General features: G+C 61.0%; 58 protein-coding genes (1 of these 58 running past the window's edge). 22 read left to right on the plus strand and 36 right to left on the minus strand.

Translation table 11 applies throughout. From position 1 onward, the window contains the following. Window positions 1-164: 164 nt before the first annotated feature. Genes ACDZ94_RS08225 through ACDZ94_RS08245 form a run of 5 tightly spaced genes read right to left on the minus strand, consistent with a single transcriptional unit; the run spans window position 165 to window position 4,088 of the window. Entirely contained in the window at window positions 165-800 is a 636-nt protein-coding gene (locus tag ACDZ94_RS08225; protein WP_064450041.1) for an SCO family protein, read from the minus strand. Next, entirely contained in the window at window positions 797-1,696 is a 900-nt protein-coding gene (gene cyoE / locus ACDZ94_RS08230) for a heme o synthase (protein ID WP_221295994.1), read from the minus strand. Before cyoE ends, ACDZ94_RS08225 begins: the two co-directional genes overlap by 4 nt. Then, complete coding sequence (locus tag ACDZ94_RS08235; protein ID WP_407017453.1) at window positions 1,684-2,763, minus strand: COX15/CtaA family protein; 1,080 nt, start codon at window positions 2,761-2,763, stop codon at window positions 1,684-1,686. Before ACDZ94_RS08235 ends, cyoE begins: the two co-directional genes overlap by 13 nt. A gap of 10 nt (window positions 2,764-2,773) precedes the next feature. Then, window positions 2,774-3,358, minus strand: a complete 585-nt coding sequence (locus ACDZ94_RS08240) for a hypothetical protein (RefSeq protein ID WP_221295992.1) — start codon at window positions 3,356-3,358, stop codon at window positions 2,774-2,776. Beyond that, window positions 3,324-4,088 (minus strand): SURF1 family protein, encoded by a 765-nt coding sequence (locus tag ACDZ94_RS08245; protein ID WP_407017452.1) that lies wholly within the window; start codon window positions 4,086-4,088, stop codon window positions 3,324-3,326. The genes ACDZ94_RS08240 and ACDZ94_RS08245 overlap by 35 nt, the downstream gene beginning before the upstream one ends. Before the next feature lie 28 nt (window positions 4,089-4,116). Here ACDZ94_RS08245 and ACDZ94_RS08250 point away from each other — a divergent pair, with 28 nt between their 5' ends. Beyond that, a complete protein-coding gene (locus tag ACDZ94_RS08250) occupies window positions 4,117-4,320 on the plus strand; it encodes a twin transmembrane helix small protein (RefSeq protein WP_179610078.1) in 204 nt (67 codons plus the stop codon). Between the two features lie 6 nt (window positions 4,321-4,326). Here ACDZ94_RS08250 and ACDZ94_RS08255 read toward each other — a convergent pair whose 3' ends face one another. From ACDZ94_RS08255 to coxB, 4 genes are all read right to left on the minus strand, one after another. After that, on the minus strand, window positions 4,327-5,214 hold the full coding sequence (locus ACDZ94_RS08255) for a cytochrome c oxidase subunit 3 (protein WP_064450037.1): 888 nt from the start codon (window positions 5,212-5,214) through the stop codon (window positions 4,327-4,329). 35 nt (window positions 5,215-5,249) lie between these two features. Beyond that, window positions 5,250-5,801, minus strand: coding sequence for a cytochrome c oxidase assembly protein (locus ACDZ94_RS08260; RefSeq protein ID WP_102367829.1), 552 nt, complete (start codon window positions 5,799-5,801; stop codon window positions 5,250-5,252). A 144-nt stretch (window positions 5,802-5,945) separates the two neighbouring features. Then, entirely contained in the window at window positions 5,946-7,532 is a 1,587-nt protein-coding gene (gene ctaD / locus ACDZ94_RS08265) for a cytochrome c oxidase subunit I (protein ID WP_064450035.1), read from the minus strand. Window positions 7,533-7,590: 58 nt separating this feature from the next. Next, window positions 7,591-8,718 carry a cytochrome c oxidase subunit II gene (coxB, locus tag ACDZ94_RS08270; protein ID WP_064450034.1) on the minus strand — a complete coding sequence of 376 codons (1,128 nt, stop codon included), beginning with the start codon at window positions 8,716-8,718 and terminating at the stop codon, window positions 7,591-7,593. Window positions 8,719-9,087: 369 nt separating this feature from the next. Between coxB and ACDZ94_RS08275 the strand changes: the two genes are divergently transcribed. Continuing rightward, complete coding sequence (locus ACDZ94_RS08275; protein ID WP_064450033.1) at window positions 9,088-9,735, plus strand: hypothetical protein; 648 nt, start codon at window positions 9,088-9,090, stop codon at window positions 9,733-9,735. A gap of 128 nt (window positions 9,736-9,863) precedes the next feature. Here ACDZ94_RS08275 and ACDZ94_RS08280 read toward each other — a convergent pair whose 3' ends face one another. The 6 genes from ACDZ94_RS08280 to ACDZ94_RS08305 form a co-directional block, all read right to left on the minus strand. Further along, window positions 9,864-11,405 (minus strand): SulP family inorganic anion transporter, encoded by a 1,542-nt coding sequence (locus ACDZ94_RS08280; protein ID WP_262666655.1) that lies wholly within the window; start codon window positions 11,403-11,405, stop codon window positions 9,864-9,866. An 85-nt stretch (window positions 11,406-11,490) separates the two neighbouring features. Continuing rightward, complete coding sequence (locus ACDZ94_RS08285) at window positions 11,491-12,222, minus strand: carbonic anhydrase (RefSeq protein ID WP_064450031.1); 732 nt, start codon at window positions 12,220-12,222, stop codon at window positions 11,491-11,493. A gap of 228 nt (window positions 12,223-12,450) precedes the next feature. Then, window positions 12,451-13,509: a PA0069 family radical SAM protein gene (locus tag ACDZ94_RS08290; RefSeq protein WP_064450030.1), complete on the minus strand. Its 1,059-nt coding sequence runs from the start codon at window positions 13,507-13,509 to the stop codon at window positions 12,451-12,453. 81 nt (window positions 13,510-13,590) lie between these two features. After that, on the minus strand, window positions 13,591-14,889 hold the full coding sequence (locus ACDZ94_RS08295) for a c-type cytochrome (protein WP_432751322.1): 1,299 nt from the start codon (window positions 14,887-14,889) through the stop codon (window positions 13,591-13,593). 12 nt (window positions 14,890-14,901) lie between these two features. Further along, window positions 14,902-16,686: a GMC family oxidoreductase gene (locus ACDZ94_RS08300; RefSeq protein ID WP_064450028.1), complete on the minus strand. Its 1,785-nt coding sequence runs from the start codon at window positions 16,684-16,686 to the stop codon at window positions 14,902-14,904. Between the two features lie 2 nt (window positions 16,687-16,688). Next, window positions 16,689-17,441, minus strand: a complete 753-nt coding sequence (locus ACDZ94_RS08305) for a gluconate 2-dehydrogenase subunit 3 family protein (RefSeq protein ID WP_221295989.1) — start codon at window positions 17,439-17,441, stop codon at window positions 16,689-16,691. Between the two features lie 275 nt (window positions 17,442-17,716). On the opposite strand from ACDZ94_RS08305, the gene ACDZ94_RS08310 reads away from it, so the two are divergent. After that, window positions 17,717-18,403, plus strand: coding sequence for a dual specificity protein phosphatase family protein (locus ACDZ94_RS08310; RefSeq protein WP_432751323.1), 687 nt, complete (start codon window positions 17,717-17,719; stop codon window positions 18,401-18,403). A gap of 9 nt (window positions 18,404-18,412) precedes the next feature. Here ACDZ94_RS08310 and ACDZ94_RS08315 read toward each other — a convergent pair whose 3' ends face one another. Then, a complete protein-coding gene (locus ACDZ94_RS08315; protein ID WP_027608125.1) occupies window positions 18,413-18,685 on the minus strand; it encodes a YheV family putative zinc ribbon protein in 273 nt (90 codons plus the stop codon). Continuing rightward, window positions 18,682-20,733, minus strand: a complete 2,052-nt coding sequence (gene prlC, locus ACDZ94_RS08320) for an oligopeptidase A (protein ID WP_064450025.1) — start codon at window positions 20,731-20,733, stop codon at window positions 18,682-18,684. Before prlC ends, ACDZ94_RS08315 begins: the two co-directional genes overlap by 4 nt. 102 nt (window positions 20,734-20,835) lie before the next feature. Here prlC and ACDZ94_RS08325 point away from each other — a divergent pair, with 102 nt between their 5' ends. Both ACDZ94_RS08325 and ACDZ94_RS08330 read left to right on the plus strand, forming a co-directional pair. Next, window positions 20,836-21,378, plus strand: a complete 543-nt coding sequence (locus ACDZ94_RS08325; protein WP_099601826.1) for a gamma carbonic anhydrase family protein — start codon at window positions 20,836-20,838, stop codon at window positions 21,376-21,378. Continuing rightward, a complete protein-coding gene (locus ACDZ94_RS08330) occupies window positions 21,375-22,034 on the plus strand; it encodes an HAD family hydrolase (RefSeq protein WP_262666648.1) in 660 nt (219 codons plus the stop codon). Before ACDZ94_RS08325 ends, ACDZ94_RS08330 begins: the two co-directional genes overlap by 4 nt. 95 nt (window positions 22,035-22,129) lie before the next feature. Here the strand turns inward: ACDZ94_RS08330 and ACDZ94_RS08335 are convergent, their stop codons facing one another. After that, the gene (locus tag ACDZ94_RS08335; protein ID WP_432751324.1) at window positions 22,130-23,173 is read right to left on the minus strand and encodes an aminopeptidase; all 1,044 of its coding nucleotides are present in this window, start codon (window positions 23,171-23,173) and stop codon (window positions 22,130-22,132) included. Between the two features lie 142 nt (window positions 23,174-23,315). Between ACDZ94_RS08335 and ACDZ94_RS08340 the strand changes: the two genes are divergently transcribed. Further along, window positions 23,316-23,738 carry a hypothetical protein gene (locus tag ACDZ94_RS08340; protein ID WP_221295985.1) on the plus strand — a complete coding sequence of 141 codons (423 nt, stop codon included), beginning with the start codon at window positions 23,316-23,318 and terminating at the stop codon, window positions 23,736-23,738. On the opposite strand, the gene ACDZ94_RS08345 is transcribed toward ACDZ94_RS08340, so the two are convergent. Then, window positions 23,739-23,978 carry a DUF1161 domain-containing protein gene (locus tag ACDZ94_RS08345; RefSeq protein WP_064450020.1) on the minus strand — a complete coding sequence of 80 codons (240 nt, stop codon included), beginning with the start codon at window positions 23,976-23,978 and terminating at the stop codon, window positions 23,739-23,741. 207 nt (window positions 23,979-24,185) lie between these two features. Beyond that, window positions 24,186-24,617: an OsmC family protein gene (locus ACDZ94_RS08350; RefSeq protein WP_169876331.1), complete on the minus strand. Its 432-nt coding sequence runs from the start codon at window positions 24,615-24,617 to the stop codon at window positions 24,186-24,188. A 216-nt stretch (window positions 24,618-24,833) separates the two neighbouring features. Here ACDZ94_RS08350 and ACDZ94_RS08355 point away from each other — a divergent pair, with 216 nt between their 5' ends. Beyond that, the gene (locus ACDZ94_RS08355) at window positions 24,834-25,835 is read left to right on the plus strand and encodes an LLM class flavin-dependent oxidoreductase (protein ID WP_064450018.1); all 1,002 of its coding nucleotides are present in this window, start codon (window positions 24,834-24,836) and stop codon (window positions 25,833-25,835) included. A 59-nt stretch (window positions 25,836-25,894) separates the two neighbouring features. Here the strand turns inward: ACDZ94_RS08355 and ACDZ94_RS08360 are convergent, their stop codons facing one another. Continuing rightward, window positions 25,895-26,119, minus strand: coding sequence for a DUF1161 domain-containing protein (locus tag ACDZ94_RS08360; RefSeq protein WP_064450017.1), 225 nt, complete (start codon window positions 26,117-26,119; stop codon window positions 25,895-25,897). Between the two features lie 113 nt (window positions 26,120-26,232). Continuing rightward, window positions 26,233-26,448: a dodecin gene (locus ACDZ94_RS08365; RefSeq protein ID WP_016969657.1), complete on the minus strand. Its 216-nt coding sequence runs from the start codon at window positions 26,446-26,448 to the stop codon at window positions 26,233-26,235. A gap of 155 nt (window positions 26,449-26,603) precedes the next feature. On the opposite strand from ACDZ94_RS08365, the gene ACDZ94_RS08370 reads away from it, so the two are divergent. Beyond that, window positions 26,604-26,930 carry a DUF883 family protein gene (locus tag ACDZ94_RS08370; RefSeq protein WP_003170746.1) on the plus strand — a complete coding sequence of 109 codons (327 nt, stop codon included), beginning with the start codon at window positions 26,604-26,606 and terminating at the stop codon, window positions 26,928-26,930. 8 nt (window positions 26,931-26,938) lie between these two features. Here ACDZ94_RS08370 and ACDZ94_RS08375 read toward each other — a convergent pair whose 3' ends face one another. Further along, on the minus strand, window positions 26,939-27,835 hold the full coding sequence (locus tag ACDZ94_RS08375) for a LysR family transcriptional regulator (RefSeq protein WP_064450016.1): 897 nt from the start codon (window positions 27,833-27,835) through the stop codon (window positions 26,939-26,941). Window positions 27,836-27,945: 110 nt separating this feature from the next. Here ACDZ94_RS08375 and trpB point away from each other — a divergent pair, with 110 nt between their 5' ends. From trpB to ACDZ94_RS08390, 3 genes are all read left to right on the plus strand, one after another. Then, window positions 27,946-29,172: a tryptophan synthase subunit beta gene (gene trpB / locus ACDZ94_RS08380; RefSeq protein WP_432751325.1), complete on the plus strand. Its 1,227-nt coding sequence runs from the start codon at window positions 27,946-27,948 to the stop codon at window positions 29,170-29,172. Next, window positions 29,173-29,982, plus strand: a complete 810-nt coding sequence (trpA, locus tag ACDZ94_RS08385; RefSeq protein WP_407017440.1) for a tryptophan synthase subunit alpha — start codon at window positions 29,173-29,175, stop codon at window positions 29,980-29,982. 138 nt (window positions 29,983-30,120) lie between these two features. Then, window positions 30,121-30,573: an anti-virulence regulator CigR family protein gene (locus ACDZ94_RS08390; RefSeq protein WP_064450013.1), complete on the plus strand. Its 453-nt coding sequence runs from the start codon at window positions 30,121-30,123 to the stop codon at window positions 30,571-30,573. Between the two features lie 80 nt (window positions 30,574-30,653). Here the strand turns inward: ACDZ94_RS08390 and ACDZ94_RS08395 are convergent, their stop codons facing one another. From ACDZ94_RS08395 to ACDZ94_RS08420, 6 genes are all read right to left on the minus strand, one after another. Further along, entirely contained in the window at window positions 30,654-31,958 is a 1,305-nt protein-coding gene (locus ACDZ94_RS08395; protein ID WP_432751326.1) for an MFS transporter, read from the minus strand. Window positions 31,959-32,130: 172 nt separating this feature from the next. Further along, window positions 32,131-33,279: a galactonate dehydratase gene (gene dgoD / locus ACDZ94_RS08400; protein ID WP_017137927.1), complete on the minus strand. Its 1,149-nt coding sequence runs from the start codon at window positions 33,277-33,279 to the stop codon at window positions 32,131-32,133. A gap of 61 nt (window positions 33,280-33,340) precedes the next feature. Continuing rightward, the gene (locus ACDZ94_RS08405; protein ID WP_064450011.1) at window positions 33,341-33,961 is read right to left on the minus strand and encodes a 2-dehydro-3-deoxy-6-phosphogalactonate aldolase; all 621 of its coding nucleotides are present in this window, start codon (window positions 33,959-33,961) and stop codon (window positions 33,341-33,343) included. A 1-nt stretch (window position 33,962) separates the two neighbouring features. Further along, complete coding sequence (locus ACDZ94_RS08410) at window positions 33,963-34,922, minus strand: 2-dehydro-3-deoxygalactonokinase (RefSeq protein ID WP_221295982.1); 960 nt, start codon at window positions 34,920-34,922, stop codon at window positions 33,963-33,965. A 162-nt stretch (window positions 34,923-35,084) separates the two neighbouring features. After that, a complete protein-coding gene (locus ACDZ94_RS08415) occupies window positions 35,085-35,411 on the minus strand; it encodes a DOPA 4,5-dioxygenase family protein (RefSeq protein WP_432751327.1) in 327 nt (108 codons plus the stop codon). Between the two features lie 30 nt (window positions 35,412-35,441). Beyond that, window positions 35,442-36,392, minus strand: coding sequence for a choline sulfate utilization transcriptional regulator (locus tag ACDZ94_RS08420; RefSeq protein WP_064450008.1), 951 nt, complete (start codon window positions 36,390-36,392; stop codon window positions 35,442-35,444). A 103-nt stretch (window positions 36,393-36,495) separates the two neighbouring features. On the opposite strand from ACDZ94_RS08420, the gene betC reads away from it, so the two are divergent. The 3 genes from betC (at window position 36,496) to ACDZ94_RS08435 (ending at window position 40,671) form a co-directional block, all read left to right on the plus strand. Next, window positions 36,496-38,010: a choline-sulfatase gene (betC, locus tag ACDZ94_RS08425; RefSeq protein ID WP_262666637.1), complete on the plus strand. Its 1,515-nt coding sequence runs from the start codon at window positions 36,496-36,498 to the stop codon at window positions 38,008-38,010. Window positions 38,011-38,026: 16 nt separating this feature from the next. Continuing rightward, window positions 38,027-38,947: a choline ABC transporter substrate-binding protein gene (gene choX / locus ACDZ94_RS08430; protein ID WP_432751328.1), complete on the plus strand. Its 921-nt coding sequence runs from the start codon at window positions 38,027-38,029 to the stop codon at window positions 38,945-38,947. A 155-nt stretch (window positions 38,948-39,102) separates the two neighbouring features. Next, window positions 39,103-40,671 carry a SulP family inorganic anion transporter gene (locus ACDZ94_RS08435; RefSeq protein WP_262666635.1) on the plus strand — a complete coding sequence of 523 codons (1,569 nt, stop codon included), beginning with the start codon at window positions 39,103-39,105 and terminating at the stop codon, window positions 40,669-40,671. 124 nt (window positions 40,672-40,795) lie between these two features. Here ACDZ94_RS08435 and aroE read toward each other — a convergent pair whose 3' ends face one another. Beyond that, window positions 40,796-41,620 (minus strand): shikimate dehydrogenase, encoded by an 825-nt coding sequence (aroE, locus tag ACDZ94_RS08440; protein ID WP_432751329.1) that lies wholly within the window; start codon window positions 41,618-41,620, stop codon window positions 40,796-40,798. Continuing rightward, window positions 41,620-42,552 carry an oxygen-dependent coproporphyrinogen oxidase gene (gene hemF, locus ACDZ94_RS08445; RefSeq protein ID WP_221295978.1) on the minus strand — a complete coding sequence of 311 codons (933 nt, stop codon included), beginning with the start codon at window positions 42,550-42,552 and terminating at the stop codon, window positions 41,620-41,622. The genes aroE and hemF overlap by 1 nt, the downstream gene beginning before the upstream one ends. A gap of 159 nt (window positions 42,553-42,711) precedes the next feature. Here hemF and ACDZ94_RS08450 point away from each other — a divergent pair, with 159 nt between their 5' ends. After that, window positions 42,712-43,689, plus strand: coding sequence for an NADPH:quinone reductase (locus ACDZ94_RS08450; RefSeq protein ID WP_053253622.1), 978 nt, complete (start codon window positions 42,712-42,714; stop codon window positions 43,687-43,689). A 132-nt stretch (window positions 43,690-43,821) separates the two neighbouring features. Here the strand turns inward: ACDZ94_RS08450 and ACDZ94_RS08455 are convergent, their stop codons facing one another. The 3 genes from ACDZ94_RS08455 to ACDZ94_RS08465 all read right to left on the minus strand — a co-directional run bounded on the left by ACDZ94_RS08455 (window position 43,822) and on the right by ACDZ94_RS08465 (window position 46,371). Next, window positions 43,822-44,379: an L-threonylcarbamoyladenylate synthase gene (locus ACDZ94_RS08455; protein WP_053253621.1), complete on the minus strand. Its 558-nt coding sequence runs from the start codon at window positions 44,377-44,379 to the stop codon at window positions 43,822-43,824. A gap of 54 nt (window positions 44,380-44,433) precedes the next feature. Beyond that, a complete protein-coding gene (gene dprA, locus ACDZ94_RS08460) occupies window positions 44,434-45,528 on the minus strand; it encodes a DNA-processing protein DprA (protein WP_432751330.1) in 1,095 nt (364 codons plus the stop codon). Window positions 45,529-45,591: 63 nt separating this feature from the next. After that, window positions 45,592-46,371: a peptidoglycan-binding protein gene (locus tag ACDZ94_RS08465; protein WP_432751331.1), complete on the minus strand. Its 780-nt coding sequence runs from the start codon at window positions 46,369-46,371 to the stop codon at window positions 45,592-45,594. Window positions 46,372-46,506: 135 nt separating this feature from the next. On the opposite strand from ACDZ94_RS08465, the gene def reads away from it, so the two are divergent. The 5 genes from def (at window position 46,507) to ACDZ94_RS08490 (ending at window position 51,186) form a co-directional block, all read left to right on the plus strand. Then, window positions 46,507-47,013 carry a peptide deformylase gene (gene def, locus ACDZ94_RS08470; protein ID WP_064449999.1) on the plus strand — a complete coding sequence of 169 codons (507 nt, stop codon included), beginning with the start codon at window positions 46,507-46,509 and terminating at the stop codon, window positions 47,011-47,013. Window positions 47,014-47,082: 69 nt separating this feature from the next. Continuing rightward, entirely contained in the window at window positions 47,083-48,036 is a 954-nt protein-coding gene (fmt, locus tag ACDZ94_RS08475) for a methionyl-tRNA formyltransferase (RefSeq protein WP_262666630.1), read from the plus strand. Next, window positions 48,033-49,343: a 16S rRNA (cytosine(967)-C(5))-methyltransferase RsmB gene (gene rsmB, locus ACDZ94_RS08480; RefSeq protein ID WP_432751332.1), complete on the plus strand. Its 1,311-nt coding sequence runs from the start codon at window positions 48,033-48,035 to the stop codon at window positions 49,341-49,343. The genes fmt and rsmB overlap by 4 nt, the downstream gene beginning before the upstream one ends. 22 nt (window positions 49,344-49,365) lie before the next feature. Then, window positions 49,366-50,739: a Trk system potassium transporter TrkA gene (trkA, locus tag ACDZ94_RS08485; RefSeq protein ID WP_064449996.1), complete on the plus strand. Its 1,374-nt coding sequence runs from the start codon at window positions 49,366-49,368 to the stop codon at window positions 50,737-50,739. Between the two features lie 135 nt (window positions 50,740-50,874). Beyond that, a complete protein-coding gene (locus tag ACDZ94_RS08490) occupies window positions 50,875-51,186 on the plus strand; it encodes a hypothetical protein (protein WP_221295975.1) in 312 nt (103 codons plus the stop codon). A 130-nt stretch (window positions 51,187-51,316) separates the two neighbouring features. Here ACDZ94_RS08490 and ACDZ94_RS08495 read toward each other — a convergent pair whose 3' ends face one another. Together ACDZ94_RS08495 and ACDZ94_RS08500 are read right to left on the minus strand one after the other, a co-directional pair. Further along, window positions 51,317-52,204: a lysophospholipid acyltransferase gene (locus ACDZ94_RS08495; protein ID WP_064449994.1), complete on the minus strand. Its 888-nt coding sequence runs from the start codon at window positions 52,202-52,204 to the stop codon at window positions 51,317-51,319. A 40-nt stretch (window positions 52,205-52,244) separates the two neighbouring features. Further along, on the minus strand, window positions 52,245-52,802 hold the full coding sequence (locus ACDZ94_RS08500) for a DNA-3-methyladenine glycosylase I (protein ID WP_407017428.1): 558 nt from the start codon (window positions 52,800-52,802) through the stop codon (window positions 52,245-52,247). An 81-nt stretch (window positions 52,803-52,883) separates the two neighbouring features. On the opposite strand from ACDZ94_RS08500, the gene glyQ reads away from it, so the two are divergent. Both glyQ and glyS read left to right on the plus strand, forming a co-directional pair. Continuing rightward, on the plus strand, window positions 52,884-53,837 hold the full coding sequence (gene glyQ / locus ACDZ94_RS08505) for a glycine--tRNA ligase subunit alpha (RefSeq protein ID WP_003213601.1): 954 nt from the start codon (window positions 52,884-52,886) through the stop codon (window positions 53,835-53,837). Further along, window positions 53,834-55,008 carry the 5' portion of a glycine--tRNA ligase subunit beta gene (glyS, locus tag ACDZ94_RS08510; RefSeq protein WP_407017427.1) on the plus strand. The gene runs 880 nt beyond the window's last position, so the window shows 1,175 of its 2,055 coding nt (coding positions 1-1,175); it begins with the start codon at window positions 53,834-53,836; its stop codon lies beyond the right edge, outside the window. Before glyQ ends, glyS begins: the two co-directional genes overlap by 4 nt.

The raw sequence follows: 55,008 nt of genomic DNA on the forward strand, positions 1-55,008 counted from the left end.
CAGTGCAACACACTTGCGTTCAACCCTTGCACAGAACCACTGTGGGAGCTGGCTTGCCTGCGATGGCGGTGGGTGAGCAAGTGGGATGCAAGCAGGCCCACCGCTATCGCGGGCAAGCCAGCTCCCACAGGTGATTTGTGTTGTTGGCTGGGTCGGCGATCGGCTTATTTGCGCTGCAGCAGACCTGGCAACTGTGCCACCAGCTTCTGGTTGTTCAACGGCGCACGGATAAACCCACGCTGCGTACCATCCGGGCCGATCAGCGCCAGGTTGCCGCTGTGGTCGACGGTGTAGTTCGGCTTGCTGGTGTCCGCCGGAATAAACGGAATGCTCACCGCATTCGAGACCTTCTGCACATCCTCCACATTCGCGCCGGTCAGGCCTTCGAATTGCGGGTCGAAGTAGCCCAGGTACTGCTTGAGCTGGGTCGGTGTGTCGCGGTTCGGGTCAACGCTGACCAGGATCACCTGCAACTTATCCACCACCTCTTTAGGCAGCTCGCTCTTGATCTGGCGCAGTTGGGCGAGCGTGGTCGGGCAGATGTCCGGGCAGAAGGTGTAGCCGAAGAACAGCAGGCTCCACTTGCCTTTCAACTCGTTGACCACTACCGGCTGGCCGTCCTGGTTGGTCATGGTCACCGGCGGCAACTGGCGGCTTTGCGGCAGCAGGATGATACCGGCGTCGATCAGCGCGGTAGGGTCGCCCTGACCTTTGCTGTTCAGCACTTTGTTGACGGTCAGGCCCATGATCAACGCGACGATGGCCACCAGGATAAAGACGGTTTTTTGAGTTCGAGTCATAGGTTCAACAGTAAGTAGTGGTCTACGAGCAGGGCGATAAACAGCAACAGCAAGTACCCAATAGAGTACTTGAACGTGTTGATCGCCGCGTGCGGCTTGCTGCCACGGTACAGCACCCAGGCCCATTGCAGAAAGCGCCCGCCCAATACCAGCGCACACGCCAGGTACAGCAGGCCGCTCATGTGGATCACATAAGGCATCAGGCTCACCGCCAGCAGGGCGAAGGTGTAAAGCAGGATATGCACTTTGGTGTAATGCTCGCCGTGGGTGACCGGCAGCATCGGAATGTCGGCCTTGGCGTATTCCTCCTTGCGGTGAATGGCCAGGGCCCAAAAATGCGGCGGGGTCCACGCGAAGATGATCAGCACCAGCAGCAGCGGCTCGGCGCTGACATGCCCGGTGACGGCGACCCAACCCAACAGTGGCGGCGCGGCGCCCGCGAGGCCACCGATGACAATGTTTTGCGGGGTCGCACGCTTGAGAAAGCCGGTGTAGATCACCGCATAGCCGAGCAGCGACGCCAGCGTCAGCCAGGCCGCCAGCGGGTTGGTGAACGCCAGTAACAAGGCCAACCCCGCAACGGCTAGAAACAATGCAAAGGCCAATGCCGCCACCGGCGATACCCGCCCTTCTGCCATGGGCCGTTTATGCGTGCGCGCCATCACCGCATCAATCCGTCGATCCACCACATGGTTGACCGCCGCCGCGCCACCGGCGCACAGCGCAATTCCCAGGTTGCCGAAAATCAGCACTGTCCACGGCACTCCGGCACGGGTCGCGAGGAACATGCCCACCAGCGAGGTGATGAGCATCAGCACCACGACTTTCGGCTTGGTCAGCTCCAGGTAGTCACGCCAGATCGCCTGATCGCGACGCGCGCCGATCAAGGTCGCCATGGCATCTCTCCTTTAAGGGTGATGAGGCCCGATACGTGTTTACGGGGGATGAAACGCCAGCCGAACGGCAGCTGATTGCGCACCCGGACCAGGCTGGTGCGCGCGTGGTAATTGACCAGCACCAGCGTCAGCAACAACGCCGCGCCACCGGCGTTATGGCCGACCGCAACCGGCAGCGGCAGATGAAAGTACACGTTGCTCAGGCCCAAGCCGATTTGCGCCGCCAGGGCGATCAGCAACAGGCCCGCGAGCCGGGTCATGCCCACGGCGCGTAACTGCCAGGCCAGGCCGAACAACACCAACGTAACCAGCATCGCGCCAACGCGATGGGTCAGGTGAATGGCCGTGCGCGCTTCGCTATCAAGCTGGCCACCGAGGTAATTGGGCCCGATGTGCTGGGTCAGGTGAAAACCGTTGGCAAAGTCCGCCGCCGGCCACCACTCGCCATGACAGGTGGGCAGGTCGATACAGGCCACCGCCGCGTAGTTGGAACTGACCCAACCGCCCAGCGCAATTTGGCCGATCACCAACACCAAACCGGCGGTCGCCCAATATTGCAGGCGCTTGGGCACGATCAACGCCGGCAGCACGCCGGACAGGCGCAACGTCAGCAAAAACAGCAAGCTCAAGGTGGCAAAACCACCGAGCAGATGGCCGGTCACCACTTGCGGCCACAGCTTCAGCGTCACCGTCCACATGCCAAACGCCGCCTGGGCGAACACCACTGCCAACAGGAACAGCGGCAGTTTCACCGGCTGGCCGGGGTCACGCCGATGGCTCCACGAGCGCGCCGCCAGCAGCACGATCAACACACCCAAAGTGCCGGCAAAGTAGCGATGCGTCATCTCGGCCCACCCCTTGTCGGCCTCCACCGGCGTGTCGGGAAAATGCAGCTCGGCATGGGCCAGTTGGGCTTCGCTTTGCGGCACGCTGATAAAGCCGTAGCAGCCCGGCCAGTCCGGGCAGCCGAGGCCGGCATGGGTCAGCCGGGTGTAGGCGCCGAGCAGCACAACGATCAACGCTAACAAGGTGGCAAACAACGCGAGGCGAAATCCAGGTTTGGCCATGACGATGCCCTTATCCGATGTTCGACAGTTTCAGCAGCAGGCGCAGGTCGTTGAGCAAGTCCTTGCCCTTGACCTTGGCGTCGTAGCGCAGCACCAGGTTGCCGTGGGGGTCGACGATCCACAGTTGCGCGTCGCCGGGCGCGGCGGCGTCCTTGGTGAAGGTCGACAGGTCCAGCGGGTAGCGTTGCAGTTGCGGGTATTCGGCCTTGAGCTTGGCGTCATACTCGGTGCTCACCGGCTGCGCACTGGCCAGGGCATGGCTGGCGCGGGAAGCATCACGGCCCAGGCTGATTTGCAGCTGGCGCGCCAGGTACACCAGTTGCTGGCACTCGGCAGCACAGGCGGTGGGCGCGGTCACCAGCAGTTGCCAACGGTCCTCGTCCGCCTGCACGCCAATGTCGGCGCGGGTCTGGCCGCTGCCGATCAGTTCACCGTGATAGCTGCGGCTGTCCGGCACCCAGAACTGCAGTTTGTACATGAAGGTGGCCAGCGCCATCGGGCCGATCACCATCATCAGGATCAACATCAGCTGCCAGCGGCCTTTGCGCCGATCAGGCGCCTCAGACGTGCTGGGTGGATTCATGGCCGCTCCCATGGGACTTCTCCTTTTTGTTGTGCCATCCGAGGTAGAGGTAAAGCGCCAGCAGCGCCAACGACATGGCGAACCACTGCACGGCATAGCCCAAGTGCTTTTCCGGGCCCATGGCGACGATGGGCCAGGTGGTGTCGTACGTACCGGGGCCAGGTTCGGCGCGCAGTTCGTAGGCAAAACCGCTGCGACCCAATTCAGCCCACAGCGCGGCGGGATGCAGCGCGGTGAGCAAACGCGGCCATTGCGTGGTGGCAGGGTCGGCGTGCAGTTGGAAGGTTTCGCCGGGGGCGACGTACACCCAGGCGTCGAGATTCAAAGGTTGCTCGGGGGTCGTAAAGACGGGGGGTGTGCGCCGATCCGGCCACGGCAGCCAGCCGCGATTGAGCAACAGCCACGCACCGCTGGCTTGGTCGTGAAAGGCTTGCAACAGCTCTACACCGGCCCTGCCGTCGCGCATGCGGTTGTCGAGCAACACGCTGTGCTCGGCGTCGAATTGGCCGCGCAGGCGCACGCGGCGAAAGGCTGGGTCGGCCATGTCATTCAGTTGCACGCTGTTGATCGGCTCGGCCACACGTCGCTCAGCGTAGCTGTCTACCAGCTGCTGTTTTTCATGGCCGCGCGCCAATTGCCAGAACCCCAGGCCCACCATCAACGGCAGCAGCACCAGCACTACCAGCGTCGGCGCGAGCCCTGGGCGAAAGTCTTTTATGGCGCTGGCTATACTGGTTTTCATTGCCCGCCCATCCGAATGGAACCTGACCATGCTCAAAGCAGCCATTGCCCTGATGCTGATCGCGACTGTCGTAAGCCTGTTCAGTGGCTTGTTCTTTCTGGTCAAGGACGAGGGCAACTCCAACCGCCTCGTCACTGCCTTGACCGTGCGTGTCGTACTGGCCGCGATCACCGTGGGGTTAATCACCTGGGGCTTTTTCAGCGGCCAGCTGGTTTCTCATGCACCGTGGTAAGGCGCCTCAGAGCACATAAACGAAGAAAAACAGCCCGATCCACACCACGTCCACAAAGTGCCAATACCAGCTCGCCGCCTCAAAGCCGAACTGGTGCTCGGCATTGAAATGCCCGCGCAGGATGCGCATCAGCATCACAAACAAAATGATGGTGCCGATGGTCACGTGCGCGCCGTGAAAGCCGGTGAGCATGAAGAAGGTCGCGCCGTACACGCCCGAGCCGAGGGTCAGGCCCAGTTCCTTGTAGGCGTGCATGTATTCTTCGGCCTGGAAGGCCAGGAACGCCCAGCCCAGCAGCACGGTCAGTGCCAGCCAGATTTTCAGCGCGCCACGATGGCCCTTGCGCAAGGCATGGTGGGCGATGGTGATGGTCACGCTGGAGCTGACCAGCAAGATCGTGTTGATCAGCGGCAAGCCCCACGGGCTGATGGTGCCTTCTGGCGCGGGAAACATTTTGGGGTCTGGGTTATTGAGCAACGGCCAGGTGAACTGGAAGTTCGGCCACAGCATGTGCGCGATGCCCTTATGCCCTTCACCGCCCAACCAGGGGCCGGACAGGTGCCGCACATAAAACAGCGCGCCGAAGAACGCGACAAAGAACATCACCTCGGAAAAGATGAACCAGGTCATGCCCCAGCGGAACGAGCGGTCCATCTGCGGGCTGTACAACCCCGCGCGGCTTTCCTTGATGACCGCGCCGAACCAACCGAAGAGCATGTAGGCCAGTAACAGGCCGCCGACGAAAAAGATCCACGGCCCGTGGGATTCCGGGCGCGCCGCCTTCAAGTCGTTGAACCACACCGCCAAACCGTACACGGTGGTCAGCATGCCCAAGGTCGCAATTATTGGCCATTTGCTTTGCGCTGGTACGTAGTACGTATCATGAGCCGACATGTATTCGCTCTCCTGATTAAGCCTGCAAACAGTCGCTAGCCGCCGGTATGTACAGCCACGGGCGGCTGGCGCGCAGTGATGTCAAACAGCGTGTACGCCAGGGTCAAATGCTTCACATCCTTGGGCATGTCGCGATCGACAATGAAGCGCACCGGCATTTCGATACGCTGACCGGGCTGCAGCACTTGCTGGGTGAAGCAAAAGCATTCGGTCTTGTGGAAGTACATCGCCGCTTCCGCCGGGGAGATGCTCGGCACCGCCTGGGCGGTCATGGCCTTGTCGGTGGGGTTGTAGGCGACGAACAGCATTTCGGTGACCGCACCAGGGTTAACCACCACCTCGTCAGCCTTGGAGTGAAACTCCCAGACCATGTCGATAGCGTTGGTCGACAGGAACTGCACGCGCACCTGGCGCGTAGGGTCGACCACCTGCTCGCCCTCGTACTGCCCGGCGGTCTTGCCGTTGATGCCGAACGCCTTGCACATCACGTCGTAGATCGGCACCAGAGCGAAGCCGAAGGCGAACATCGCCACCACCAGGATCAGCAGGCGGGTGACCAGGCGCTTGATGGGCACGGACTCAAGCATGGCAGCCACCCCGCTTTTGACTTTCTGTGGGAGCTGGCTTGCCTGCGATGAGGGTCTGGCAGTTGATAGATTCGGCGACTGACATACCGCTATCGCAGGCAAGCCAGCTCCCACAGGAGAGCGAGGTAGCCTGGGTCAGGGTGTTCACTTGACCTCCGGCGGCGTGGTGAACGTGTGGTACGGCGCTGGCGAAGGAATGCTCCACTCCAGGCCTTCGGCGCCATCCCACGGCTTGGCCGGTGCCGGCGGGCCGCCACGGATGCACTTGATTACGATGAACAGGAAGAAGATCTGTGTAGCGCCGAACATGAACGCGCCGATGGACGAGACCATGTTGAAGTCGGCGAACTGCAGGTTGTAGTCCGGCACCCGGCGCGGCATGCCGGCCAGCCCCACGAAATGCATCGGGAAGAACGCCATGTTCATGCCCACGAAAGACAGCCAGAAGTGCAGCTTGCCCAGGGTTTCGTCGTACATGTGGCCGGTCCATTTCGGCAGCCAGTAGTAGGCCGAGGCGAAGATGCCGAAGATCGCACCGGGCACCAGTACGTAATGGAAGTGCGCCACTACGAAATAGGTGTCGTGGTACTGGAAGTCTGCCGGGGCAATCGCCAGCATCAGCCCGGAGAAGCCGCCGATGGTGAACAGAATCACGAAGGCCACGGCAAACAGCATCGGCGTCTCGAAGGTCAGCGAGCCTTGCCACATGGTGCTGACCCAGTTGAACACCTTCACGCCCGTGGGCACGGCGATCAGCAGCGTGGCGTACATGAAGAACAACTCGCCCACCAGCGGAATGCCAACCACGAACATGTGGTGTGCCCAGACGATAAACGACAGGAACGCGATGCTCGCGGTGGCGTAGACCATCGACGTGTAGCCGAACAATGGCTTGCGCGAGAAGGTCGGGATGATCGAGCTGACGGCGCCGAAGGCCGGCAGGATCATGATGTACACCTCGGGGTGGCCGAAGAACCAGAACACGTGCTGGAACAGTACGGGGTCACCGCCACCGGCCGCGCTGAAGAAGCTGGTGCCGAAGTGGATATCCATCAACATCATGGTCACGCACCCGGCCAGTACCGGCATCACTGCAATCAGCAGGAACGCGGTGATCAGCCAGGTCCAGACGAACAGCGGCATCTTCATCAGCGTCATGCCGGGGGCGCGCAGGTTGAGGATGGTGGCGACCACGTTGATCGCGCCCATGATCGAACTGATGCCCATCAGGTGGATGGCAAAGATAAAGAACGTCACGCTTTCCGGCGCGTAAGTGGTGGAGAGCGGGGCGTAGAAGGTCCAGCCGAAATTCGGCCCGCCGCCGGGGGTGAACAGGGTCGAGACCAGCAGCAGGAACGCCGCCGGCAGCAGCCAGAAGCTGAAGTTGTTCATGCGCGGCAGGGCCATGTCCGGCGCGCCGATCATCAGCGGGATCATCCAGTTGGCCAGGCCGACGAACGCAGGCATCACCGCACCGAACACCATGATCAGGCCGTGCATGGTGGTCATCTGGTTGAAAAACGCCGGCTGCACGATCTGCAGGCCCGGCTGGAACAGTTCGGCGCGGATCACCATGGCGAACGAGCCGCCCAGCAGGAACATGGTGAAGGCGAACCACAGGTACATCGTGCCGATGTCTTTGTGGTTGGTGGTCAGTACCCAGCGCATCAGGCCTTTGGCGGGGCCGTGGGCATGGTCGGCGTGACCATGGTCATCGATCACAGTGCTCATGGCCGTTCTCCTGCAAACGAGTGGGCGAGGCGGTTCAGGGCATACGCTATGAAGGCAGTCATTTGCTTTCCGCCTGCTTGATGGCCAGCACGTCTTTAGGCGTGACCATGTCGCCTTTGTTGTTGCCCCAGGCGTTGCGTTCGTAAGTCACTACGGCGGCGATATCCACTTCCGACAGCTGTTTGCCGAACGCGGCCATGGCGGTGCCGGGCTTGCCGAAGTACACGCGGTGCAGGTGATCTTCCTTGGGCCCGGTGGCAATCGGCGAACCTTTGAGTGCCGGGAACATCGGCGGCAGGCCCTGGCCTTCGGCCTGGTGACAGGCCACGCAGGTGGTGTGATAGATCTTGTCACCGCGCGCCACCAGCTCTTCGAGCGTCCACTCTTTGGAGGTCAGCTCCTTGAGCTTGGCGGCCTCAGCCTTGCGCTCGCCAAGCCAGGTGTCGTAGTCGGCCCTGGATTTGACATCCACTACGATGGGCATGAACCCATGGTCCTTGCCGCACAACTCGGCGCACTGGCCGCGGTAGATGCCGGGTTTCTCGATCCGGGTCCAGGCCTCGTTGATGAACCCAGGAATCGCGTCGCGCTTGACTGCAAACGCCGGCACCCACCAGGAGTGGATCACATCAGCAGCCGTCACCAGGAAACGCACCTTGGCGCCTACCGGCAGCACCAGCGGCTGGTCGACTTCAAGCAGGTAATGCTCGCCTTTGACGGCCTGGTTATGAATCTGCTCGGCGGGCGTGGCCAGGTTGCTGAAGAACTCGACGTCCTGACCCAGGTATTTGTAGTGCCACTTCCATTGGTAGCCCGTAATCTGGATGTCTATATCCGATTCACTGGTGTCGTACATCTTGATCAGCGTCATGGTCGCCGGAATAGCCATCGCCACCAGGATCAGCAAGGGCACCACGGTCCAGAGGATTTCCACGGTCGTACTCTCGTGGAACTTGGCGGCCACCTGGCCCGTGGACCGGCGGTGCATGATCATCGACCAGAACATCGCGCCAAACACGACAATGCCGATCACCACACAAATCCAGAAAATGGTCATGTGCAGGTCAAACACGGCGTGACTGACTTCAGTAGCCCCTGGCGCCATATTCGTTGTCCAGGCGGCTTGCGCCTGGCCGAATACTGACCACAACAGTAGGCCCATCCAAACATGTGGATGTCGCGTCATTGCGGGTTCCCCTTTATGTTTCTTGTTATCCCGCCGGTTTGCACCTGCGGCGAAGGGAGCGGCTTCCATACTGCTTACAACCGCCAAGCCTTGCCTGCTTCATGCAGTTGGGCGTCATCAGCTAATTGCGTACAAAACCGAGTATAGACAGCCGCACCAACCCCGCAATGTGTAGGGGCAAATGAGCAAAAACAGACGGGCGGGCCTAATAAAGCCGGGGGCGGAAACGTTTATCCGACGAGCGATGGCATTTCGATATAACGCCTGCGCATAACCATGAAATAATTATGACAAATGCGTCTTAGGTGCTCGTATAAACGAGCTACCTTATCTTCTCCCTTTTCCTACGCCTGCTTCACTGGAGCTTTCATGAACACCGCTGCATTGCGCGAGCAGATTTCCCGTGCCCATCAACACGAAGCCAGCACTGGCCAGCTTGCCCAGCAACTGGAAAAACAATTGCCGCACCTGCACTCGGCCATCTCCCTGGCTGACGGTGATCGCAACATTGTCATGACCCGTTTTGTCACCGCCTACATCGAGCTCGTCCCGGACTTGCTGGAAGCCGCCAATGACGTGGCCCGCGAAGCCGGGATCGAAAGCCAGATCAAGCCGGTACTGAAAATCGCCGAGCATTTCTTCCTGCAACCGCCCGCGATTCTGGCCGGCCATGAAGGCCTCGACGGGCTGCTGGACGAGGCCTACCTGGCCCATCGTTTGGTGGAGGAAGTCAACGATCTGTATATCAAGCATTTCGGCCAACCGTTGATTCCGGCGGATACCACTGTGGCCAACGTGATTGCCCACCAACTGATCGGTGAAGCATTCGCCAACCAGCTGGATGAAGCCGTGCACTTGGCGGTGGATGAAATGCTCAACGAAGACAGCTTTGCGCTGGAGTCGGTCGAGGCGTATCGCGAGACGCTCAAGAGCCCGAACACGGAAGCGGCGTGGAAACGCTGGCCGTGCCTGTCGCGGCAATTGGGGGTTGAGTTGGCGCTGGATCAGCCTGCTTAAACTTGCGACCTGATAAAGATCACATGTGGGAGCGGGCTTGCCCGCGATGAGGGTGTGTCAGTCAGCCAATGTGTTGACTGACACGCCCTCATCGCGGGCAAGCCGGCTCCCACAGTGTTTTGTGGTGTTCAGACAGGCGCCGAACCGATTCCCACTGTCGTGCGCACCCGGCCTTCCAGCCGGCGCTTCAACCCCCGCGCCTCAATCACCAGCCTGGAGCCTTTGGCCGCATTGGCCCGCCCCCATTCCTCGAGCAATTCCAGGCAAGAATGGTCGATGTAACTCAGGTTACTCAGCGGCACATGCAACGTGGTCCCCGCAGGCACCGTCGACAGCACCTGGGTCAGCGCCGGGACTTTGAGAAAGGTCGCCGCGCCGGTCAGGCGCAGTTCCATCTCACCGTCCTGAGGCAAGTCGATCAGGCTGACTTTCAGTCGCGAAGCCTTGAAGGCCAGCTTCAACAATGTGAGCCCGAAACCCACCAGTACACCAGTGAGCAGGTCGGTAAAGATGATCGCCAGCGCCGTCGCGGCATAGGTGAACATCGGCATCCGCCCATAGCGGCCCAACGCCCGGAACGCCTTTACGTCCACCAGCTTGATCCCGGTGTACACCAGCACGCCCGCCAGGCTCGCCACCGGAATGCTTTGCAGCACACTCGACAGCAGCAGCACGAACCCCAACAGCCACAGGCCATGGAACATCGCTGACAACCGCGTGGTAGCGCCGGCCTGCACATTGGCCGAGCTGCGCACGATCACGCCGGTCATCGGCAGGGCACCCACCAGGCCGCATAGCATGTTGCCCACACCTTGAGCAGACAATTCCTTGTCGAAATCAGAACGCTGACCGCTGTGCATACGGTCCACCGCTGCGGCGGACAGCAGGGTTTCGGCGCTGGCAATAAACGCTACGGCGAACGCGGCGATCAACAGCTGTGGATCAGCCAGGTTGAGGAGGTCACTGGGGCGCAACCAGTCGATCGCGTCAGCGAGGTTTTCCGGGACTTCCACGCGCTTGACCTGCAACGCCAGCACCAGGCTGGTGACCGTCGCCAGGCCCACGCCCAACAAGGCACCCGGCACGAAGCGTAGTGCGTGCGGACGGAACTTGTCCCACAGGTACATCACCAGCATCGTCGACAGCCCCAGCAAACCGGCCTGCCAGCCGAGGCCACCGCCAAGGGTCGGAATGGCTTCGACCAATGCGGCCGGGAAGCCCGCCAGGTTATCCAGCCCTGAAGGTTTGGGGGCGCCGTCGAGCATCACATGGACCTGGGACAGCACAATCAGCACGCCGATCCCCGCCAGCATGCCGTACACCACGGCCGGGGCCGTGACGCGGAACCAACAGCCCAGGCGCAAGCGCCCCGCCACCAGTTGCAGGAAACCCGCCAGCAGCAGGATCGGCCCGAGCATCATCATGCCGTGCTGGCGCACCAACTCGAACACCAACACCGCCAGACCCGCTGCCGGGCCGCTGACCTGCAGCGGCGAACCCGCCAACCAGCCCACTACCAGCCCACCAATAATCCCGGTGATCAGCCCTTTGGCCGGCGGCATGCCGGAAGCAATCGCAATGCCCATGCACAAGGGCAGGGCGACCAGAAACACAACCACGGACGCGAGCAGCTCCCGTGGCAATACAGCTTTCAATTGAGCAGCACGCATGATGACTCTCCCGAGGCATTCGCCGGGCGCGGCAAAGCCTGGCTGCATCCATGGCAGCCACCGCTTTACCCGGCAGGAAAGTGTTTTAGAAGCGCGCTTTAGGCGTCGCGCAAGGGATTGGCCCGTCGCCGCTCAGCGGTCGGAACGCCGCCTGGTCAGCGTCGTATGCGCGAATTTCGCTGGTCTCGATGTTGTAGATCCAGCCATGGATAAACAAATGACCATTGGCCATGCGCGAAGCCACGGAAGGGTGGGTGCGCAAATGTTGCAACTGGGCGATGACGTTTTCTTCGGTCAGCACCTTCATGCTTTCGCCTTCATTGGCGCAGTCGCAGTTGTCCTCGACCATGGACTTGGCGACCTCGGCGTGGCGCAACCAGGCCTTGACCGTCGGCATCTTTTCCAGGCTCTGGGGGTTGAGCACTGCGCGCATGGCGCCGCAATCGGAATGCCCGCACACGATGATGTGCTGCACGCCCAGGGCAAGTACCGCGTACTCGATGGCCGTGGAAACACCACCATTCATCTGGCCGTAAGGCGGCACCACGTTACCCACGTTACGGGTCACGAACAGGTCGCCGGGCGAGCTTTGGGTAATCAGCTCGGGCACGATGCGTGAGTCGGCGCAGGTAATGAACATTGCGCGCGGGCTCTGGGCCGTGGCGAGTTTCTTGAAGAGTTCTTCCTGCTGAGGGAAGACGTCGTGATGGAAATGCAAAAAGCCGTCAACGATGTGCTTTAGCGCTGCATCGGCGGTTTCCGCCACCTGAGGGGCTGAAGCCGACGCAGCCAACGGCTGTTTATCCTTGTCACTCATGATTCATCCTCTTGATTAATGCAGGGTGAGTGTTCAGGTCTATTCGACGCCCAGCCTTTGAAATAGTTAGCAAACTACACAAACCGAGGCGCCGACTCATCAGTCACTCGCTGAACAAGGTAACCATCGAAACTTAACTCAAACTGAATGAACCGCTCTAGATCGAGGGTTTCACTGATGTCAAAACGCGACTATTCCTACAGAAATAATGCGTTCTTCCTCGTCAGTTTACAACAATGCCATTTGCCTGCCAGGCGGGCAAAACACCGAACAATCCAGGTTAAAACCCTCCCGGCGATTGAGCCCCAGCCGCTTGATCGCCTTGCTGAAGCGCTGCGCCAACAAATCAGCAAACGGCCCCTCGCCGCGCATGCGCACACCGAAGCGGCTGTCGTACACCTCACCCCCACGTACCTGCCGCACCAGGCTCATCACATGGGCCGCACGCTGCGGGTAATGCGCCGCCAGCCACTCCTCGAATAACGGCGCCACTTCCAATGGCAACCGCAGCATCATATACGCCGCACTCTGCGCACCCGCCGCGTGGGCTTCGGTCAGCAGGCTTTCCAATTCACTGTCGTTGATCATCGGAATCATCGGTGAACACAGCACACCCACTGGTATGCCTGCCTCACGCATCACTCGAATCGCCCGCAATCGCGCCTTGGGCGCCGCCGTGCGCGGCTCCAGGATGCGCTTGAGCTCGTCGTCCAGGCTGGTGAGGCTGATCATCACCGCCACCAGACGTTGGCGCGCCAATTCAGTGAGCAAATCGAGATCGCGCAGGATCAGCGAGCCCTTGGTGATGATCGTCACCGGGTGCCGATAACGCAGCAGCACTTCGAGGGTCTGCCGGGTGATCTTGTATTCGCGCTCGATAGGCTGGTACGGGTCGGTATTGGAGCCCAGATTGATCGGTGCACACACATAGCCCGGCTTCGACAGCTGCTGTTCGAGCACGTCGGCGGCATTGGTTTTGGCGATCAGTTTGGTTTCGAAATCCAGCCCCGGCGACATGTCCCAGTAGGCATGGCTGGGCCGCGCATAGCAGTAGATGCAGCCATGCTCGCAGCCGCGATAAGGGTTGATCGAGCGATCGAAGGGCAAGTCCGGCGAGTTGTTGCGGGTGATGATGCTCTTGGCCGTCTCGATACGCACTTCGGTGCCCTGGGTCGGCGGCACTTCCTGAAACCAGCCGTCGTCCTCGACCACGCTGGTGGTCGGCGCAAAACGGTTGTGCAGGTTGGTGGCCGTGCCCCGGCCACGGGGCGGCAGCGGAGTAGACATGAAAACGCCTCGATACTGTTTTTATATACAGTATCGAGGCGCGGGGGTTCTGACCAGTGCCGTTTGGCGGTCAGGGCAGGATCAGTGCTTCTGCGTCACCTGCCCCAGGTCATCGCCCGAGGTGGTGCGCATATCACTCTTGCGCAGGTCCGCCACGTCACTGGCTTTCACGGGCGCGCCTTTGTTGCCCCAGCTGCCGCGAACAAAGCTGACGACATCCGCCACTTCCTGGTCCGACAAACGCCAGGCAAAAGCCGGCATGGTGAATGTCGACGGCGCCGTGTGAGTCGCCGGCAAGGTTCCACCGTTCAACACAATGTTGATCAACGACGTGGCATCCGCCGTCTGCAACACCGGGTTACCCGCCAGTGCCGGGAACACTCGCGTATAACCATGGCCGTCCGTACGGTGGCAGGCGGCGCAGTTGTCGATATACACCGACGCGCCCGGCTTGCTGTCATCGCCTTTCCACAGCGCCTCGGCCACCTGCTTATCGTACTGATGCGGCTGATCCTTGGGATCGACCGCCGGCAGGCTTTTGAGGTAACGGGCGATAGCGGTAAGGTCGTCCTGCGACATGTACTGCATGCTGTGCACGACAACATCACTCATGCCGCCAAACACCGCGCTGCGGTCACTGCGACCGGTCTTGAGGAACTGCACCAGTTGCTCCTCGCTCCAGCTACCGAGGCCGTCCTTGTGGTCGCCACGCAGGCTTTTCGCGATCCAGCCTTCCAACGGCGCGCTGCCGGACAGGAAGGCAGCGCCGTCCGCGGCACTCAGGGCTTTTTCCTGCATGGTCAGCGCGCGCGGCGTATGGCAGGCGCCACAGTGGCCGAGACCTTCAACCAGGTAGGCGCCGCGGCTGATCACCGGGTCGGCGGCGACCTGTGCCGGATGCTCCTCAACCGTCGGTGCAAACATCCAGCGCCAGGCCGCCAACGGCCAACGCATGCTCAAGGGCCATGGAATGTCACTGTCCTTGTTCTCTTGGGCGACCGGCTCAACACCTTTCATGAAGTACGCATACAACGCCTGCATATCGCTGTCGCTGACGCGCGCGTAGGACGGATACGGCATCGCCGGGTAAAGCGTACTACCGTTCTTGGCGACACCATGGCGCACGGCCTTGTCGAAGTCTTCGAAGCTGTAGTCGCCCAGGCCCGTCTTGTCCGGGGTGATGTTGGTGGAATAGATCACGCCGATGGGCGTTTCCATCGGCAGGCCGCCAGCGAACGGCTTGCCGCCCTTGGCGGTGTGGCAGGCCACACAGTCACCCGCGCGGGCCAGGTATTCGCCCTGCTTGATCAAGTCGGTTTCGGCGGCGCTTACCGAGCAACTGCTGAGCAACGCCAGGGTGGCGATAACGAGTGCTTTCATGGTCATCGCTCCTTATGCCTGAACCAGTGGGCCGGGATTCTTGAGGTACTGCTCGCGGATCGCCCGCGCCGACCAGTAGGTCAACGCCGCCACCAGGCCGGTAGGGTTGTAACCCAAGCCTTGTGGGAAAGCGGACGCGCCCGGGACAAACACGTTGTGCACATCCCAGCTCTGCAGGTAGCGGTTCAGCGCGCTGGTTTTGGGGTCGGTGCCCATGATCGCGCCGCCGTTGAGGTGAGTGGTCTGGTAGGCCGCAGTGTTGAATTGCTCTCCGACCTTTTTGCCCAGCACGGCAATGGCCTTGGGGTTCATCGCTTGGGCAACCTTGCCCATTTTCTCCATCATGAAACGGTTCATCTTGATGTCGTTTTCCTGCCAGTCGAACGTCATCCGCAGCAATGGCAGACCGTAGGCATCGCGGTACACCGGGTCCAGGTCCAAGTAGTTGGCCCGGTAGGATTGATGCGCGCCGTGGGAGTCCATCGACACCTGGTGGGTGTAGTAATCGGCGGTGGCGCGTTTCCAGGCACTGCCCCACGCGGGGGTGCCCGGCGGGTTGGACGTACCGGCGATCGGCCGGCTGCCAGCCTGGTTGACCCACATCGGCGAGCCCCCCACAAAGCCGTGCGGCCCGTGGTCGAAGTTATCCGCGTTGAAGTCATCAATGGCCACGCCATTGCCGCCCGCACCGATGAAGTTGTTGGTGTGGGTGTCCTTGTCGAAGAAGGCCTTGATGGTGCCCATGTTCTGGTAGGCGAAGTTCCTGCCCACCACACCCTCATTGGTAATCGGGTCGTAGGGCTTGCCGATACCCGACAGCAGCATCAGGCGTACGTTGTTGAACTGGAAGGAGCCGATGATCACCAGATCCGCCGGTTGCTCGCATTCCCGCCCCTGGCCGTCGATATAGGTCACGCCGGTGGCCTTGCTCTTGGTGCTGTCGAGGTTGACCTTGAGCACGTGGGAATTGGGCCGCAGCTCGAAGTTCGGCACCTGGCGCAGTGCTGGCAGAATGTTTACGTTTGGCGAGGCCTTGGAATACATGTAGCACACGTAACCGCTGCAGAACCCGCAGAAGTTGCACGGGCCCATCTGCGCGCCGTAGGGGTTGGTGTACGGCCCCGAGGTATTGGCCGACGGCAGGTTGTAGGGCTTGTAACCGACCTCGGCAGCCGCCTTCTGAAACAGCTGTGCGGACACGGTGTTTTTCTGCGACTCCAACGGGAACGGGTTGGAACGATCCGGTGCATATGGGTTGCCGCCACGGCCTTCGCCCACCACCTGACCTTTTACGGTCCAGGCCTGGCCGGAGGTGCCGAAGACTTTTTCCGCGTAGTCGAAAAACGGCTCCAGTTCTTCGTAGCTCACGCCGAAGTCCTGGATGGTCATGTCTTTGGGAATGAAATTTTTGCCGTAGCGCTCTTCATAGTGGCTACGCATGCGCAGCTCGATAGGGTCGACGCGAAAATGCACCCCCGACCAGTGCAGGCCCGCGCCGCCCACGCCATTGCCCGGCAGGAACGCGCCCAATTGGCGGTTGGGCAAGGCAACGTCATTCACGCTATGGCGAATGGTCACCGTCTCCTTGGAGATGTCCTGAAAGAGTTTTTTACGCACGCTGTAGGTCAGTTCGTCGATGACCTGCGGATAGTTGCCGTCGGGGTAGGTGTCCTGCATCGGGCCGCGCTCCAGCGCTACCACGTTGAGGCCTGCTTCGGTCAGTTCCTTGGCCATGATCGCGCCGGTCCAGCCGAAACCCACGATCACCGCGTCCACTTTCTTCATGATGGTCGCCACGTTTATGCCCTCTCGCCGCGAATGGAAACAGCCGGGAAGGGGTATTGCTCGTTGCGTTCAACCCAGTCCATGAAATCGGCGCGGGCGCCGGGGAAGCCAATCATCGTCCAGCCGACCATGCCTTTATTGCCGCCGTGGATCGGGTCGCAGAAGAACCCTTCCTTGGTATTTTGCAGCAGCAGGTTGAAAAACATCTTTGCCGGCACGGCTTCGAAATGCGCCGTCATTTCACTGCCGCCAGCCTCCATACGCCGCAGCATGTCGTCCTGGGTAGCGCTGTCTTGCGCGGCAAAAGCCTTGCCATTGAACGCCTTCGACCAGGCATCCGTCGCGGCAATGCCCAGGCGATAGATGTCCTTGGGTACCAGTTTGCTCTGCCAGCCCATCTCCGGCGCCGCATCGGCGTTAAACGGGCCTTGCATGAACCACAGCGCGCCCGCGGCATACGGCGTGTTCATCTGGCGGTCGATGTATTCCGGCGCGCCGGCTTCCAGGGCGCCAGGGCCTTGGGCGTCAGCGGGAATCAGGCGGGCGACGGCCGCGTTGATAAACGCCCACTCTTCGGCGGTGAAATAGCTCGGCTCATAGGCTTTGTCGTTGACGGACGGCTTGGCAGGAGCGGCCTGAACCGGCTCCGGCGTGGCCATCAATATCGAGCCGCCAAGGCCGGTGCTGGCAACCGTGACCACCGGGATCAAGGTCAAGGATTTGCGCAAAAAGTCACGCCGGGGGTTGTCTTGATCTTGATCAGACATGGGTGCACCTCATCATGTGGTCACGGGTTGATCAGCCGCTTCTGGGAGCAGCGTGAAGGCTTGCCGAGCAAATAGGATCCAATGGGCTAGAGCAGACTGGCAAACAATAGTTACAAATGATAGCAGGCTAAGAATTGAGAAGAATCGATTAAGCGAGAAAAACACCGGATCAGGTCGGGTATTCACGATTCTTTGACGAGTACCTCACGCCGCGTTGACCCCTCGCAGGCGAATCTGTGGCCCATCAGCCATTTCCCTATTCGGTCCCAATGCGCATGTTCACAATTCGTTTGCTGCCTGCCCTCGGCCTGGCGTTCATGGCTCTGCTCAGCACGCTTCAGGCCCAAGCCGACGAGGCCACGTCCCTGCGCTCAGCAGAATGGGCCCAGCCTGTGGGCGACCAATTCAACCTGCACCAGATGACGCCGACGCTGTATCGCAGCGCACTGCCGGACAGCAGTGCAGTGCCCGTATTGGAAAAACTCAAGATCGGCACGGTGATCAACTTTTTGCCGGAATCTGATGCGGCATGGCTGAAGACATCTGATATCAAACAGGTGCAGCTGACTTATCGCACTAACCACGTCGACGATTCCGACGTGCTGGCGGCGCTCAGGGCCATCCAGCAAGCAGAAGCCAACGGCCCTGTGCTGATGCACTGCAAACACGGCTCCGACCGCACTGGCCTGATGGCCGCGATGTATCGGGTGGTGATTCAGGGGTGGAGCAAAGAAGACGCGCTGAACGAGATGACCCTGGGCGGTTTCGGCACCAGTAACGGCTTCAAGGACGGCGTTCGCTACATGATGAAGGCCGATATCGACAAGTTGCGTACAGCCTTGGCGAATGGCGATTGCAGCACCAGCGCGTTTGCCCTGTGCTCGATGAACAGTTGGCTCAACACGGCCACCAGCAGCCGTGTTGAGCCAAAGAAAGACACTGAGTTAGTGCTCACACCCTAAGAACGGGTATCAGTCTTTTTTCAGCTTGGGATTGGGGAAAAACTGCACGGCCTGCACCTTCGGGTCCGGCGCTTTCAACGCCGATGTATTGACCCGCGTGCCCAACTCCTTGGGCACCGACAAACCTTGATCATTGAGCGTGTCGGTATAACCGCAGGCCACACACTCACGGTGCGGCACGCTGTCCTCGGTCCACATCTTCAACTTGTCCGGCTCGCTGCACGCCGGGCAAACCGCCCCGGCGATAAATTGCTTTTTGGTAATCACAGGCCCTTCACTCATGCTGCCGCGTCCTCACTCAGGCCGCTGTGGCGCAAGAGTGCGTCAATCGACGGCGCACGTCCGCGGAAGTCGACGAACAGCACCATCGGCGCCTGGGAACCACCCCGCGCCAGAATCGCTTCGCGGAATGCACGGCCGGTTTCAGCGTTGAGCACACCCTCTTCCTCGAACTTGGAGAAGGCATCCGCCGACAACACTTCAGCCCATTTGTAGCTGTAATAACCCGCCGCGTAACCGCCGGCGAAGATGTGCGCAAAGCTGTTAGGGAAACGGTTGTAGGCCGGTGGACGCATGACCGAGACCTCATCGCGCACGCCTTCAAGCACCTGCGCCACGGTGCGACCATCGCCATGGGTGGCGTGCAACTCGAAGTCGAACAGCGAGAACTCCAGCTGGCGCACCATCATCAGGCCGGACTGGAAATTCTTCGCCGCCAGCATTTTTTCCAGCAGGTCCTGGGGCAGCGGCTCACCGGTTTCATAGTGGCCAGAGATCAGCGCCAGGCCTTCCGGCTCCCAGCACCAGTTCTCCATGAACTGGCTCGGCAGTTCCACTGCATCCCACGCCACGCCGTTGATGCCGGACACGCCAGCGTGTTCAACGCGGGTCAGCAGGTGATGCAAGCCGTGGCCGAATTCGTGGAACAGCGTGGTGACTTCATCGTGGGTCAGCAGCGCAGGCTTGCCGCTGTCGGCCGGGGTGAAGTTGCACACCAGGTTGGCCACCGGGCTTTGCAATACGCCGTCGATCGTGCGGCGACGGTCGCGCGCGCCATCCATCCAGGCACCGCCCCGCTTGTTGGCGCGGGCGTACAGGTCGAAGAAGAAACGCCCGACGTGCTGGCCGTTTTCCTTGATTTCAAACAGGCGAACATCCGGGTGCCAGGTGTCGAAGCCTTTTTGCTCGGCGATTTCGATGCCGTACAGGCGCTGGACGATGGCAAACAGCCCGCCGAGCACTTTGTCGATCGGGAAGTAGGCGCGCAGGGCTTCCTGGGAAACGCTGTAGCGTTGCTCGCGCAGTTTTTCACCGTAGAAACCGCTGTCCCAGCTTTGCAGGTCGGCGCAGCCTTGTTCGGCGGCGTAGGCCTTGAGCTGTTGCAGGTCCTGAGCGGCAAACGGCTTGCTGCGCTTGGCCAGGTCACGCAGGAAGCTCAGTACCTGATCGCTGGAATCAGCCATTTTGGTGGCCAGGCTCAGCTCGGAGAACGATGCATAGCCCAATAGCTTGGCCAGTTCCTGACGCAGATCGAGGATCTGCTCCATCACCGGGCCGTTATCGTTCTGACCGGCATTCGGGCCTTGGTCCGACGCACGGGTGCAGTAGGCCGCGTAGATTTCTTCACGCAGGGCGCGGTCCTGGGCGTAGGTCATCACCGCGTAATAGCTAGGAAATTCGAGGGTGATCAACCAGCCGTCGAGGCCTTTGGCCTGGGCGGCGGCAGCCATTTGCGCCTTGGCGGAGTCGGTCAGGCCGGTGAGAGTGGCTTCATCGGTGACGTGTTTGGTCCAGGCCTGGGTCGCATCCAGCAGTTGGTTGGAAAATTTGCTGCCCAGTTCGGAAAGCTTGCTTTGCACTTCCGCGTAACGCTTTTGCTGTTCGGGCGGCAAATCGATACCCGACAGGCGGAAGTCGCGCAGGGCGTGTTCCAGGATAGTTTTTTGCGCCACATCGAAGCCGGCCGCTTCGGGGCTGTTGGCCAGGGCTTCGAAGGCCTGGAACAGTGCGCGGTTCTGGCCCATCTCGGTGGAGTAGGCACTCAACGCAGGCAGGCAGCCTTCATAAGCTTCGCGCAGCTCAGCACTGTTGCACACGGCGTTGAGGTGGCTGACCGGGCTCCAGGCGGCGCCCAGGCGGTCATTCAGCTCGTCCATGGCCAGCACCAGACCGGCCCATGTCGGATTTTTGCCCTGGCTTTGCAGGATGCCTTCGATGGCAACGCGGTTGTCGGCGAGGATCTGTTCGATGGCCGGCTGCACGTGCTCGGCACGGATCGCCGAGAACGGCGGCAGGTCGTAGGACTGTAGAAGAGGGTTGTTCGCGCTCACGGTTGACACCTTGGCTGAAGAAACATGTAAGAACAAAGATGGGGCCATCTTAATTACAATCAACGCCCACCGCAGCTATCAGCAGAAGAGAGAGAGGCTATCGTGACCCTTCGCACCTATCAGAACCACACGCCAACCCTGGGCGCCGGGGCTTTTGTCGATATTTCGGCGGTGGTGATCGGCGATGTCGAAATCGGCACCGACAGCTCGGTTTGGCCGCTGACCGTGATTCGCGGCGACATGCACCGCATCCGCATCGGTGCGCGCACCAGCGTGCAGGACGGCTGCGTGCTGCACATCACCCACGCCGGGCCGTTCAACCCGGACGGCTTCCCGCTGCTGATCGGCGATGACGTGACCATCGCCCACAAGGTCATGCTGCATGGCTGCACCGTGGGCAATCGGATCTTGATCGGCATGGGCAGCATCGTGATGGACGGCGCCGTGGTCGAAGACGACGTCATCATCGGCGCCGGTAGCCTGGTGCCGCCGGGCAAGAAACTCGACAGCGGCTTTTTGTATGTGGGCAGCCCGGTTAAACAAATCCGTGCGCTGACTGACAAGGAGCGCGCCTTTTTCACTTACAGCGCGGCGAACTACGTGAAGCTTAAAGACCTGCACCTGGCTGAAGGATTCGACCAATGACCCAGCGTTACCAAACTGTCCTGTTCGACCTGGATGGCACCCTGACCGACCCGCGTGAGGGCATCACTCGCTCGATCCAGTACGCGCTTGGCAAGCTCGGCATCGACGAGCCGGACCTGACCAAGCTGGAGCACTTTATCGGCCCGCCGTTGCTGCAAGCCTTCATGCAGTTCTACGGCTTCGACGAGGCCAAGGCGTGGGAGGCAGTGAATTTTTATCGCGAGCGTTTCAAGGTCACCGGCCTGTATGAAAACCGCGTGTTCGACGGCGTGATGCCGTTACTGGAAGCGCTGAACAACCAGGGCCGTCAGCTGTATGTGGCTACGTCCAAGCCGTGGGTGTTCGCCCGCGAGATCGCCCGCCATTTCGATTTTGCCAAGCACTTCAAGGTCATCTACGGCAGCGAGCTGGATGGGACGCGCACCCATAAAGTTGAGCTGATCGCTCACTTGATCAGCGAAGAGGGCCTGGACCCGGCGACCACCTTGATGATTGGTGATCGAAAGCACGACCTGATCGGGGCGCGCAGCAATGGGCTGGACTCGGCGGCTGTAGGGTATGGGTTCGGCAGTTTTGAAGAGTTGAATGCCGAGGCGCCGACTTGGCATTTTGAGACGTTGGATGAGATGCATCAGGCATTTTTGCAGCGGGTTTGAGACCGCTATCGCAGGCAAGCCAGCTCCCACACTTGACCGCATTCCAAGTTTGGAAATCGATCAACTGTGGGAGCTGGCTTGCCTGCGAAGAGGCCCTAACGGCCACCACTCTCCAATTGCCTCAACGCCGCCTTACGCTGCGCCACCGGCAACCCACCCAACTTCTCAACCGCCGCAAAAAACTTCACCCAATCCCCGCCTTCCTGCGCAAATAACGCCGCAAACGCCGGCACCCACTGGTCATACAGCCCGAACGGCAACAACCGCGCATTGTTCATCGGCTGGTTGATCCACACGTCGTAACGCTTATCCCCGCCCCATTGGCTATCGCGCATGTGCCGGTACTCGCTGCGCAATCGCTCAAATTCCGCTGCCTTGGCCTGCCGCATCACGTCCGCCACCAACGGTTTTGCGTACAACGCCTCCAGGCGTTTGCGGGTATCAAGAATCAGCTGGATAAATTGGTCACGCTGCTGCAACGCTGCATCGCTGACAGGCGCCAAACCCCGTGCTGCACGCCATTGGCGGGTGCCTTCCTGCTCGACGAAGTTGGCATAAGACTCGTTGAACTCGGTGTCGTCCTTCACATAAAAACGCTGGTGCGCCAACTCATGAAAAATCAGCGTGGCCAGGCGCTCATCACCCCAGTGCATCATCGAGCTCATGATCGGGTCGTTGAACCACCCCAGGGTGGAATAGGCCTCGACACCGCCAATCGACACGTCCATGCCCCGTTGCTGCAACAACGCCGCCTCGCCGCGTGCAGCGCCCTGGTTGTAATAGCCGCGATAAGCGACGCAGCCGGCGATCGGGAAACAGTGGGTTTGCGGGGATAGAGAGAATTCAGTCGTGGCGAACACATTCCAGACCACATAGGGTCGGCCAATGTCCGCGTACAACCGGTAACTCTGGTTGTCAGGCAAGTGCAGGTGCTCGCTGGCAAAGGCACGCGCCTTCTGCGATTGCTCCAGGTGATCGCGCAGCGCCTGTGGGCGAGAGGAATCGGCGATGACTTCGGAAACCGGCTCCCGCGCCCTCAGCAACTGCCATTGGCCCTCAGCCAACTGGCTGTAATAACTGACGCTGGAGCAGCCGCTGAGCAACACGACCATTAACCCTGGAAGAAAACGCCTCAACATGCTCCGACCGCTCCTGGGTAATTGGCTCGCCAGACTATCCTGCCTGCGCGGGATTTTTCCATGCCGTGACGTGTTTATACTCATAGAGAGTCTGCTGCCCTGTGCGCCGGGCTTAATTCTTTCCTTCCGTTGAGTGCCTGCCATGCGCCAGCTCTTGCTTCCCGTCACTGCCCTGTTTCTCAGCGCCTGTGCTTCGACCCCATTGCCACCGGTCGATCCGCATCAGGCATGGGTCGATTTCGCCACCCCGACCCCGGGCGCCAAACTGGTGATGGCCCAGCGCCTGGACGGCAAGAACCTCAACGACGGGCGTTTCTTTCAGGTGCCACCCGGCAGCCACGAACTGATGGTGCGCTTTGATTTCGAGGTGCCGACCGGGGGCAGTTTGGGCGGGTTGTCGCAGACCCAGGACCGGACCTGCTTCATGACCTTGCAGTACGACAGTTTCCAGGCAGGCCAGCGCTATGTGCTGGAGGGCCGCTCGCTGGGCTTTACGCCCAACATCCGGCTGTACAACACAGCGCGGCAGTTGCTGGCGCAAGAGCGCAGCGTCAACTGCATCTGATCAGTCGTTGTTCTTTTGGTAGACGATAGCTTTGGTACCGTTCTCACAGCTGCCGACGACCATGGCACTGTCGTGCTTGTCGGCTTCTTCTTTGCTGACGACTTCCAAGGTGTAGGACGGCACTGCGTTAGCCTGGATTTTGACCTCGATCTCTTTCCTGAGCTCTTCACAATCTTTTGGCGCGGCCACGGCCGACGTGGCCAAAACACCGCAGATGATCGCCAAGGCAAAACGTTTCATGTGTGTAGCTCCCTGAATGCATGCGCACGGGTGTGCGCCTAGGCTGCATAGCGTATAGGACCACATCCGGGAAACACGAGTTCTGATTTAACGCACAACTAAATGTGGGAGCGAGCTTGCTCGCGAATGCGGTGGGTCAGTCACAGTGATATTGACTGGTCCACCGCATTCGCGAGCAAGCCCGCTCCCACATTGGAAGATGCTTTATCAGTTAACCAGCGTGGCATCCAGGCTGATTTTCGCATTCAGTACCTTGGACACCGGGCACCCTTCCTTGGCCTTTTTGCTCAGTTCGTCGAACTGGGCCTGGCTCGCGCCGGGGATCTTGGCCTTGAGGATCAGGTGCACAGCGGTAATTGCAAAGCCACCTTCCACTTGGTCCAAAGTCACTTCAGCCTGGGTGTCAATGCTGTCGGCCTTGAGGCCGGCGTCGCCGAGAATCATCGAAAACGCCATGGAGAAACAGCCCGCGTGGGCCGCACCGATCAGTTCTTCAGGGTTGGTACCCTTGCCGCCTTCGAAACGGGCCTTGAAGCCGTAAGGCGCTTCGCGCAGCACGCCGGTTTCGGTGGAAATGGAACCCAGGCCTGTCTTCAGATCACCTTCCCAATGCGCGGATGCTTTTTTAACAATACTCATAGCTGTCTCCTCGAACGGTGGTTTTGCTTCAGTAAGGGTTCTGAGGATAGATGCGCTGGCAAAGTTCATCTTGTCGGAGAAACCTAGCTTTTTAGTAGGAAATTTCGCAATCTCTATTGAATCTCGGGTATATGCCCTCATTGCATAGAGCATGCACATGAAGCGGCAGGTTTTGGTTGGTCTATAAGCCTGCGCACCTAATGGAGAAGCAGGCTTATGAAATCGCTGTCCGACGTGAAGTTCTCGACCCTCGACCTCGTGCCCGTGCGCGCCAACGGGAGCATCGCGCAATCGTTGCACAACTCTCTGGACCTGGCCCGGCACGTGGAAAAGTTCGGCTACAACCGTTTTTGGGTGGCCGAACACCACAACATGGACGGCATCGCCAGCTCGGCCACCTCGGTTTTGCTGGGTTATTTGGCCGGTGGCACCTCGACCATTCGCGTCGGCTCCGGCGGCGTCATGCTGCCCAACCATGCGCCCTTGGTAATCGCCGAGCAGTTCGGCACGCTGGAAAGCCTGTACCCCGGCCGTATCGACCTGGGCCTGGGCCGCGCGCCCGGTTCCGACCAGATGACCGCCCGCGCCCTGCGCCGTGAACGCTCGGGCAGCGCCGACGATTTCCCCGAAGACGTGGCCGAACTGATGGCCTACCTCGGCCCGCGCACGCCAGACCAACGGGTGATCGCCGTGCCCGGCACCGGCACCAACGTACCGGTCTGGCTGCTGGGTTCCAGCCTGTTCAGCGCGCAGCTTGCGGGAGAGAGGGGTTTGCCCTACGCCTTCGCCTCGCATTTCGCACCGCGTTTGATGCACGAGGCGATTCGCGTGTATCGCAATCACTTCAAGCCTTCAGCCGTGCTGGACAAGCCCTACGTGATGCTCGGCATTCCGCTGGTGGCGGCCGATACCGACGAGCAGGCCGATTACCTCGCCACGTCCGTGTACCAGCGCATTCTGGCGCTGATGCGCGGGCAAAGCCTGGTGCAGCGCCCACCGGTGAAAACCATGGATGGCCTGTGGCTGCCCCATGAAAAAGACGCCGTCGGCAGCTTCCTCGGCTTGGCCATGGTCGGCAGCCCGGCCAAGATCCGCGCCAAACTGGAAGTGCTGATCGAACAAACCGGTGCCGATGAGCTGATCTTCACCAGTGACCTGTACGAGCACGCTGACCGGATTCATTCCTACGAGTTGCTGGCACAACTGATGAAGGGATAACCCTCAGGCGAAAAAAAACCGACGCACTCGCGTCGGTTTTTTATGTCTGGAACACGGGATTAACCGCGTTTGTAGACGATTTCCTTGGTGCCGCCTTCGCAGGAGCCAATCACCTTTCCACCGGCTGCAGCGCCTTTATCGACAACATCCAGGGAATAATGCTGAACGCCTTTCGCATCAAGCTTCGTTGCGAGTTCACTTTTCAGCTCTTCACAAGGCTTGCCCGCCGCCAGGGCTGTACCCGCAATGCTCAACAAACCTACCGCTAACAGGAACTTCTTCATCCGATACTTTCCTTGCGCTGATCAAAAAGAGCGTGCCGACGCATTGCATCGGCACCCCAAGGTTGTAGCGCAGGTTATGGCAATCGGCCAGTCAGCAAGTTCAACCAACGTGATCAACTACTGGCAATTCGGAATCCCACCTTCAGCGTGACCTGGAAATGCGCGGCCTTGCCGTCCTTGATGTGACCACGGGTTTCGGTCACTTCAAACCACTCCAAGTGCTTGATGCTCTTATGCGCTTCGGCAATGGCGTTGTTGATGGCGTCTTCGATGCTGGTCGTCGACGAGCCCACCAGTTCGACTTTCTTGTAGGTGTGATGATCTGACATAGCGTTTCTCCTGAGGTCTCTACTGAAGCGTAGCAGTCAATGTTCGTACTGCTTCTGGCGGCCATTCCTACGTGAAAGTTCAGATTTACTGCACTTTCTGAAAACGCCGTAGTCGGTATCTACACATGCCACTCAATCACTTCAGGAGAGCCCACATGGCCAACACTTCTTTACGCAAAGCGTCGCTGGAAAGCATGGAAGCCGAGATTTCGAGCCTGCTCAAGTCCCTTGAGAGCCTCAAGGATGATGCGTCCGATGAGTCGCGCAAAACGCTGAAGGCCCTGAAAAGTAATGCCGAGAATGCCCTCAAGCACTCCCGCCACCTGATCAGCGATGCTTACGAAGAAAGCAAAGTCAAAATCCGCGAAACCGGCGTCGCAACCCGGGACTACGCACAAGAGCACCCGTGGACTACCGCCGGCGTCGCCGTTGGCGCACTGGGCCTGCTGGCTGCTTACCTGCTGTGCAAACGCGGTGACTGATTGACCGGCTACAGCGGCTGGCGCAGCAGCTCTGCCTTGAGCCACTGCGCCAGTTGACCGGCGCGCCCGTCTGCGGCGCGCTTGGGTAGCCACAACGCCAGGTGCGCCGGGGTTTCACTGAAACCCCACGGCGCCACCAGGCGACCCGCTCGCAGGTCCTCTGCCACCAGCGGTTCAGGCGCAATCGCCACCCCCAGACCCGCAACCGCCGCCTCCAACAAATAATACAAATGCTCAAAACCCTGGCCGAGTTTCAGCGCGCCGGGATCGATACCGTGTTGCTGTGCCCAACTGGGCCAGGCCTGCGGGCGTGAGGTGGTGTGCAGCAACGCTTCGCCACACAACGCCGAGGCCGGCGCATGACGCAGGTGTTCATAACCGGCGAAGCGCGGGCTCATCACAGGGCCGATTCGCTCGCTGGCCAGTTCATACACCTGCATATCCGCCGGCCACGGCGGTTCGGCGAAGACCAGCAGGGCGTCAAGACCGGGGCGCCGAGGATCGAGGTCGCCGTCACCGGCGGACAGGTGCAGGCGCAAGTCCGGCAAGTCTGCGTTCAAGCGGCCCAGGCGCGGGATCAACCAGCGGGCCAACAAACTGCCCGAGCAGCCCAGCACGAAGGGGGCATCGGCGCTGGCTTGGGTGAGTTCTGCGCACACACCCCTCAAGCGCTCGAAGGCTTCGGCACTCGCGTCTCGCAGGCGGATACCGGCATCTGTGAGTTTAAGGCCGCGCCCATCCTTGACGAACAGGCTAACGCCCAAGTGCTCTTCCAGCACCTTCAACTGGCGACTGACGGCCCCGTGGGTTACATGCAGTTGCTCAGCAGCCTGGCTCACGCTGTTGAGCCGGGCAGTGGCTTCGAACGCGCGCAGGGCATTGAGGGGCGGAAGGTCTCGGCTCATCTGTGAGTTTTCCTGACAGGTTACGGCGATCTTATCGGTTTTCAGCGCCGGATGTGAGGGGTAGAGTGACCGTCATTGCCTCTCACACGAATTATTTCCTGGAGCGCCCCATGACTCAGTCCCAGACCGATCTGCGCAACGGCCCTGACGCCAACGGCCTCTTTGGCGCGTTTGGCGGCCGTTACGTCGCTGAAACCCTGATGCCGTTGATCCTCGAACTGGCCCGCGAATACGAAGCGGCCAAGATCGATCCGGCTTTCAACGAAGAATTGGCCTACTTCCAGCGCGACTACGTCGGACGCCCAAGCCCGCTGTATTTCGCTGAGCGCCTGACTGAGTTCTGCGGCGGCGCCAAGATCTACCTCAAGCGCGAAGAGCTGAACCACACCGGCGCGCACAAGATCAACAACTGCATCGGCCAGATCCTGCTGGCACGGCGCATGGGCAAAAAACGCATCATCGCCGAGACCGGCGCCGGCATGCACGGCGTGGCAACCGCCACCGTGGCCGCACGCTTTGGCCTCGACTGCGTGATCTACATGGGCACCACCGACATCGAGCGTCAACAGGCCAACGTATTTCGCATGAAGCTGCTGGGCGCCGAAGTGATCCCGGTGGTCGCCGGCACCGGCACGCTCAAAGACGCGATGAACGAAGCCCTGCGTGACTGGGTGACCAACGTCGACGACACCTTCTACCTGATCGGCACCGTGGCCGGCCCGCACCCCTACCCGGCGATGGTGCGCGACTTCCAGGCCGTGATCGGCAAGGAAACCCGCACCCAGATGCAAGCCCAGGAAGGCCGCTTGCCGGACAGCCTGGTGGCCTGCATCGGCGGTGGCTCCAACGCCATGGGCCTGTTCCACCCGTTCCTGGATGACGCCAGCGTCGAGATTATCGGCGTTGAAGCGGCCGGCTACGGCATCGAAACCGGCAAGCATGCCGCCAGCCTCAACGGCGGCGTACCGGGCGTGCTGCACGGCAACCGCACCTTCCTGCTGCAGGACGACGACGGCCAGATCATCGACGCCCACTCGATTTCCGCCGGCCTCGATTACCCCGGCATCGGCCCTGAACACGCCTGGTTGCATGATATCGGCCGCGCCCAATACACCTCGATGACTGACGACGAGGCCCTGATCGCATTCCACAAATGCTGCCGCCTGGAAGGGATTATTCCGGCACTGGAAACCGCTCACGCCTTGGCCGAAGTGTTCAAACGCGCACCGAATCTGCCGAAGGATCACCTGATGGTGGTCAACCTCTCCGGCCGTGGCGACAAAGACATGCAGACCGTGATGCATCACATGGAACAGTCTCAGCAGGAGAAACACTAAATGAGCCGCCTGCAAACCCGCTTTGCGCAGCTGAAAGAACAAAACCGCGCGGCCCTGGTGACCTTCGTTACCGCCGGCGACCCGGGCTATGACACCTCGCTGGCGATCCTCAAGGGTTTGCCGGCAGCCGGCGCCGACGTGATCGAGCTGGGCATGCCCTTCACCGACCCGATGGCCGACGGCCCGGCGATTCAACTGGCCAACATCCGCGCGCTGGAAGCCAAGCAGAACCTGGCGAAAACCCTGCAGATGGTTCGCGAGTTCCGCCAGGACAACAACGACACGCCGTTGGTGTTGATGGGTTACTTCAACCCGATCCACAAATACGGTGTGCCACAGTTCATCACCGACGCCAAAGAAGCCGGCGTTGACGGTCTGATCGTGGTCGACATGCCGCCTGAGCATAACGGCGAGCTGTGCGACCCGGCCCAGGCTGCGGGCCTCGACTTTATCCGCCTGACCACGCCAACCACCGATGACGTGCGCCTGCCGACTGTGCTCAACGGCAGCTCGGGCTTTGTGTATTACGTGTCAGTGGCCGGTGTGACCGGCGCCGGCGCGGCCACCCTGGAACACGTTGAAGAAGCGGTGACCCGTCTGCGCCGCCACACCGACCTGCCGATCAGCATCGGTTTTGGTATCCGCACCCCGGAACAAGCTGCGGCCATCGCACGCTTGGCTGACGGCGTGGTGGTGGGTTCGGCACTGATCGACCACATTGCCAATGCCAAAAATGATCAGCAAGCGATTGATGGCGTGTTGAGCTTGTGCGCGGCATTGTCGGATGGTGTCCGTAACGCCCGTAAGTAAACGCCGTGTAGCGGTAGGTAAAGTTCCTGATACAGAGGAATCATACTGTCGAATCAGTACCTAAACTGACAAGACCAAGGGATTTCGAACCCGGTTCGAAATCCCTTTTTTGTTCGTGCAGTACTGAGGAAACACCCCATGAAAATGCCTAAACGCTTGATCGCTGGTCTCGGCGTGCTGATGCTCGGCGCGAGTGCCCTGGTGCAGGCCGCACCGCCTGACCAACGGGGCGATGGCGACGGCCCAGGCCGTGGCGGCCCGCAAGGCCAGCACGAACAACGTGGCGATGACCATCGCGGCCCGCAGGACAACCGTCGCGGCGGCCCGCCTCAGGACTTCGGCCCGGTGCGGCAGATCATCCACGACAACCACGGCCAATTCTCGCGCGGTGCACCACCGCCGCCAAATGTACGCCTGGTCCGCGGCCAGCCGCTGCCACGCGGCTATTACGGTGAACGCCTCGACAATCGCGCCCTGTCACGCCTGCCTGTTTACCAAGGGTATGAATGGCGTCGTTCCGGGCCGGACGTGGTGTTGATCGCAGTGGGCACGGGTATCGTCTACGAAATCCTGAACGGCGTGCTCAACTGACACCAATGCTTTTGTGGCAAGTCGGCTTGTCGTCGCGAGCGGGCTTGCCACAGGGGTCAGTCGCCCCCCTGATAATGGGTTCACAGTTCGATGCGTTCGACTTTGCCCACCAGCAACACGTAGGAAAGCGCCCCAAGCAATGCCAGCACCGCGATATAGGTAATCGCTGGCGCAAATGAATCCCCACTGGCCAAAAAGCCGATCACTATCGGCGTGGTAATCGCCGACAAGTTACCGATAAAGTTGAACACGCCCCCCGTCAGCCCCAGCAACCGCGCGGGTGCCAACGTCGATACCAGTGACCAGGTAATCGACGCCAAGCCATTGCCGAAAAACGCTACCGCCAGAAACGCAATCACCCACGCCGTCGAGTCCACATAATTGGCGCCAATGATCGCCGTGGAAATCAGCAGCCCGCCAATGATCGGCAGCTTGCGCGCGAAACCTACCGACGCGCCCCGGCGAATCAGCCAGTCAGAAAAAATCCCCGAACACAGCACGCCGACAAACGCAGCCAGAAACGGTAACGACGCCAACAGCCCGGACTTGATGAAGTCCATGCCACGGTATTTCACCAGGTAGGTCGGGAACCACGTCAGGAAGAACCACAGCGTGGAGTTCAGGCAGAACTGCCCCAGGTAGATGCCCCACAACTTGCGCTGGCTCAGCACGACCCGCAGGTCGACCCAACTGAACGGCGCCTTGGCGGTTTGCGCCTGGATATCCACCAGCCCGCCGCCGTCGCGGATCAGTTCGATTTCAGCCGCGTTGGCGCCTTTGAAATCCTTCGGCTCGCGGTACACCGCGTACCAGATCAGCGCCCATAGAATGCCCACACCACCGGTGGCGACGAACACCATGTGCCAGCCAAACGCATGCTGCAGCCAGGCCAGCACCGGCGTGAGAAAGGCGAGCCCGACAAATTGCCCCGAGGTGTAAACACCAATCGCCGTGGCGCGCTCGCGCTCGGGAAACCACGTGGTGACCACGCGGCTGTTGATCGGGTAGGCCGGCGCTTCCAGGGCACCGACGGCCATGCGCAGTACGAACAGCGCGATAAAGCTGGCGGCGAACCCAAGCATCACGGTGGCAATCGACCACAGCAGCAGGGCGACGGTGTAGAGAATGCGGGGCGGCACTCGGTCCACCAGCCAGCCGCCGGGGATCTGCATGGCGGCGTAGGTCCAGCCGAAAGCAGAGAAGATCAGCCCGACGTGCACCGGGTCGATGCCTAGCTCGCTGGTCAACGCCGGGGCGGCAATCGACAGGTTGCTGCGGTCGAGGTAGTTGATCACCACGGTGATAAACAGCAACACCATGATGAAGAAGCGCTTTCTGCTGGGCGTGACTAAAGACGCCTGCCCGGTGAAGGATTCAGGGTGCATGGGGGGTGCCTCTTCTTATGGTTATTGAGGACAAATCTGGCTGAACGAGCGCGGTCAGTGTGGGAGCTGGCTTGCCTGCGATGGCGGTATACCTGCGCCAGAGATGCAAGCTGGCCCACCGATATCGCCGGCAAGCCAGCTCCCACATTGACTGTGTTTCCTCAGGAGGGGCTTACCACTCGGCGAAGCTGCCGTCGGCATGGCGCCAGATCGGGTTGCGCCAGCGGTGGCCGATGGCCGCGCGTTCGATCACGTATTCCTCGTTGATCTCGATGCCCAGGCCCGGCCCATTGGGGATCTTCACAAAGCCTTTGTCGTAGTCGAACACGCCCGGATCGCGCACGTAGTCGAGCAAGTCATTGCTCTCGTTGTAGTGAATGCCCAGGCTTTGCTCCTGGATAAACGCGTTGTAGCAAACCGCGTCCAATTGCAGGCAGGCCGCCAGGGCAATCGGGCCCAGCGGGCAGTGCAGGGCCAGGGCCACGTCGTAGGCTTCGGCCATGTTGGCGATCTTGCGGGTTTCGGTGATGCCGCCGGCGTGGGACGCGTCCGGCTGGATGATGTCGACGTAACCTTCGCTGAGCACGCGCTTGAAGTCCCAACGCGAGAACAGGCGCTCGCCCAGGGCAATCGGTGTGCTGGTCAGCGGCGCCAGTTCTTTCAGCGCTTCATAGTTTTCGCTGAGCACCGGCTCTTCGATAAACATCAGTTTGTACGGGTCCAACTCTTTCATCAGCACCTTGGCCATCGGCTTGTGCACGCGGCCATGGAAGTCGACGCCAATGCCAACGTTAGGGCCGACGGCGTCGCGCACCGCGGCCACGTTGGCCAGGGCCAGGTCGACTTTTTCAAAGCTGTCGACGAACTGCAGCTCTTCGGTGCCGTTCATCTTCACCGCGGTAAAACCACGGGCCACCGCCTCTTTGGCGGCGCGGGCGGTGTCGGCCGGGCGGTCGCCGCCGATCCATGAATACACGCGGATTTTGTCGCGCACCTGGCCGCCCAGCAGGTCGCTGACCGACACGCCAAGGGCCTTGCCCTTGATGTCCCACAGCGCCTGGTCGATACCGGCGAGGGCGCTCATGTGCACGGCGCCGCCACGGTAGAAACCGCCACGGTAGAGCACGGTCCAGATGTCTTCGATATTGCGTGGGTCTTTGCCGATCAGGTAGTCGGAGAGTTCCTCGACGGCAGCGGCCACCGTGTGGGCGCGGCCTTCGACCACGGGTTCGCCCCAACCGGTCACGCCCTGGTCGGTTTCAACCTTGAGGAAGCACCAGCGCGGCGGGACGATGAAGGTAGTCAGTTTGGTGATTTTCATCTCTTATCTCTCTTGTCGATGCAGCGCCCAGGGCGCAATGCTTGCACTCAGTTCAGGGGCATCAGTTAAGCGCGTTCCAGGCCGCGACATAGGCCTGGGCACTGCTCGCCACTTGCGCCACCGACATACCCGGTTTGAACAACCCGGAACCCAGGCCGAAGCCCTTCGCGCCAGCGTCGAAATACACCTGCATGTTGTCCGGGGTCACACCGCCGACCGGCAGCAGCAACGTGCCCGTCGGCAATACCGCCAGCCACGCCTTGATCACCGCCGGGCCCATTTGCTCGGCAGGGAACAGTTTCAATACGTCGGCGCCCTCGGCCAGCGCGGCGAAGGCTTCGGTCGGCGTGGCCACACCCGGCGACAGGTACAGGCCCGCCGCTTTCGCAGCACGTAGCACCTTGGCGTCGCTGTGGGGCATGACGATCACTTGGCCGCCGGCCGCTTTCACGTGTTCCACTTGCTCCGCAGTCAACACCGTACCCGCGCCGATCAGGCAATCGGCGGGCAGGCTGTCGCGCAGCATGCGGATGCTGGTGTAAGGGTCGGGGGAGTTCAGCGGCACTTCAATCACGCGAAAGCCAGCCTCGTAGAGCACCTGGCCAACTGCCTCAGCTTCGTCCGGTCGTATACCGCGCAGGATTGCGATCAAACCGTTGTGTGCGAGTGCTTGCTTGAGCATGTCAGGTCTCCGATACACGTTGAGTGAGCCCGGCCGCGACTGCCAGTTGCCACAAGCCGCGCTCGGTGGCTTCCTGCGCCAGGCTGACATGGGCGAAACCGCACAGGGCGAGGGCGCGTTGGTAGCGGGCGCAGAGCGGTGCGGCGCCGACTAGAACGATGGGCTTGTGTTTCGCCTGGTCCGGCAAACCGGCGAGTTCATGGCCGATGAGCAGGCCGGACAGATAATCCGGTTGCTGCTCGGGTGCCAGTTCGGCGGTCAATCCCAGGGTGCGCGCGCTGAACAGTGTCGATAGCACGCCACGTTGGCCATCTGCTGATAACGCCACGTTCACGCCTCGATCAAACGCCTCGGCCTGGAAGTGTTCGGATGTTCTTTGCGTACGCCCGAGGATGCTGTGCTTGCTCAGCACCGCGAACAGCTCGCCGGTCATGAAGGTGTCGAAATGAGTGATGCAGCCGCCCATCACCTCGACCCATTTGGAATGGCTGCCGGGCAGGCCGATCAGGACCTCGGCCTCAAGGCCTTGCAGCACGCCCAGCACCTGGGTTTCTTCGCCACGCATCACATTGGGCAAGCCGACCTGTTCGATAACGCCGGGCACGATATGCACATCCACACCGCGCAGGCTGCGCACTGTGTGGAGCGCCTGGCCCAGGCTGGCAACATCGACTGGGGTATTGCGATAGGCCGCCTCGCTCCAACCCTGGGCGCTGCCCACCATGCCGCAGGCGATTACCGGCAAGTTGGGCTCGGCGTCGAGCCAATCGCCGCAGGCGGCATCGAACGCCAACTCGAAGCCATCGCTGCAGCGAACGCCGGCAATCTCCCGCGGTTCGCTGGGCAGGTGCATGATGCCGAACGCCAGCGAGCGCTGTTCCAACACCTCGGCAGCCGAGCCGAGTTTATAAGCACGAAGGGAGCTGGTCCCCCAGTCGAGCGCGATCAATTGCGCCTGCATCGCTTCACCTGAAATGAGTGGGTGCTGAAAAAAGCAGATGGGCGAATATAAACCTATGACTGGCGATATCTCAATATATAAATAACAGTCCCATATATTGGGTAAACACGTAAAAAATCCCGTCGCCTTTGCACAAGGGAACGGGATTCGTCTGGATAGTGGTTAAAAAATAGACAGGTCCAGTTCGCGCATTGCGCCCATCCAGATCGCGTAATCGGTGTGATCCTTCAAGTCATCGCCGGTTTCAGGGTGCAGAAACACCACCGGCCCTTCGCGATGCAACGCCAGCCACGGCAGCACCACGCCGATGTATTCCGGCTCGAATGCCAGTTGGCAGCTCCAGTCAGGGTGCGGGCCCACTGGCCGTTCGTGCACACGGCCCATGCGCAGCGGGAACAGGCGTGCCGCGTCTTCGCACAGGCTGCGCGCCTGGGCGATAGTGCTGGCGTCGAAGTAGATATGGGCGTGATAGCCCTTGATACGTTGCATGGCGAAATCCGGATCCAATATGCCCCGATCCTAGACCGCAATCGACGGCAGGGCCAGCCCGGTCAACGACTGCGCGCTGCTGGCTTGTTCGGCTACCAGCCAGTCGACAAAGCGCTCGACCAACTGCCCGCGGCGTTTGCGCTGGGGCTGCACCACGTAATAGCCGAAGCGCGAGATCACCGTGTCGGTGATCGGTCGGCACAGCCAGTTCTGTTCGAGCAGGTTATCCACCAAATGGCGCCAGCCGATGGCCACGCCCTGACCCGCAATCGCAGCCTGGATCAGCAATGTGTAGTTGTCGAAACGCAGTTGGCCGGGCGTCGGCGCAGTGGTAATGCCCAGCTCGCGAAACACACCGCTCCAGTCGAACCATTGGCTGTTGTTTTCCTGGCGCAGGTGCAGCAGCGGATACTCCGGCAAGGTCTGCACGGTCAGCGCCGTGGCCTGCTCCTTGAGCCATTGCGGGCTGCACACCGGGAACACTTCCTCATTGAACAGCCACAGGCTGTCACCCTGCTTGAAACGACCGTCGCCGAACAACACCGCCACGTCGATATCGCTGCGCAAGGTGGCGTGGTTGCGCTCGCTGGTGACCAGGCTCACATCAACTTGCGGGTTGGCCTGGTGGAAGCGATGCAGGCGCGGCATCAGCCAATAGGCGGCGAAGGCGAAGTCGGTGGCCACTTGCAGCACTTCATGCTGGCCCTGTTGGCTGATCGCGCTCAGGCCCTGATTGATGGTCTGCAAACCGCCTTGGACGTGCTCGAACAGCAGAGCCCCGGCGTCGGTCAGTTCGATGCCGCGGTAGATGCGATCAAACAGGCGGATCGCCAGCTGTTCTTCGAGGCGCTTGATTTGCTGGCTGATGGCCGGCTGAGTGGTGCCCAACTCCATCGCGGCGGCGGTGAAGCTGCGATGGCGCGCCGCCGCTTCGAAGGCTCGCAGCAGGTCGAGCGACACATCACCGAGGGCTTCATACATAAGCTGTGCTTATCCTAGACATTGCATTTCATGGGCTTTACCCCATTTTCCATGGGCTGCATGCTCATTCGCATAAACACCGCCTATGGAATGCCGAAGACTCATGAAGCGCAAGAACATTCTTTTCATCATGGCCGATCAAATGGCCGCGCCGATGCTTCCGTTCTACGGACCTTCCCCGATCAAGTTGCCTAACCTGAGCCGCCTCGCTGCACAGGGCGTGGTATTCGACGCCGCTTATTGCAACAGCCCCCTGTGCGCGCCGTCACGTTTCACCCTGGTCAGTGGCCAGTTGCCGAGCAAGATCGGCGCCTACGACAACGCGGCGGATTTCCCCGCCGATGTGCCGACTTACGCCCATTACTTGCGTCGCCTGGGCTACCGCACCGCACTGTCCGGCAAGATGCACTTCTGCGGGCCAGACCAACTGCACGGTTACGAAGAACGCCTGACCAGCGACATCTACCCCGCCGACTATGGCTGGGCGGTGAATTGGGATGAACCGGACGTGCGCCCCACCTGGTATCACAACATGTCCTCGGTGCTGCAAGCCGGGCCGTGCGTGCGCACCAACCAGCTGGATTTCGACGAAGAGGTGGTGTTCAAGGCCCAACAGTATTTGTTCGACCATATCCGTGAAGACGGCGACCAGCCGTTCTGCCTGACCGTGTCGATGACTCACCCACACGACCCGTACACCATTCCCAAACCGTTCTGGGACCTGTACGACGACAGCGACATCCCATTGCCTACGACGCCAGCCCAGGTCGACCTCGACCCGCACTCCCAGCGCCTGCTCAAGGTGTATGACCTGTGGGACAAGCCGCTGCCGCTGGACAAGATCCGCGATGCCCGCCGCGCCTACTTCGGCGCGTGCAGCTACATCGACAGCAACGTCGGCAAACTCCTGCAGACGCTGGAAGACACCGGCCTTGCCGATGACACCATCATCATCTTCTCCGGCGACCACGGCGACATGCTCGGCGAGCGCGGCCTCTGGTACAAAATGCACTGGTTTGAAATGGCCGCCCGCGTTCCGCTGCTGGTCAGTGCGCCGGGCCAGTTCACCGCTGGCCGCGTGTCCCGGGCCGTCTCGACGGCCGACCTGTTGCCGACACTGGTGGAACTGGCCGGCGGCGAGCTGGACCCGCGTTTGCCGCTGGACGGCCGCTCACTGGTCCCGCACTTGCAGGGGCTGGGCGGGCACGACGAAGTGTTCGGTGAATACATGGCCGAAGGCACCATCAGCCCGCTGATGATGATTCGCCGTGGCGCTTACAAGTTCATCTACAGCGAAGACGACCCTTGTCTACTGTTCGATGTGCACAACGACCCGCACGAGCGGGAGAACCTCAGCCAGTCACCGGAACACCGGCCACTGTTCGAGGCGTTTTTGCGTGAGGCGCGGGCCAAATGGGACATCCCGGCGATCCACCAACAGGTGCTCGCCAGCCAACGCCGTCGTCGCCTGGTGTTTGAGGCGCTGACCCAGGGCAAGCTGAAGAGCTGGGACCACCAACCACTGGTAGACGCCAGTCAGCAATACATGCGCAACCATATCGACCTCGACGATCTGGAGCGCAAGGCACGTTATCCACAACCCTGCCAAAACCAATAAAACTGAGGGGAAGGCCATGCAAAAGTTATCCACCGTGTTGAGCGTTGCACTGCTGGCGTTGAGCAGCGCCGGCGCCTATGCGGACTCAAGCTGCGATACCGTGAAGATGGCCGATCCGGGCTGGAGTGATATCGCCGCCACCAATGCCATCACCGGTTTTCTGTTAAACGGCATGGGCTACAAGGCCAAAGTCGACACCCTGGCGGTGCCGATTACGTTTGGCGGGCTCAAGGACGGCCAGGTGGATGTGTTCCTGGGTAACTGGATGCCGGCGCAGCAGGGCTTCTATGACAAGTTCGTGGCCAACGGCGATGTGGTGCAACTGGCGAAAAACCTCGACGGCACCGAGTTCACCCTCGCCGTCCCGGACTACGTGTGGGACGCCGGGGTGCATGACTTTGCCGACTTGAACACGTTTGCGGACAAGTTCGACAAAAAGATCTACGGCATCGGCTCCGGCGCGCCGGCGAATATCTCGCTGCAGGAAATCATCAAAAAGAACGACTTCGACCTGGGCCAGTGGAAGCTGATCGAGTCGAGTGAGCAGGCGATGCTGGCTGAGGTATCACGCGCGGTGAAGAAACAGCGTTTCGTCACCTTCCTCGGCTGGACGCCGCACCCGATGAACGTGCAGTTGAAAATGCATTACCTCAAGGGTGGCGAGAAGTACTTCGGTGACAAAGGCAGCGTGTTTACCCTGACCCGCAAGGGTTATGCACAGGCCTGCCCGAATGTCGGGAAGCTGCTGACCAACCTGAGTTTTACCCAGGACATGGAAAACAGCATCATGGCTGAAGTGGTGAATAAAAAAGTCAGCAATGCTGATGCCGCCAAGGCATGGATCAAGGCGAACCCGGCGGTGTTGGATAAGTGGCTCGATGGCGTAAAAACCGTGGATGGCCAGGATGCGTTAGCGGCGGTAAAAGCCAAACTCTAATTCCAAACGCTAATCCCTGTGGGAGCTGGCTTGCCTGCGATAGCATCACCGCGGTGTATCGGTATTACCGAGGTGCCTGGATCGCGGGCAAGCCAGCTCCCACAGGAGTCGGTGTGGACTGATACTCTGAGCTAACCCTTTCTACCGAGTTTGCGATGCCCCGGCTCAACCGCCATACACTCTTCCCCTTCCTCGCCTGGCTCCCGCGCCAAACCCGCGCCAGTGTCGGCCGGGACGCGATGGTCGGCCTCAGCGGCGCGGTACTCGCCTTGCCGCAGTCGATTGCCTACGCGCTGATCGCCGGCCTGCCACCCGAATACGGCTTGTACGCCGCGATTATTCCGGTGCTGATCGCCTGCCTCTGGGGTTCCTCCTGGCACCTGATCTGCGGCCCTACAGCGGCAATTTCCATCGTGCTCTACGCCAGTATCAGTCCCTTGGCCGTGCCGGGGTCGCAGGACTACATCACCTTGATCCTGCTGCTGACCTTCCTCGCCGGCGTTTTCCAGTGGTTGCTGGGCATGCTGCGCTTCGGTGCGCTGGTGAATTTCGTCTCCCATTCCGTGGTGCTGGGTTTCACCCTGGGTGCTGCCGTGGTGATTGCATTGGGGCAGTTACCCAACCTGCTGGGGCTGGATTTGCCAAGCGAGGCCACGGCGATCAATAGCCTGTTGGCGCTGATCAACCATGCCGGCGAGTGGGACCATGCCTCACTCGCCCTCGGCTTGGGCACCTTGCTGGTGGGTGCTTTGCTCAAGTACCTGGTGCCACGCTGGCCCACGCTATTGATCGCTCTGGCTCTGGGCAGCCTGGCCGCGTGGCTGTGGCCGACGATGTTCGGGCAGGTGGCGCGGGTCAGTTCATTCGTGGGCAAACTGCCGCCGTTCAGCCCATTGCCGATGGACCTGGATATGCTCCTGCGCCTGCTGCCCAGCGCCGTGGCGGTGGGCATGCTGGGGCTGGTGACGAGCCTGTCGATTGCCCGCTCGCTGTCGGCGCGCTCGCAGCAGTTACTCGACGCCAATCAGGAAGTCCGGGCGCAGGGTTTATCCAATATCGTGGGCGGATTTTTCTCTGGCTACTTGTCAGCCGGTTCCTTTACGCGGTCCGGCCTCAGCTATGAAGCGGGTGCGTGTTCGCCCTTGGCGGGTGTGTTTTCCGCAGCGTGGGTGGCGCTGTTTGCGCTGTTCGGCGCGGCGTTGATCGCGCACATTCCGATTCCCAGCATGGCCGCGAGCATCCTTTTGATTTGCTGGGGCCTGGTGGACCATCGCGGCATTCGCGCATTGTTTCGCGTGAGCCGTGCCGAGTTTGTGGTGATGAGCCTGACCTGCGTCGCCACCTTGTTGCTGGAGCTGCAGACGGCGATTTACGCGGGGGTGCTGGCGTCGCTGTTTTTCTACCTCAAACGCACGTCGCAACCACGGGTTCAGCAATGGCGTGACGGTGACGAGGATGTATTGCGGGTCGGCGGCTCGATCTTTTTTGGCGCCAGCCATTACCTGCAAGTGCGCCTGCAAAGCCTGCAGGGCGAGCGGGTGGTGATCGAGGCGCAGCAGATCAACTTTATCGACTATTCCGGGGTGGAAATGTTGCACCAGGAGGCGCGGCGCTTGCGGGGGTTAGGGCGTAGTTTGACGCTGCGCCGGGCCCGGCCGCCGGTGGTGGAGGAGTTAAAGAAATTGGAAGGGGCCGACAAGTGCCCCATCCATTTTGAAGACTGAACGCGATTAAAACCGTGGGAGCTGGCTTGCCTGCGATGGCGGTGTGTCTGTACCAGATGAGTGAGCTGATGCACCGCTACCGCAGGCAAGCCAGCTCCCACATTAGATCGTCACAAGGTGGGAATCAGTTGGCCGCCAACTGTGTGCGCAACTCGGCCAATACAGGCGCCGAATCCGGGCGCACACCGCGCCACAGGAAGAAGGCTTCCGCTGCTTGCTCCACCAGCATGCCCAGGCCATCCATCGACACCGCTGCGCCGTGCTCAGAGGCCCAGCGGCAGAACGCGGTCGGTTCCTTGGCGTACATCATGTCGTAGCAGAAGGTCTTACCCGGCTCGATCAGGCTGCCGGCAATCGGCGGTACGTCGCCTGACAGGCTGGCGGACGTGGCATTGATGATCACGTCCACCGGCTCACGCAGCCAGTCGAAACCGCTGGCAGACACCGGGCCCAGGTCGTCGAACAGCTCGGCAAGCAACTCGGCTTTTTCCACCGTCCGATTGGCGATGATCAGCGAAGCCGGTTGCTCAGCCAGCAATGGCTCCAGCGCCCCGCGTACGGCGCCACCGGCGCCCAGCAGCAGGATGCGTTTACCTTTCAGGCTCAACCCGGCGTTCACCGTCAGGTCCCGCACAAGGCCCGCGCCGTCAGTGTTATCGCCGAGCAGGCTGCCATCGGCCAATTTGCTCAAGGTGTTCACCGCCCCGGCGCGCTGAGCGCGTTCGGTCAGGCGAGTGGCCAGGCGATACGCTTCTTCCTTGAACGGCACAGTGACGTTGGCGCCACGGCCTTGCTGAAAAAACTCACGGGCACAGCCAGTGAAATCCTCCAGCGGCGCGAGCAGGGTGCTGTAGTCCAATTGCTCACCGGTTTGCTCGGCGAACATACGGTGAATCAGCGGCGACTTGCTGTGGCCGATGGGGTTGCCGAAGACGACATAACGGTCCATCAGACAGCCGCCTTGGGCGCAGCGATGCCAAGCCAGTCGCGATCTTGCAGGAAGTAATCGGTGAGGCGCGCTTCTTCGCTGCCAGCCTCGGCCTTCCAGTCGTAGCTCCAGCGCACCTGCGGCGGCAGCGACATCAGGATCGACTCGGTACGGCCGCCCGATTGCAGGCCAAACAGCGTGCCACGGTCGTAGACGAGGTTGAACTCGACATAGCGCCCACGGCGGAACTCCTGGAAGTGACGCTGCTGCTCGGTGTAGGCGGCGGCCTTGCGTCGCTGCACGATCGGCAGGTAGGCGTCGATGTAGGCGTCGCCGATGGCGCGGATGAAGGCGAAGCAGGTGTCGAAGTCCCACTCATTCAAATCATCGAAGAACAGGCCGCCAATACCGCGTGGCTCATTGCGATGTTTGATGTGGAAGTAGGTGTCGCACCAGGCCTTGTAGCGCGAGTACACATCCGCACCGAACGGCGCACAGGCCTGCTCGGCCACGCGGTGCCAATGGATACAGTCTTCTTCATTGCCGTAGTACGGCGTGAGGTCGAAGCCACCACCGAACCACCACACCGGCTCTTCGCCTTCTTTTTCGGCGATGAAAAAGCGCACGTTGGCGTGGGACGTCGGCACATGGGGGTTGTGCGGATGGATCACCAGCGACACGCCGAGGGCTTCAAACCCACGGCCGGCCAGCTCAGGACGATGCGCGCTGGCGGACGGTGGGAGGCCGCTGCCAAACACGTGGGAAAAGTTAACGCCGCCTTTTTCGATCACCGAACCGTTTTCGATCACACGGGTGCGACCGCCGCCGCCCGCAGGCCGGGTCCAGGCGTCTTCGATAAAGCGAGTGTCCGTCTCAAAGGTTTCCAGGGCGCTGCAAATGCGGTCTTGCAGGTCGAGCAGGTAGGCTTTAACAGCCTCGGTGCGAGTAGTCATGGCATCACCTTGAATCGGGCAAAGCTACGCGAGGCCATTGGGCGTCGGCGGCAAATGGGCGCACAGGATACCACCGCACTCCAGTAAGCCGCAGTTGACGAAGATCAAGCTTAGGAGTCCGATAGAGGGCTACGCGAATCGACCTCAGGAGAAGTGCAGATGGCCAAACGTATCCAGTTCCGTGCCCATGGCGGCCCCGAAGTGCTTGAGTATGTGGACTACACCCCGGCAGAACCGGGCCCTCAGCAGGTTCGCGTGCGCAACGAGGCCATCGGCCTGAACTTCATCGACACCTACTTCCGCAGCGGTCTCTATGCGCCGCCAGCCCTGCCATCGGGCCTGGGCGCAGAAGGTGCCGGTGTGGTGGATGCGGTGGGCAGCGAGGTCACCCAGTTCAAGGTCGGTGACCGCGTGGCCTACGGCAGTGGCCCACTTGGCGCCTACAGCGAGCTGCATGTATTGCCCGCCGCCAACCTGGTGCACCTGCCGGATGACATCAGCTTCGAACAAGCCGCCGGCGCCATGCTCAAAGGCCTGACCGTGCAGTACCTGCTGCGCCAGACCTACGAGTTGAAGGGTGGCGAAACCATTCTGTTCCACGCCGCTGCCGGTGGCGTGGGCTCCCTGGCCTGCCAATGGGCCAAGGCTTTGGGCGTTAAGTTGATCGGTACCGTGAGCTCCCCGGAAAAAGCCGCCCTGGCCAAATCCCTCGGTGCCTGGGAAACCATCGACTACAGCAAGGAAAACGTCGCACAACGTGTACTGGAATTGACCGACGGCAAAAAAGTGCCTGTGGTGTACGACGGCGTCGGCAAGGACACGTGGCTGACCTCGCTGGACAGCGTGGCGCCGCGTGGGCTGGTGGTGAGTTTTGGCAATGCGTCAGGCGCTGTGGACGGGGTGAACCTGGGCATTCTGGCCGCGAAGGGCTCGCTGTATGTCACCCGGCCGACCTTGGCGACCTATGCCAGCAATCCAAAAGACTTGCAGACCATGGCCGATGACCTGTTCTCGATGATCAAGAGCGGCAAGGTGCGCATTGATATCAACCAGCGGTTTTCGCTGGCTGAGGCGGCGAAGGCGCAGACGGAATTGTCGGGCCGGCGGACGACGGGGTCGACCATTCTGTTGCCGTAAGGCGACTGATCTACCGGGGCTGTGAGGGCCTCATCGCGGGCAAGCCCGGCTCCCACATTTTGAGCGGATTCCAACTGAAGGAACGCGGTCGAATGTGGGAGCGGGCTTGCCCGCGATGGCCACACCTCGGTATCAGGAGGGCCGCACAACCTCGCCTGTCGCCAAATCGCGAATCAGGCTTGGGTTCTTGCGCCCACCCAGGGCGCCGCCCAATACCCGATCAACCTGGCCACGGAAGTACTGCTCCACACGAAGCCGCGTGCGTGCTGCCGGGCGGCCCTGCGGGTTGGCCGACGTGGAAATCAGCGGCCCGACCAATGAGCATAAATCCCGCACCAGCGGATGATCGCTGACCCGCAAGGCGACTGTGTCGTGCACACCTGTCACCCATTCAGGCAGCAAGTCCTGATGGGGAACCAACCAGGTATTCGGCCCAGGCCAAGTGCTGGCCATGCGCTCGATCCAGGTGTCCGGGAAATCTTCAAAAAGAAAATCGAACTGGCGAATATTGTCCGCCACCAGGATCAGCCCCTTGTCCACCGACCGATTCTTGATCGCCAGCAATCGGTCCACCGCCTCTTCATTCCACGGGTCGCAGCCAAGGCCCCAGACCGCTTCGGTCGGGTAGGCGATCACCGCGCCTGCGCGAATTTCTCGTGCGGTTTCCAGCACACGCCACCTGTTGACCATTGCTCACTCTCCGAACTAAAGCTCTGCGCAGTTTACCGATGTTCTTTACAAAACCTAGCAGCGCGCAAGCCACCGCCCGCTTTCACAGATCACCTGGCCTTCGAGCTCAAGCTCGGTAAGGGCCGCCAGCACGTGGGACAAGGGTCGCCCGCTGGCAATCGCCAGGGCCTCGCTGGTATGAGGCGCGGCATGCAGCAGCGCCACCAGCGGGTGATTCACCGGCATCGGTGCCGGGCGAGACAAGGCCTGCCAGCCGCGCAACCCTTCAAGAATATGCTCGATGGACTCGACCAACGTCGCACCATCGCGAATCAACTGATGACAGCCCTTGGCGCCCGGATGATGGATGGAGCCGGGGATCGCATACACCTCACGCCCCTGCTCGGCGGCGAGCTTTGCAGTGATCAGCGAGCCGCTGGCCATGCTGGCTTCCACCACCAGCACCCCCAGCGACAGGCCACTGATGATCCGGTTGCGCCGTGGAAAGTTAGCGGCCTGGGGCGCGGCGTCCAGCGGAAACTCGGAAACCACCGCGCTACCTTCGGCAATCATCGCGGCTGCGAGCTGCCGGTGTCGCTGTGGATAAAAATTCTCCAGGCCGGTGCCAAGCACGCCGATTGTCTGCCCGCCGACGTCCAATGCCGCTTGATGCGCAGCGCCGTCAATGCCCAAGGCCAACCCGCTGGTGATGACAAAACCGGCGCTCGCCAGGCTGCGGGAAAAGGCGGCGGCCGTGTCCAGCCCGGGTCTGGAAGCGCGCCGACTGCCGACCATGGCCAACTGCGGTTTTTCCAGGATTTTGGGGTCGCCGGCGACGAACAATAACGGTGGGGCGTCGTCAATCTGCGCAAGCAAGGCAGGGTACTCAGGTTGGTCCCACATCAGTAAATGCTGGGCGGGATGCTCCAACCACGCGAGCGCGTCACTGGCGCTGTCACGGATTTGTGGGCTGCGTCGGGCATCCGCACTGCCAGGCGGTAACCCGAGGGAGCGCCAGGCACTGGCAGGCGCACTGATAGCCTTTGAGGCAGAACCGAATGCTTCGATCAACACACGAAAACGCTTGGGGCCCAGTTCTGGCAGCCTGTGCAAGCGTAGTCGGGCTTCCAGTTCTGACGGGGAAATTTCATGGCTGTTTGTCGGATACATTTGATCATCCTTGATCGGAACAAGCTGTGGATAACTCTGTTGGTAACTTATTTAGCAGGCTATTTATTGTGTTTGTTGGGCAGTCTCAAAACGGTCCATCACCGCCAGCGACCTTGAAGCGCTGAGAACCAGGCCATAACTGAGCTTTTCATAGGTGCGGAACACCTGCAGGGTGCCGGCGCGCTCATCAGGAAGTTTCGTCAAAGCGCCGCTGAGGACATCCCTTACGGTGGCGCCCTGCTTGATCACCGTGAGCACTTGGCCTTCGACCAGGCCGTCGCGGCGGCCCTTGCTCAAGGTGACGGCGTCCAACACGCCGATCTGGGTCACGCCTTTGGGAACGTCGATGATGTGCCCTTTGATAAGGGCCGCGGGGTGCGGCGGCGTTTGCAGCCTGGACAACTCGACGCCAGGTTCGGCGCGCAGCAATCGGTCGCCTGGGCGGACTTCCTGGGTCACTCGCTGCACTGCAAGGGTGGTGAGGTCGCCGGCCATCAAAAACCGCGCGGTGCCGATGTCGTCGGCGTTGACCCCCAGCAGTTCCTGGGTGTCCGGGTCGGTGTAAACCTTGCCTCGGCGAAAGATTCCATAGCTTGGCTGGACCGGGTCCAGGTTGCCCCTGGCGTGCACACGTTCGCCATTGGCGCCCAGCACTCGACCCGCCTCGGCCGCAACAATATAAGGCGCGTTATCCAGATCCTGAGGCGTATCGAGGATGCGGTTATGCAGCAAAAAGCGCTGTATGGCCTGTTGCGCCGCTTGATTCAGCCGCTGTTCGGGCAGTTTCAGCAGCGCCATGGTGAGCGGCGCCCACAGCAGCAAGACGAGTAGCGATTTCCTCATGGGGTGAATCTCCTTTATTATGTACGTTCGCGTGAAATGCCATAGCCTTCGCGGCTTTCGAACCTTTCACACCGGCTGTCTGGGTCCATCCCGCCGCCGATTTGCCTCTACCTCACATGTGCAGCAATTACGCTTATGGCTATTTTGAACATCCTCGAATTCCCCGACTCGCGCCTGCGCACGATCGCCAAACCGGTGGCCGTAGTGGACGACAAGGTTCGTCAGTTGGTCGATGACATGTTTGAAACAATGTATGAAGCCCCGGGCATCGGCCTCGCCGCGACCCAGGTCAACGTGCATCAGCGCGTCGTGGTCATGGACCTGTCGGAAGATCGCAGCGAGCCTCGGGTGTTTATCAACCCCGAGTTCGAACCGCTGACCGAGGAGATGGGCGAATACCAGGAGGGCTGCCTCTCGGTGCCGGAGTTCTACGAGAACGTCGAACGCCCGGTGCGCGTGAAGATCAAAGCCCTGGACCGTGACGGCAAGCCCTACGAGCTGATCGCAGAGGGCCTGCTGGCGGTGTGCATTCAGCACGAATGCGACCACCTCAACGGCAAACTGTTTGTCGATTACCTGTCCACGCTTAAACGCGACCGGATCAAGAAGAAGCTGGAAAAAAAGCATCGCCAGCAAGCTTGATGCCCTTCTTCCAAAGGCTTGCTGCGGCAAGCCTTTTTCTTTTGTGACTGTTTTTAACCGAGAACTCCCATGACCGAGCCACTGCGCATTGTTTTTGCCGGCACTCCTGAATTTGCCGCCGAACACCTAAAGGCCCTGCTTGCCAGCCCTTATGACATCGTCGCGGTGTACACCCAGCCGGATCGCCCGGCCGGTCGCGGGCAAAAACTGATGCCGAGCCCGGTCAAGCAGCTGGCGCTTGAGCACAACATTGCCGTGCTGCAACCACCGACCCTGCGTAACACCGATGCCCAGGCAGAGCTGGCCGCGTTGAAGCCAGACCTGCTGGTGGTCGTGGCCTATGGCTTGATCCTGCCTCAGGCAGTGCTGGATATTCCGCGCCTGGGCTGCATCAACAGCCATGCTTCGCTGCTGCCACGCTGGCGCGGTGCGGCGCCGATCCAGCGCGCCGTGGAAGCCGGTGACAGCGAAAGCGGCGTGACCGTGATGCGCATGGAGGCGGGTCTGGACACCGGCCCGATGCTGCTCAAAGTCACCACCCCGATCACCGGCGAAGACACCGGCGGCAGCCTGCACGACCGCTTGGCCGAGATGGGCCCACCTGCCGTGCTCCAGGCCATCGCCGGCCTGGCTGCCGGCACCCTGGAAGGCGAAGTGCAGGACGACAGCCTTGCCACCTACGCGCACAAACTGAACAAAGACGAAGCGCGTATCGACTGGAGCCGCCCGGCCGTGGAGCTGGAACGCTTGGTGCGCGCGTTCAATCCATGGCCGATCTGCCACAGCACCCTCAGCGGTGAAGCCTTGAAAGTGTTGGCCGCCACCTTGGCTGACGGCAAAGGCGCTCCCGGTGAAATCATCGGTGCCAGCAAGGAAGGCCTGCTGGTCGCCTGCGGAGAGCAGGCGTTGTGTCTGACGCGTCTGCAATTGCCCGGTGGCAAGGCGCTTAATTTCAGCGATTTGTTCAACAGCCGTCGTGAGAAATTCGCCCTGGGCACGGTTCTCGGGGCGGTCGCTCAATGAACCCGCGTCTGGCCGCCGCCAAGGCCCTCGCCGCCGTCCTCAACGGCAAGGCTTCGTTGAACAGTTCGCTGCCTACGCAAATGGATAAAGTCGAAGACCGCGATCGCGGCTTCACCCAGGACCTGGCGTTTGGTACGGCCCGTTGGCAGCCACGCTTGTCGGCGCTGGCGGCCAAGCTGCTGCAAAAGCCATTCAAGGCAGCCGATGCCGACGTGGAAGCGCTGCTGCTGGTCGGCCTGTATCAGTTGCTCTACACCCGCGTGCCGGCCCACGCCGCCATCGGTGAAACCGTTGGTTGCGCCGACAAACTGAAAAAGCCCTGGGCCAAAGCCCTGCTCAATGCCGTGCTACGCCGTGCTCAGCGCGAGAGCGAAGCGCTGCTGGCCGAACTGGAACACGACCCCGTGGTGCGCACCGCGCACCCGCGCTGGCTGCAAAAGTCCTTGAAAGCCTTCTGGCCTGAACAATGGGAAGCCATTTGCGCGGCCAACAATGCACATCCGCCGATGATTTTGCGGGTTAACCGCCGTCATCACAGCCGTGACGCTTACCTGCAATTGCTCACCGAGGCCGGCATCAGCGCCACACCGTGTGTGTATAGCCCTGATGGCATCGTGCTGGAAGCCGCCGCCGACGTACGCAGCCTGCCGGGCTTTGCCGAAGGCTGGATCAGCGTGCAGGACGAAGCCGCGCAACTGGCCGCCGACCTGCTCGACCTGGCGCCAGGCCAGCGCGTACTCGACGCCTGCTGCGCGCCAGGCGGTAAGACTTGTCACATTCTGGAAGTCGAAAAAGACCTCGCCGGTGTGGTCGCCGTCGACCTGGAAGCCAAGCGCCTGGTGCGCGTACGCGAAAACCTCGCGCGCCTGGGCCTGAGTGCCGACCTGATCGCCGCCGACGGTCGCGACACTGCCACCTGGTGGGACGGCAAACCGTTCCAGCGCATCCTGCTGGATGCGCCATGCTCCGCCACCGGCGTCATCCGTCGCCACCCGGACATCAAGCTGACCCGCCAGCCCGACGACATCGCCGCCCTGGCCGTACTGCAAGGCGAACTGCTCGACGCCATGTGGCCGACCCTCGAAGTTGGCGGCATCCTGCTTTACGCCACCTGCTCCACTTTGCCCACCGAAAACACAGAGGTGATCGAAGCCTTCCTCGCCCGCAACAGCGGCGCGCGCGAGCTGGACCTCACTACAACGGCCGGCATCAAGCAGCCCCACGGCCGCCAATTGCTTGCACAGGAAGGCGGACACGATGGCTTCTACTACGCCAAACTGATCAAGATTGCCGCCGCACGCGGCTGAATGGGTTTAAGGGAGTGACCGGATGAAAATCATCATCCTTGGAGCTGGGCAGGTCGGCGGCACGCTGGCTGAACATTTGGCCAGCGAAGCCAACGACATCACCGTGGTCGACACCGATGCCGAGCGCCTGCGCAACCTCGGTGACCGCCTGGACATCCGCACCGTGCAAGGCCGCGCGTCATTCCCGACGGTGCTGCGCCAGGCGGGTGCCGACGATGCCGACATGCTGGTGGCCGTCACCAATAGCGACGAAACCAACATGGTCGCCTGCCAGGTCGCCCACACTCTGTTCCACACCCCAACCAAAATCGCCCGCGTACGTGAGGCGGCTTACCTGACTCGTGCAGGGCTTTTCGACAACGACGCGATTCCGGTGGACGTGTTGATCAGCCCCGAGCAAGTCGTGACCCACTACATCAAGCGCCTGATCGAAATCCCCGGTGCTTTGCAGGTGATCGACTTTGCCGAGGGCAAGGCGCAACTGGTGGCGGTTAAGGCTTACTACGGCGGCCCACTGGTGGGCCAGCAACTGCGCCAACTGCGCGAGCACATGCCGAATGTGGAAACCCGCGTAGCGGCGATTTTCCGTCGCGATCGGCCGATTCTGCCCCAGGGCGATACGGTGATCGAAGCGGACGACGAAGTATTTTTCATCGCCGCCAAAGCGAATATTCGCGCGGTCATGAGCGAAATGCGCCGCCTGGATGAGACCTACAAGCGCATCGTCATCGCCGGCGGCGGGCAGATCGGCGAGCGTTTGGCGGAGGCGATCGAAAGCCGCTACCAGGTGAAGATCATCGAGATGAACCCGGCACGCTGCCGGCATTTGTCCGACACCCTCGACAGCACCGTCGTACTGCAAGGCAGCGCCTCAGACCGCGACCTATTGATGGAAGAGAATATCGCCGATGCCGATATCTTCCTGGCCCTGACCAACGATGACGAGGCCAACATCATGTCCTCGCTCTTGGCCAAGCGGCTGGGGGCCAAGAAGGTGATGACCATCATCAACAACCCGGCCTATGTCGACCTGATCCAGGGCGGCGATATCGACATCGCCATCAGCCCTCAGTTGGCCACCATTGGCACTTTGCTCGCCCACGTGCGCCGTGGCGATATCGTCAGCGTGCACTCCCTGCGCCGGGGCGCGGCGGAAGCCATTGAGGCGATTGCGCATGGTGATTCAAAGTCGAGCAAGGTCATCGGCAAGGCCATCCGCGATATCGGCCTGCCGCCCGGCACCACCATCGGCGCGATCATTCGTGACGAAGAGGTGATCATCGCCCACGACGATACGGTGATCGCCACGGGTGACCATGTGATTCTGTTCCTGGTGGATAAAAAACATATCCGCGATGTGGAGAAGTTGTTCCACGTGGGGTTGAGCTTTTTCTGATCAACACATTCAGCTGAGCCTGCGGCCGTCATCGCGGGCAAGCCCGCTCCCACAGGTGATCGGATAGCTGCTGTGGGAGCGGGTTTGCCCGCGGTGCGTTATTGAAACCCCTACCTAGCTAAAGGATGCACAGCCATGCTCGAATCCCTGGAAAAAATGCTCGCCACGGGTGTGGATAATTCACTGCTGCGCTTTGGCTTGGGCAAGGGTTATCTGGACGTGAAGGACAACGCCAAGGCGGCGGAGCATCTGCAAAAATGCGTCGAGTTTGACCCGAAGTATTCGGCGGCATGGAAGTTGTTGGGCAAGGCGCAGCAAGGGCTGGGGGATAATGCGGCAGCACGGCAGGCGTGGGAAAAGGGTATCGAAGCGGCCCTGGCGCATGGCGACAAGCAGGCCGAGAAAGAGATGACGGTGTTTCTGAAGAAACTTGATCGCCAGGCCTAAGCGGAACCCCTGTGGGAGCTGGCTTGCCTGCGATGCGGGCGACTCGGTCTTTCAGTCAGATCGAGGTGATGCCATCGCAGGCAAGCCAGCTCCTACATTAGATCTACATTGATTTATAGATCTATGAGCATCAATACCACCGCGCCTCACCGGGCGGGCGTTTCTTGAAGCGCTTCATGCTCCACATGTACTGGCTCGGGTAGGCGCCGACATAGCGCTCCACCACCTTGCTCATCGCCGCGCAGGACGTGGCGGTGTCGGTGCTGTACATATCTTCCGGCGCCGCTTCCAAAATCACTTTGTAACCCGAGCCGTCCGGCAGTCGCAGGGCATGCAGGAACACGCCCACGGCTTTGTGGCCCGCGAGCATGTTAGGCACGAACTTGCTGGTCAGCGCCTGGGTAGCAAAGAACGGCACGAAGATGCCTGCCGATTCCGCCGGCTCCGGGTCGGCGGGAATGCCCACCTGACCACCTTTGCGCACTTCCTTGATGACGCTGAGAATGCCTTCCTTGGTCGACGCGGCTACTCGGTTACCCAACTGCACCCGCTGTTTGCGCAACAAATCGTCCACCGCTTTCAGCTTCGGCGGTCGGTAGAAGATGATCGGTTTGCACTGGCTGCAATAGAAGTGGTTCAACACTTCCCAGTTACCCAGGTGGCTGGTGATGCCGACCACGCCTTTGCCCGAGGCCAATGCTTCATGCAGCACCTCCAGGCCTTCGACTTCACGCACCAGGTCGATGGAACGCTGGGCGGGCCAGATCCAGGCGCAGGCGCTTTCAGTCAGGGACTTACCGATATCCATGAGGCTCTGGCCGACCAGGCGCTCGCGTGCGGCGGGGTCCATGTCGGGGAAGCATTTGGACAGGTTGATCCGCACCGTCTCGCGGGAACGGTTGGGGGTTTTCCACATGATCCAGCCAATCGCCGTGCCGACCGCTTGAACCGCGCGCCAGGGCAATAGGGCAAACAACCGAAGAGCGCCTACCAGCAAGGCGCCTTTAAACTTTTCCACAGGTCACTCCTGATCGTGTGTGGTGCGCAAAGCCGCCATTCTAACCGGCGTTGGCCAAGTCCGCGTAACGGTCGCAGTCTTGAGTGTGGTCCATGACCATGCCCGAGGCCTGCATGAACGCGTAGCAAATGGTCGGCCCGACGAACGTGAAACCGGCTTTTTTCAGAGCTCTGCTCATGGCTTCAGCCTCTGGCGTAATAGCCGGGACTTGGCTGCGATCCTTGAAGTGATTGACCTTGGGCACGCCGCCGACAAACGACCAGAGCAAGCCAACCGGGTCTTCCAGGGCCAGCCAGGCAGCGGCGTTGCGGCGGGTGGCGTTGAGCTTGAGGCGATTGCGTACGATGCCAGGGTCGAGCATCAACGCTTCGATCTCAGCGTCGGTCAGTCGCGCCAAACGCTGGGCATCAAAACCGAACAAGACCTTCCGATAATGCTCGCGTTTGCGTAAAACGGTGATCCAGGAAAGGCCCGCCTGGAACCCTTCGAGCAAAAGCAACTCGAACAGACCCTGCGCATCGCGCAGCGGCGTTCCCCACTCCTGATCGTGATAAGCCATGTACAGCGGATCTTCAGAACACCAAAAGCAGCGTGGCATAAGGCTCCAGGGGATGGTGGCGCGGCCGAATCGGGTATACTCCCGCTCTTTAAATCGCAGCCCAAGTAACAGGTGAATTTCGTGAGCCAGCCTACGCCAGCCGTGCGTACCTTCCAAGACTTGATCCTCGCCCTCCAGCAATACTGGGCCGAGCAAGGTTGTGTGGTACTTCAGCCCTACGATATGGAAGTAGGCGCCGGCACTTTCCACACCGCTACCTTCCTGCGGGCCATCGGCCCGGAAACCTGGAACGCCGCTTATGTGCAGCCCAGTCGTCGCCCGACTGACGGCCGCTACGGCGAAAACCCGAACCGTCTGCAGCACTACTACCAGTTCCAGGTGGTATTGAAGCCGAACCCGGACAACTTCCAGGAGCTGTACCTGGGCTCGCTGAAACATGTCGGCCTGGACCCGCTGGTACACGACATCCGTTTCGTCGAAGACAACTGGGAATCGCCAACCCTCGGCGCCTGGGGCCTGGGCTGGGAAGTCTGGCTCAACGGCATGGAAGTGACGCAGTTCACTTACTTCCAGCAAGCCGGCGGCATCGAGTGCTACCCGGTGACCGGCGAGATCACTTACGGTCTCGAGCGCCTGGCCATGTACCTGCAAGGCGTGGACTCGGTCTACGACCTGGTGTGGGCTGACGGCCCGTTCGGCAAAGTGACCTACGGTGACGTGTTCCACCAGAACGAGGTTGAGCAGTCCACCTACAACTTCGAACACGCCAACGTCGAGAAGCTGTTCGAACTGTTCGACTTCTATGAAAGCGAAGCCAAGCGCCTGATCGAACTCGACCAGCCGCTGCCGTTGCCAAGCTATGAAATGGTGTTGAAGGCGTCCCATACCTTCAACCTGCTGGACGCCCGTCGTGCCATCTCGGTAACCGCGCGCCAGCAATACATCCTGCGTGTACGCACCCTGGCGCGTTCCGTCGCCCAAGCCTACCTGCTGGCTCGCGCCAAGCTGGGCTTCCCGATGGCTACCCCGGACCTGCGTGATGAAGTGTTGGCTAAGCTGGAGGCTGCACAATGAGTGCTCAAGATTTCCTGGTTGAACTGGGCACCGAAGAGCTGCCACCCAAGGCACTGAATACCCTGGCCGACGCGTTCCTGGCCGGTATCGAAAAAGGCCTGCAAACCGCCGGCTTGAAGTTCGCTGCAAAGAAAGTCTACGCCGCGCCACGTCGCCTGGCCGTGTTGCTGACCGCGCTGGAAACCCAGCAGCCGGACCGCAGCATCAACCTCGACGGCCCGCCGCGTCAGGCGGCTTTTGACGCTGAAGGTAACCCGACTCAAGCGGCCCTTGGTTTCGCCAAGAAGTGCGGCGTCGAGCTGAGCGAGATCGACCAGAGCGGCCCGAAACTGCGGTTCAGCCAGGTCATCACCGGCAAGCCGACCGCCAGCCTGTTGCCCACTATTGTTGAAGACTCGCTGAACGACCTGCCGATCCCCAAGCGCATGCGCTGGGGTGCTCGCAAGGAAGAATTCGTACGCCCGACCCAATGGCTGGTGATGCTGCTCGGTGACCAAGTCATCGACTGCACGATCCTGGCTCAGAAGGCTGGCCGTGATTCCCGCGGTCACCGCTTCCACCATCCAGAAGCCGTGCGCATCACCTCGCCCGCCAACTATGCCGCTGACCTGCGCGCCGCTTATGTATTGGCCGATGCCAATGAGCGTCGTGAGCTGATCAGCAAGCGCACCGAAGAGCTGGCGCGTTTGCAGGAAGGCACCGCCATCGTGCCGCCAAGCCTGCTCGACGAAGTGACCGCGTTGGTTGAATGGCCGGTGCCGCTGGTGTGCTCGTTCGAAGAGCGTTTCCTCGATGTGCCGCAAGAAGCCCTGATCACCACCATGCAGGACAACCAGAAGTACTTCTGCCTGCTGGACGTTGACGGTAAGTTGCTGCCGCGCTTTATCACCGTGGCCAACATCGAAAGCAAAGACCCGCAGCAGATCATCGCTGGTAACGAGAAAGTCGTTCGCCCGCGCCTGACCGACGCCGAGTTCTTCTTCAAGCAAGACAAGAAGCAGAAGCTCGAAGATTTCAACCTGCGCCTGCAAAACGTGGTGTTCCAGGAAAAGCTCGGCAGCGTCTACGACAAGGCTGTGCGTGTTTCCAAACTGGCCGCGTACATTGCGCCGCGCATTGGCGGTGACGCTGCCTGGGCCGCGCGTGCAGGGTTGCTGTCCAAGTGCGACCT

The organism is Pseudomonas sp. UBT (assembly GCF_050915955.1).
Lineage (GTDB): Bacteria > Pseudomonadota > Gammaproteobacteria > Pseudomonadales > Pseudomonadaceae > Aquipseudomonas > Aquipseudomonas antarctica_A.

Coding starts and splice junctions, on each gene's coding strand:
- ACDZ94_RS08225 (WP_064450041.1), bottom strand. CDS start 800: ATGACTCGAACTCAAAAAACCGTCTTTATCCTGGTGGCCATCGTCGCG.
- cyoE (WP_221295994.1), bottom strand. CDS start 1,696: ATGGCGACCTTGATCGGCGCGCGTCGCGATCAGGCGATCTGGCGTGAC.
- ACDZ94_RS08235 (WP_407017453.1), bottom strand. CDS start 2,763: ATGGCCAAACCTGGATTTCGCCTCGCGTTGTTTGCCACCTTGTTAGCG.
- ACDZ94_RS08240 (WP_221295992.1), bottom strand. CDS start 3,358: ATGGGAGCGGCCATGAATCCACCCAGCACGTCTGAGGCGCCTGATCGG.
- ACDZ94_RS08245 (WP_407017452.1), bottom strand. CDS start 4,088: ATGAAAACCAGTATAGCCAGCGCCATAAAAGACTTTCGCCCAGGGCTC.
- ACDZ94_RS08250 (WP_179610078.1), top strand. CDS start 4,117: ATGCTCAAAGCAGCCATTGCCCTGATGCTGATCGCGACTGTCGTAAGC.
- ACDZ94_RS08255 (WP_064450037.1), bottom strand. CDS start 5,214: ATGTCGGCTCATGATACGTACTACGTACCAGCGCAAAGCAAATGGCCA.
- ACDZ94_RS08260 (WP_102367829.1), bottom strand. CDS start 5,801: ATGCTTGAGTCCGTGCCCATCAAGCGCCTGGTCACCCGCCTGCTGATC.
- ctaD (WP_064450035.1), bottom strand. CDS start 7,532: ATGAGCACTGTGATCGATGACCATGGTCACGCCGACCATGCCCACGGC.
- coxB (WP_064450034.1), bottom strand. CDS start 8,718: ATGACGCGACATCCACATGTTTGGATGGGCCTACTGTTGTGGTCAGTA.
- ACDZ94_RS08275 (WP_064450033.1), top strand. CDS start 9,088: ATGAACACCGCTGCATTGCGCGAGCAGATTTCCCGTGCCCATCAACAC.
- ACDZ94_RS08280 (WP_262666655.1), bottom strand. CDS start 11,405: ATGCGTGCTGCTCAATTGAAAGCTGTATTGCCACGGGAGCTGCTCGCG.
- ACDZ94_RS08285 (WP_064450031.1), bottom strand. CDS start 12,222: ATGAGTGACAAGGATAAACAGCCGTTGGCTGCGTCGGCTTCAGCCCCT.
- ACDZ94_RS08290 (WP_064450030.1), bottom strand. CDS start 13,509: ATGTCTACTCCGCTGCCGCCCCGTGGCCGGGGCACGGCCACCAACCTG.
- ACDZ94_RS08295 (WP_432751322.1), bottom strand. CDS start 14,889: ATGAAAGCACTCGTTATCGCCACCCTGGCGTTGCTCAGCAGTTGCTCG.
- ACDZ94_RS08305 (WP_221295989.1), bottom strand. CDS start 17,441: ATGTCTGATCAAGATCAAGACAACCCCCGGCGTGACTTTTTGCGCAAA.
- ACDZ94_RS08310 (WP_432751323.1), top strand. CDS start 17,717: ATGTTCACAATTCGTTTGCTGCCTGCCCTCGGCCTGGCGTTCATGGCT.
- ACDZ94_RS08315 (WP_027608125.1), bottom strand. CDS start 18,685: ATGAGTGAAGGGCCTGTGATTACCAAAAAGCAATTTATCGCCGGGGCG.
- ACDZ94_RS08330 (WP_262666648.1), top strand. CDS start 21,375: ATGACCCAGCGTTACCAAACTGTCCTGTTCGACCTGGATGGCACCCTG.
- ACDZ94_RS08335 (WP_432751324.1), bottom strand. CDS start 23,173: ATGTTGAGGCGTTTTCTTCCAGGGTTAATGGTCGTGTTGCTCAGCGGC.
- ACDZ94_RS08340 (WP_221295985.1), top strand. CDS start 23,316: ATGCGCCAGCTCTTGCTTCCCGTCACTGCCCTGTTTCTCAGCGCCTGT.
- ACDZ94_RS08345 (WP_064450020.1), bottom strand. CDS start 23,978: ATGAAACGTTTTGCCTTGGCGATCATCTGCGGTGTTTTGGCCACGTCG.
- ACDZ94_RS08350 (WP_169876331.1), bottom strand. CDS start 24,617: ATGAGTATTGTTAAAAAAGCATCCGCGCATTGGGAAGGTGATCTGAAG.
- ACDZ94_RS08355 (WP_064450018.1), top strand. CDS start 24,834: ATGAAATCGCTGTCCGACGTGAAGTTCTCGACCCTCGACCTCGTGCCC.
- ACDZ94_RS08360 (WP_064450017.1), bottom strand. CDS start 26,119: ATGAAGAAGTTCCTGTTAGCGGTAGGTTTGTTGAGCATTGCGGGTACA.
- ACDZ94_RS08365 (WP_016969657.1), bottom strand. CDS start 26,448: ATGTCAGATCATCACACCTACAAGAAAGTCGAACTGGTGGGCTCGTCG.
- ACDZ94_RS08370 (WP_003170746.1), top strand. CDS start 26,604: ATGGCCAACACTTCTTTACGCAAAGCGTCGCTGGAAAGCATGGAAGCC.
- ACDZ94_RS08375 (WP_064450016.1), bottom strand. CDS start 27,835: ATGAGCCGAGACCTTCCGCCCCTCAATGCCCTGCGCGCGTTCGAAGCC.
- trpB (WP_432751325.1), top strand. CDS start 27,946: ATGACTCAGTCCCAGACCGATCTGCGCAACGGCCCTGACGCCAACGGC.
- trpA (WP_407017440.1), top strand. CDS start 29,173: ATGAGCCGCCTGCAAACCCGCTTTGCGCAGCTGAAAGAACAAAACCGC.
- ACDZ94_RS08390 (WP_064450013.1), top strand. CDS start 30,121: ATGAAAATGCCTAAACGCTTGATCGCTGGTCTCGGCGTGCTGATGCTC.
- ACDZ94_RS08395 (WP_432751326.1), bottom strand. CDS start 31,958: ATGCACCCTGAATCCTTCACCGGGCAGGCGTCTTTAGTCACGCCCAGC.
- dgoD (WP_017137927.1), bottom strand. CDS start 33,279: ATGAAAATCACCAAACTGACTACCTTCATCGTCCCGCCGCGCTGGTGC.
- ACDZ94_RS08405 (WP_064450011.1), bottom strand. CDS start 33,961: ATGCTCAAGCAAGCACTCGCACACAACGGTTTGATCGCAATCCTGCGC.
- ACDZ94_RS08410 (WP_221295982.1), bottom strand. CDS start 34,922: ATGCAGGCGCAATTGATCGCGCTCGACTGGGGGACCAGCTCCCTTCGT.
- ACDZ94_RS08415 (WP_432751327.1), bottom strand. CDS start 35,411: ATGCAACGTATCAAGGGCTATCACGCCCATATCTACTTCGACGCCAGC.
- ACDZ94_RS08420 (WP_064450008.1), bottom strand. CDS start 36,392: ATGTATGAAGCCCTCGGTGATGTGTCGCTCGACCTGCTGCGAGCCTTC.
- betC (WP_262666637.1), top strand. CDS start 36,496: ATGAAGCGCAAGAACATTCTTTTCATCATGGCCGATCAAATGGCCGCG.
- choX (WP_432751328.1), top strand. CDS start 38,027: ATGCAAAAGTTATCCACCGTGTTGAGCGTTGCACTGCTGGCGTTGAGC.
- ACDZ94_RS08435 (WP_262666635.1), top strand. CDS start 39,103: ATGCCCCGGCTCAACCGCCATACACTCTTCCCCTTCCTCGCCTGGCTC.
- aroE (WP_432751329.1), bottom strand. CDS start 41,620: ATGGACCGTTATGTCGTCTTCGGCAACCCCATCGGCCACAGCAAGTCG.
- hemF (WP_221295978.1), bottom strand. CDS start 42,552: ATGACTACTCGCACCGAGGCTGTTAAAGCCTACCTGCTCGACCTGCAA.
- ACDZ94_RS08450 (WP_053253622.1), top strand. CDS start 42,712: ATGGCCAAACGTATCCAGTTCCGTGCCCATGGCGGCCCCGAAGTGCTT.
- ACDZ94_RS08455 (WP_053253621.1), bottom strand. CDS start 44,379: ATGGTCAACAGGTGGCGTGTGCTGGAAACCGCACGAGAAATTCGCGCA.
- dprA (WP_432751330.1), bottom strand. CDS start 45,528: ATGTATCCGACAAACAGCCATGAAATTTCCCCGTCAGAACTGGAAGCC.
- ACDZ94_RS08465 (WP_432751331.1), bottom strand. CDS start 46,371: ATGAGGAAATCGCTACTCGTCTTGCTGCTGTGGGCGCCGCTCACCATG.
- def (WP_064449999.1), top strand. CDS start 46,507: ATGGCTATTTTGAACATCCTCGAATTCCCCGACTCGCGCCTGCGCACG.
- fmt (WP_262666630.1), top strand. CDS start 47,083: ATGACCGAGCCACTGCGCATTGTTTTTGCCGGCACTCCTGAATTTGCC.
- rsmB (WP_432751332.1), top strand. CDS start 48,033: ATGAACCCGCGTCTGGCCGCCGCCAAGGCCCTCGCCGCCGTCCTCAAC.
- trkA (WP_064449996.1), top strand. CDS start 49,366: ATGAAAATCATCATCCTTGGAGCTGGGCAGGTCGGCGGCACGCTGGCT.
- ACDZ94_RS08490 (WP_221295975.1), top strand. CDS start 50,875: ATGCTCGAATCCCTGGAAAAAATGCTCGCCACGGGTGTGGATAATTCA.
- ACDZ94_RS08500 (WP_407017428.1), bottom strand. CDS start 52,802: ATGCCACGCTGCTTTTGGTGTTCTGAAGATCCGCTGTACATGGCTTAT.